Annotated in this window: 51 protein-coding genes (1 of these 51 cut by a window edge); 28 read left to right on the top strand and 23 right to left on the bottom strand. The window is 70.2% G+C overall.

Translation table 11 applies throughout. The features are described from left to right. The 7 genes from K8638_RS14645 to K8638_RS14615 all read left to right on the top strand — a co-directional run. A protein-coding gene (locus K8638_RS14645) for a MoxR family ATPase (protein WP_223755134.1) crosses the window boundary here: on the top strand, positions 1 to 820 show its 3' portion. It extends 116 nt beyond the left edge of the window; the window shows 820 of its 936 coding nt (coding positions 117-936); its start codon lies beyond the left edge, outside the window; it ends in the stop codon at positions 818 to 820. Further along, positions 817 to 2148: a DUF58 domain-containing protein gene (locus tag K8638_RS14640; protein WP_223755133.1), complete on the top strand. Its 1332-nt coding sequence runs from the start codon at positions 817 to 819 to the stop codon at positions 2146 to 2148. Before K8638_RS14645 ends, K8638_RS14640 begins: the two co-directional genes overlap by 4 nt. A gap of 201 nt (positions 2149 to 2349) precedes the next feature. After that, positions 2350 to 5118 carry an SNF2-related protein gene (locus tag K8638_RS14635; protein WP_223755132.1) on the top strand — a complete coding sequence of 923 codons (2769 nt, stop codon included), beginning with the start codon at positions 2350 to 2352 and terminating at the stop codon, positions 5116 to 5118. A gap of 199 nt (positions 5119 to 5317) precedes the next feature. Further along, positions 5318 to 5842 (top strand): hypothetical protein, encoded by a 525-nt coding sequence (locus K8638_RS14630; RefSeq protein WP_223755131.1) that lies wholly within the window; start codon positions 5318 to 5320, stop codon positions 5840 to 5842. Then, positions 5839 to 6435 carry a DUF4123 domain-containing protein gene (locus K8638_RS14625; RefSeq protein WP_223755130.1) on the top strand — a complete coding sequence of 199 codons (597 nt, stop codon included), beginning with the start codon at positions 5839 to 5841 and terminating at the stop codon, positions 6433 to 6435. The genes K8638_RS14630 and K8638_RS14625 overlap by 4 nt, the downstream gene beginning before the upstream one ends. After that, positions 6432 to 8039, top strand: coding sequence for a hypothetical protein (locus K8638_RS14620; protein ID WP_223755129.1), 1608 nt, complete (start codon positions 6432 to 6434; stop codon positions 8037 to 8039). Before K8638_RS14625 ends, K8638_RS14620 begins: the two co-directional genes overlap by 4 nt. Positions 8040 to 8042: 3 nt before the next feature. Beyond that, positions 8043 to 10031, top strand: a complete 1989-nt coding sequence (locus tag K8638_RS14615; RefSeq protein ID WP_223755128.1) for a hypothetical protein — start codon at positions 8043 to 8045, stop codon at positions 10029 to 10031. A 17-nt stretch (positions 10032 to 10048) separates the two neighbouring features. Here K8638_RS14615 and K8638_RS14610 read toward each other — a convergent pair whose 3' ends face one another. The 7 genes from K8638_RS14610 to K8638_RS14580 all read right to left on the bottom strand — a co-directional run bounded on the left by K8638_RS14610 (position 10049) and on the right by K8638_RS14580 (position 13940). Next, on the bottom strand, positions 10049 to 10552 hold the full coding sequence (locus K8638_RS14610) for an Ig-like domain-containing protein (protein WP_223755127.1): 504 nt from the start codon (positions 10550 to 10552) through the stop codon (positions 10049 to 10051). Continuing rightward, positions 10539 to 10934 (bottom strand): hypothetical protein, encoded by a 396-nt coding sequence (locus K8638_RS14605; protein WP_223755126.1) that lies wholly within the window; start codon positions 10932 to 10934, stop codon positions 10539 to 10541. The genes K8638_RS14610 and K8638_RS14605 overlap by 14 nt, the downstream gene beginning before the upstream one ends. Before the next feature lie 33 nt (positions 10935 to 10967). After that, the gene (locus K8638_RS14600; RefSeq protein WP_223755125.1) at positions 10968 to 11324 is read right to left on the bottom strand and encodes a Smr/MutS family protein; all 357 of its coding nucleotides are present in this window, start codon (positions 11322 to 11324) and stop codon (positions 10968 to 10970) included. Then, positions 11254 to 11556 carry a hypothetical protein gene (locus tag K8638_RS14595; protein WP_223755124.1) on the bottom strand — a complete coding sequence of 101 codons (303 nt, stop codon included), beginning with the start codon at positions 11554 to 11556 and terminating at the stop codon, positions 11254 to 11256. Before K8638_RS14595 ends, K8638_RS14600 begins: the two co-directional genes overlap by 71 nt. Before the next feature lie 44 nt (positions 11557 to 11600). Continuing rightward, positions 11601 to 12656 (bottom strand): DUF72 domain-containing protein, encoded by a 1056-nt coding sequence (locus K8638_RS14590; protein WP_223755123.1) that lies wholly within the window; start codon positions 12654 to 12656, stop codon positions 11601 to 11603. A 218-nt stretch (positions 12657 to 12874) separates the two neighbouring features. Beyond that, a complete protein-coding gene (locus K8638_RS14585; protein ID WP_370643990.1) occupies positions 12875 to 12949 on the bottom strand; it encodes a hypothetical protein in 75 nt (24 codons plus the stop codon). 67 nt (positions 12950 to 13016) lie between these two features. Continuing rightward, entirely contained in the window at positions 13017 to 13940 is a 924-nt protein-coding gene (locus tag K8638_RS14580; RefSeq protein ID WP_223755122.1) for a diacylglycerol kinase family protein, read from the bottom strand. Positions 13941 to 14180: 240 nt separating this feature from the next. Between K8638_RS14580 and K8638_RS14575 the strand changes: the two genes are divergently transcribed. The 4 genes from K8638_RS14575 to K8638_RS14560 are packed head-to-tail and all read left to right on the top strand — an operon-like array spanning position 14181 to position 15873. Then, positions 14181 to 14522 (top strand): ArsR/SmtB family transcription factor, encoded by a 342-nt coding sequence (locus tag K8638_RS14575; RefSeq protein ID WP_370643989.1) that lies wholly within the window; start codon positions 14181 to 14183, stop codon positions 14520 to 14522. Then, entirely contained in the window at positions 14509 to 15075 is a 567-nt protein-coding gene (locus K8638_RS14570; protein ID WP_223755120.1) for an SRPBCC family protein, read from the top strand. The genes K8638_RS14575 and K8638_RS14570 overlap by 14 nt, the downstream gene beginning before the upstream one ends. A 2-nt stretch (positions 15076 to 15077) precedes the next feature. Continuing rightward, positions 15078 to 15476 (top strand): DoxX family protein, encoded by a 399-nt coding sequence (locus K8638_RS14565; protein WP_223755119.1) that lies wholly within the window; start codon positions 15078 to 15080, stop codon positions 15474 to 15476. Continuing rightward, a complete protein-coding gene (locus tag K8638_RS14560) occupies positions 15469 to 15873 on the top strand; it encodes a DUF1801 domain-containing protein (RefSeq protein WP_223755118.1) in 405 nt (134 codons plus the stop codon). Before K8638_RS14565 ends, K8638_RS14560 begins: the two co-directional genes overlap by 8 nt. 66 nt (positions 15874 to 15939) lie before the next feature. Here K8638_RS14560 and K8638_RS14555 read toward each other — a convergent pair whose 3' ends face one another. Next, positions 15940 to 17052, bottom strand: coding sequence for a HEAT repeat domain-containing protein (locus K8638_RS14555; protein ID WP_223755117.1), 1113 nt, complete (start codon positions 17050 to 17052; stop codon positions 15940 to 15942). A 459-nt stretch (positions 17053 to 17511) separates the two neighbouring features. On the opposite strand from K8638_RS14555, the gene K8638_RS14550 reads away from it, so the two are divergent. Beyond that, entirely contained in the window at positions 17512 to 18483 is a 972-nt protein-coding gene (locus tag K8638_RS14550; RefSeq protein WP_223755116.1) for a right-handed parallel beta-helix repeat-containing protein, read from the top strand. A gap of 120 nt (positions 18484 to 18603) precedes the next feature. Here K8638_RS14550 and K8638_RS45195 read toward each other — a convergent pair whose 3' ends face one another. Both K8638_RS45195 and K8638_RS14540 read right to left on the bottom strand, forming a co-directional pair. Then, entirely contained in the window at positions 18604 to 20328 is a 1725-nt protein-coding gene (locus K8638_RS45195) for an RICIN domain-containing protein (RefSeq protein ID WP_223755115.1), read from the bottom strand. Positions 20329 to 20412: 84 nt separating this feature from the next. Next, positions 20413 to 20646 (bottom strand): hypothetical protein, encoded by a 234-nt coding sequence (locus K8638_RS14540; protein ID WP_223755114.1) that lies wholly within the window; start codon positions 20644 to 20646, stop codon positions 20413 to 20415. Positions 20647 to 20842: 196 nt separating this feature from the next. Here K8638_RS14540 and K8638_RS14535 point away from each other — a divergent pair, with 196 nt between their 5' ends. Genes K8638_RS14535 through K8638_RS14510 form a run of 6 tightly spaced genes read left to right on the top strand, consistent with a single transcriptional unit; the run spans position 20843 to position 26927 of the window. After that, complete coding sequence (locus tag K8638_RS14535) at positions 20843 to 21778, top strand: proline racemase family protein (protein WP_223755113.1); 936 nt, start codon at positions 20843 to 20845, stop codon at positions 21776 to 21778. Then, complete coding sequence (locus K8638_RS14530) at positions 21775 to 22917, top strand: FAD-binding oxidoreductase (protein WP_223755112.1); 1143 nt, start codon at positions 21775 to 21777, stop codon at positions 22915 to 22917. Before K8638_RS14535 ends, K8638_RS14530 begins: the two co-directional genes overlap by 4 nt. Further along, positions 22910 to 23179, top strand: a complete 270-nt coding sequence (locus K8638_RS14525; protein WP_223755111.1) for a (2Fe-2S)-binding protein — start codon at positions 22910 to 22912, stop codon at positions 23177 to 23179. Before K8638_RS14530 ends, K8638_RS14525 begins: the two co-directional genes overlap by 8 nt. Further along, positions 23172 to 24449, top strand: coding sequence for an FAD/NAD(P)-binding oxidoreductase (locus tag K8638_RS14520; protein WP_223755110.1), 1278 nt, complete (start codon positions 23172 to 23174; stop codon positions 24447 to 24449). Before K8638_RS14525 ends, K8638_RS14520 begins: the two co-directional genes overlap by 8 nt. Next, positions 24446 to 25336 (top strand): dihydrodipicolinate synthase family protein, encoded by an 891-nt coding sequence (locus K8638_RS14515; RefSeq protein WP_223755109.1) that lies wholly within the window; start codon positions 24446 to 24448, stop codon positions 25334 to 25336. Before K8638_RS14520 ends, K8638_RS14515 begins: the two co-directional genes overlap by 4 nt. 25 nt (positions 25337 to 25361) lie before the next feature. After that, entirely contained in the window at positions 25362 to 26927 is a 1566-nt protein-coding gene (locus K8638_RS14510) for an aldehyde dehydrogenase (NADP(+)) (RefSeq protein ID WP_223755108.1), read from the top strand. Positions 26928 to 26968: 41 nt separating this feature from the next. Here the strand turns inward: K8638_RS14510 and K8638_RS14505 are convergent, their stop codons facing one another. Next, positions 26969 to 28990: a M9 family metallopeptidase gene (locus K8638_RS14505; RefSeq protein ID WP_223755107.1), complete on the bottom strand. Its 2022-nt coding sequence runs from the start codon at positions 28988 to 28990 to the stop codon at positions 26969 to 26971. Between the two features lie 379 nt (positions 28991 to 29369). On the opposite strand from K8638_RS14505, the gene K8638_RS14500 reads away from it, so the two are divergent. Continuing rightward, positions 29370 to 30173: an AraC family transcriptional regulator gene (locus K8638_RS14500; protein WP_223755106.1), complete on the top strand. Its 804-nt coding sequence runs from the start codon at positions 29370 to 29372 to the stop codon at positions 30171 to 30173. Positions 30174 to 30363: 190 nt separating this feature from the next. Here K8638_RS14500 and K8638_RS14495 read toward each other — a convergent pair whose 3' ends face one another. Continuing rightward, a complete protein-coding gene (locus K8638_RS14495; protein ID WP_223755105.1) occupies positions 30364 to 31251 on the bottom strand; it encodes a PhzF family phenazine biosynthesis protein in 888 nt (295 codons plus the stop codon). Between the two features lie 132 nt (positions 31252 to 31383). Here K8638_RS14495 and K8638_RS14490 point away from each other — a divergent pair, with 132 nt between their 5' ends. Beyond that, positions 31384 to 32787 carry a PLP-dependent aminotransferase family protein gene (locus K8638_RS14490; protein ID WP_223755104.1) on the top strand — a complete coding sequence of 468 codons (1404 nt, stop codon included), beginning with the start codon at positions 31384 to 31386 and terminating at the stop codon, positions 32785 to 32787. A 6-nt stretch (positions 32788 to 32793) separates the two neighbouring features. On the opposite strand, the gene aspS is transcribed toward K8638_RS14490, so the two are convergent. Further along, positions 32794 to 34611 (bottom strand): aspartate--tRNA ligase, encoded by a 1818-nt coding sequence (gene aspS / locus K8638_RS14485; RefSeq protein WP_223755103.1) that lies wholly within the window; start codon positions 34609 to 34611, stop codon positions 32794 to 32796. 205 nt (positions 34612 to 34816) lie between these two features. Between aspS and K8638_RS14480 the strand changes: the two genes are divergently transcribed. The 4 genes from K8638_RS14480 (at position 34817) to K8638_RS14465 (ending at position 38407) form a co-directional block, all read left to right on the top strand. Next, a complete protein-coding gene (locus tag K8638_RS14480; RefSeq protein ID WP_223755102.1) occupies positions 34817 to 35953 on the top strand; it encodes a hypothetical protein in 1137 nt (378 codons plus the stop codon). Positions 35954 to 35976: 23 nt separating this feature from the next. Further along, complete coding sequence (locus K8638_RS14475) at positions 35977 to 37263, top strand: hypothetical protein (protein ID WP_223755101.1); 1287 nt, start codon at positions 35977 to 35979, stop codon at positions 37261 to 37263. A gap of 11 nt (positions 37264 to 37274) precedes the next feature. Further along, the gene (locus K8638_RS14470; protein WP_223755100.1) at positions 37275 to 38033 is read left to right on the top strand and encodes a hypothetical protein; all 759 of its coding nucleotides are present in this window, start codon (positions 37275 to 37277) and stop codon (positions 38031 to 38033) included. Between the two features lie 143 nt (positions 38034 to 38176). Further along, entirely contained in the window at positions 38177 to 38407 is a 231-nt protein-coding gene (locus K8638_RS14465) for a YHS domain-containing protein (RefSeq protein WP_223755275.1), read from the top strand. A gap of 48 nt (positions 38408 to 38455) precedes the next feature. Here the strand turns inward: K8638_RS14465 and recJ are convergent, their stop codons facing one another. Next, the gene (gene recJ / locus K8638_RS14460) at positions 38456 to 40168 is read right to left on the bottom strand and encodes a single-stranded-DNA-specific exonuclease RecJ (RefSeq protein ID WP_223755099.1); all 1713 of its coding nucleotides are present in this window, start codon (positions 40166 to 40168) and stop codon (positions 38456 to 38458) included. A 227-nt stretch (positions 40169 to 40395) separates the two neighbouring features. Here recJ and K8638_RS14455 point away from each other — a divergent pair, with 227 nt between their 5' ends. Continuing rightward, on the top strand, positions 40396 to 40992 hold the full coding sequence (locus K8638_RS14455; RefSeq protein WP_223755098.1) for an outer membrane beta-barrel protein: 597 nt from the start codon (positions 40396 to 40398) through the stop codon (positions 40990 to 40992). Between the two features lie 99 nt (positions 40993 to 41091). Here K8638_RS14455 and secF read toward each other — a convergent pair whose 3' ends face one another. The 6 genes from secF to K8638_RS14425 all read right to left on the bottom strand — a co-directional run bounded on the left by secF (position 41092) and on the right by K8638_RS14425 (position 48014). Further along, positions 41092 to 42258, bottom strand: a complete 1167-nt coding sequence (gene secF, locus K8638_RS14450) for a protein translocase subunit SecF (RefSeq protein WP_223755097.1) — start codon at positions 42256 to 42258, stop codon at positions 41092 to 41094. 27 nt (positions 42259 to 42285) lie between these two features. Further along, positions 42286 to 44058, bottom strand: a complete 1773-nt coding sequence (secD, locus tag K8638_RS14445) for a protein translocase subunit SecD (protein WP_223755096.1) — start codon at positions 44056 to 44058, stop codon at positions 42286 to 42288. Continuing rightward, positions 44058 to 44414, bottom strand: a complete 357-nt coding sequence (gene yajC / locus K8638_RS14440; protein WP_223755095.1) for a preprotein translocase subunit YajC — start codon at positions 44412 to 44414, stop codon at positions 44058 to 44060. Before yajC ends, secD begins: the two co-directional genes overlap by 1 nt. A gap of 142 nt (positions 44415 to 44556) precedes the next feature. Next, complete coding sequence (gene tgt, locus K8638_RS14435; RefSeq protein WP_223755094.1) at positions 44557 to 45753, bottom strand: tRNA guanosine(34) transglycosylase Tgt; 1197 nt, start codon at positions 45751 to 45753, stop codon at positions 44557 to 44559. Positions 45754 to 45758: 5 nt separating this feature from the next. Continuing rightward, positions 45759 to 46844, bottom strand: coding sequence for a tRNA preQ1(34) S-adenosylmethionine ribosyltransferase-isomerase QueA (gene queA / locus K8638_RS14430; RefSeq protein WP_223755093.1), 1086 nt, complete (start codon positions 46842 to 46844; stop codon positions 45759 to 45761). 60 nt (positions 46845 to 46904) lie between these two features. Beyond that, entirely contained in the window at positions 46905 to 48014 is a 1110-nt protein-coding gene (locus K8638_RS14425) for a SpoIID/LytB domain-containing protein (protein WP_223755092.1), read from the bottom strand. 72 nt (positions 48015 to 48086) lie between these two features. Between K8638_RS14425 and K8638_RS14420 the strand changes: the two genes are divergently transcribed. The 3 genes from K8638_RS14420 to K8638_RS14410 all read left to right on the top strand — a co-directional run bounded on the left by K8638_RS14420 (position 48087) and on the right by K8638_RS14410 (position 49770). After that, positions 48087 to 48638 (top strand): hypothetical protein, encoded by a 552-nt coding sequence (locus K8638_RS14420; protein ID WP_223755091.1) that lies wholly within the window; start codon positions 48087 to 48089, stop codon positions 48636 to 48638. 66 nt (positions 48639 to 48704) lie between these two features. Further along, positions 48705 to 49037, top strand: coding sequence for a hypothetical protein (locus tag K8638_RS14415; RefSeq protein WP_223755090.1), 333 nt, complete (start codon positions 48705 to 48707; stop codon positions 49035 to 49037). Between the two features lie 94 nt (positions 49038 to 49131). Further along, on the top strand, positions 49132 to 49770 hold the full coding sequence (locus K8638_RS14410; RefSeq protein ID WP_223755089.1) for a hypothetical protein: 639 nt from the start codon (positions 49132 to 49134) through the stop codon (positions 49768 to 49770). A gap of 26 nt (positions 49771 to 49796) precedes the next feature. Here K8638_RS14410 and K8638_RS14405 read toward each other — a convergent pair whose 3' ends face one another. The 3 genes from K8638_RS14405 to K8638_RS14395 all read right to left on the bottom strand — a co-directional run bounded on the left by K8638_RS14405 (position 49797) and on the right by K8638_RS14395 (position 55372). After that, on the bottom strand, positions 49797 to 51044 hold the full coding sequence (locus K8638_RS14405) for a KamA family radical SAM protein (protein ID WP_223755274.1): 1248 nt from the start codon (positions 51042 to 51044) through the stop codon (positions 49797 to 49799). After that, the gene (locus tag K8638_RS14400) at positions 51044 to 52414 is read right to left on the bottom strand and encodes a KamA family radical SAM protein (RefSeq protein WP_223755088.1); all 1371 of its coding nucleotides are present in this window, start codon (positions 52412 to 52414) and stop codon (positions 51044 to 51046) included. Before K8638_RS14400 ends, K8638_RS14405 begins: the two co-directional genes overlap by 1 nt. Before the next feature lie 99 nt (positions 52415 to 52513). After that, positions 52514 to 55372, bottom strand: coding sequence for a protein kinase (locus K8638_RS14395; RefSeq protein ID WP_223755087.1), 2859 nt, complete (start codon positions 55370 to 55372; stop codon positions 52514 to 52516). Positions 55373 to 55813: the final 441 nt, after the last annotated feature.

Genomic DNA, 55813 nt, shown 5'->3' with positions numbered 1-55813 from the left:
GCTGGAGGGCGTGCCCGGCGTGGCCAAGACGCTCACGGCGCGCAGCATGGCCGGGGCGCTGGGGCTGCTCTTCACCCGCATCCAGTTCACCCCGGACCTGATGCCGGCGGACATCCTCGGCACCAACGTCTTCCAGCCGCAGGAGAACGCCTTCCGCCTGGTGAAGGGCCCCATCTTCACGGAGGTGGTGGTGGCGGACGAAATCAACCGCACCCCACCCAAGACGCAGGCCGCGCTGCTGGAGGCCATGGAGGAGCGGCAGGTCACCATCGACGGCGTCTCGCACGCGCTGCCGCCGCACTTCTTCGTGGTGGCCACGCAGAACCCGCTGGAGCTGGAGGGCACCTACCCGCTGCCCGAGGCGCAGCTGGACCGCTTCCTGATGCGCGTGCGCGTGGGCTACCCGGAGCCGGACGCGGAGACCACCATGCTGCGCGCCTACCACCAGCGCGAGGGCCGGCCGCCCACGCTGGACCGCGTGCTGGACGCGCCCACGCTGATGGAACTCCAGGGCCGCGCGGCCCGCGTCACCTGCGACGACTCCATCCTCCAGTACGTGGTGAGCGTGGTGCGCGACACGCGCGCCAGCCCGCGCGTGCGCCTGGGGGCCAGCCCCCGCTCGGCGCAGGCGCTGCTGGCGGCCGCGAAGGCGCGCGCGGCGCTGAATGGCTCGGACTTCGTCACCCCGGACGACGTGAAGGCCGTGGCCTTCAGCGTCCTCAACCACCGCCTCCTCCTCAAGGCCGAGGCCGAGGTGGAGGGCGTCACCGCGGACGACGTCCTCCGGCAGACGCTCGAGCGGGTGCGAGTGCCCCGGTGAGCGCCGGCCGTCCCGTCCCCACCGGCCTCGCGGTGGCGCTGCTGGCGGCGGGGTTGCTGCCGGCCGCGCTCGCGGTGGCCAGCCCCGCCTTCGGGTGGCTCGCGCTCGCGGTGGACGTGGCGGTGGCCGCGCTCTGCGCGGTGGACTTCCTCCGCGCCCCGCGCGCCGGGGACGTGCGGGTGTCGCGCCGCGTGGAGCCCATCCTCTCCTCCGGGACGCCCAACGCCGTGCACCTGGACTTCGAGCGGACCGGCGGCGCCGCCGGCCCCCTGCGGCTGGAGGCGCGCGACGAGCCGCCCGCCGGCGTGGAGAGCACCGGCCACCGCCAGTCCCTCACGATTCCAGCGGGCGCCCCGGCGCGGCTCACGTACTTCGTCACCCCGCCCGCGCGCGGGGACGCGAGCTTCGGGGACCTCCACTTGCGGCTCGCGGGCCCGCTGGGCCTGTGCTGGCGCCAGGTGCGCGTGCCGGCCGCGCGGGCGGTGAAGGTGTACCCGGACCTCACGGCGCTCTCGCGGGAGGCCCTGGCGCTGGCACGGACGTCGGACTCGGCCTCCGCGCGCACCCAGCGGCGCCGCGCGGCCGAGGGGCGCGAGTTCGAGTCCCTGCGCGAGTACCGCCCGGGCGACGACTACCGCCACATCGACTGGAAGGCCTCCGCGCGCCATGGCGGCACGCTGGTGCGCACGTGGCAGCCGGAGCGGCACCAGCCGGTGCTGCTGCTGCTGGACTGCGGGCGCCACATGGCGGGCCGGGTGCAGGGCCGCCGCAAGCTGGACCACGCGGTGGACGCGGCGCTGCGGCTGGCGCGGGTGAGCCTGGACGCGGGAGACCTGGTGGGCGTGCTCGCCTTCGCCAGCGACGTGCGGGCCTACCTCCCGCCGCGCAAGGGGCGCGAGCACCTGCGCCTCATCACCGAGTCCCTCTACCGCGCCGAGGCCGCGCTGGAGGAGAGCGACTACGGCCGCGCCTTCGACTTCGCCTTCGCCCGGCAGTCGCGCCGCGCGCTGGTGGTGCTCTTCACGGACCTGGTGGACCCGGACGCCTCCGCCGGGCTCCTCACCCGCACCCTGGCGCTGCGCCCACGCCACCTGCCCGTCGTCGCCTCGCTGCTGGACGAGGACCTGGAGGCCGCCGCCACCGCCGTGCCCCGGGAGGCGCAGGACGCCTATGCGCGGCAGGCCGCGGCGCGCCTGGAGGCCGAGTACCGCCGCACCGCCACCACCCTGCGTGACGCCGGAGCCCTGGTGGTGCGCGCCCCCGCGAAGGGCTTCGGCGCGGCGGCGCTCAACGCGTACCTCGACGTGAAATCGCGTGGGCTGCTCTGAGTCGTGCCGTCAAGTCCAGCGAAAACTTTGTGCGGGGCGTGCATGCGACACGCATGCGCGTCGCTAGCAAAGAAGCATGCCAATCGCTCCGAGGCCGAATTCTAGGCCCCGGAAACGACCCCCTTTACAGACACGTCTCCGTCAACAAAATGGCCGGTCTCTCTCGCCCACCTCACGGGTGGGCGACCTCGAACATCACGGATGGAGACGGTCTTGGCGGAGGGCGCGAGGGGCTTGAGGGTTGAGGTGGAGGTCGACGCGGCGGCGGCGGCAGCGGCGATGGCGTCCCGGGTGGAGTCCGAGCCCGCGAAGACGCTGACCCCCTTCCACGAGCGGCTGCTGGCCGAGGAGCTGCTGGCCAGGAGTGGAGACACGCAGCAGCGGCTGGCCGGAGCGCTTTCGGAAGCGAAGGTGGACCTCAACCCGCACCAGGTCGAGGGCGCCATGTTCGCGCTCGACGCGCTGTCGCGCGGCGGCTGCATGCTGGGCGACGAGGTGGGGCTCGGGAAGACGATTGAAGCCGGCCTCGTCATCGCCCAGCTCATGGCCGAGGGGAAGAACCGCATCCTCATCCTCGCGCCGGCCACGCTGCGCGCGCAGTGGAACAGCGAGCTGCGGGAGAAGTTCGACCTGGACAGCGTGATGGTGGACGGCCGCACCGTGCGGGCCACCGGCAACTGCTTCGACCAGCCCTTCCCCGTCATCTGCTCGCACCCCTTCGCCGCCAACAAGGCGGCGCTGGCGGCGGAGATTCCGTGGGACGTGGTCGTCATCGACGAGGCCCACCGCCTGCGCAACGCGCACCGCCCCAACAACAAGATGGGCCAGGCGCTGAAGGCCGCGCTGGCCGGGCGCCCCAAGCTGCTGCTCACCGCCACCCCGCTCCAGAACGACATCATGGAGCTGTTCGGGCTGATGTCCCTGCTGGACGAGCAGATCCTGGGCCCCGAGCACGCCTTCCGCAGCCGCTACCGCGTGGACGAGGGCGGCGGCATGACGGAGGCCGCCGTCGCCGAATTGAAGGAGCGGCTGGCCCCGGTGGTGCAACGCACCCTGCGCCGGCAGGTGCGCGAGTACGTCCGCTACACCAACCGCCGCTCCATCGTGGAGGACTTCACCCCCTCCCCCGAGGAGCACGACCTCTACGAGAAGGTCAGCGAGTACCTCCAGCGCTCGGAGGCCGCGGCGATTGAGCCCGGCAAGAAGACGCTGCTGACGCTCTGCTACCGCAAGCTGCTGGCGTCCTCCACGTACGCCATCGCCCCCACGCTGCGCCGGCTGTCGGAAAACCTGGAGAAGCGGCTCCAGGCGGCGAAGCTGGGCCAGCAGGCGCTGGCGATGTTCGAGCCCGAGGAGGCCAAGCAGTTCGTCGAGGAGGGCGAGGAGTGGTCGGACGACCCGGCCAAGGCGCCCAACGTCCGCGCGCTGGAGCAGGAGGTCTGGGAGCTGCGGCAGTACGCGGACCTGGCGGACTCCATCAAGGTCAACGCCAAGGGCGAGGCGCTCAAGCGGGGCCTGGATCGCACCTTCGGGGTGATGCGCGCGCACGGCTGGCCGGAGAAGGCGCTCATCTTCACCGAGTCCAGGCGCACGCAGCAGTACCTCTTCAACCTCCTGTCGGACAGCGGCTACAAGGGCAAGATTTCCCTCCTGGCCGGTGACCTGGCCAGCACGCCGGAGGAGCGCCGCGCGCTGGTGGATGAGTTCCGCCACAAGACGCAGATCCTCATCTGCACGGAGGCGGGCGCCGAGGGGCTCAACCTCCAGTTCTGCAACCTGGTGGTGAACTACGACCTGCCGTGGAACCCGCAGCGGGTGGAGCAGCGCATCGGCCGCTGCCACCGGTACGGGCAGCAGCGGGACGTGCTGGTCATCAACTTCCTCAACCGGCAGAACGCGGCGGACGCGCGCCTGTTCGAGCTGCTGGAGAAGAAGCTCAACCTCTTCGACGGCGTCTTCGGCGCGTCGGACGAAATCCTCGGCGCGCTGGAGAGCGGCGTCGACTTCGAGCGGCGCATCCTCGACATCTACCAGTCCTGCCGGAAGCCGGAGGACATCAACGCGGCGTTCGACAAGCTGCGCGAGGAGCTGGAAGGCCGCATCAGCAAGCGCATGACGGAGATGCGCTCGGTGGTGCTGGAGCGCTTCGACGGCGACGTGCGGCGGCGGCTGCGCGTGCAGCAGGACCAGGCGAAGCAGGCGCTCGCCAAGCGGCAGCAGGAGGCACGCGCGCTCACCAACTCCGTGCTGGGCAGCCGCACCTCGGGGCGGCTGGAGATTGCGAAGGCCGCGTACGCGGTGAAGGAGCGCACGCAGGACGCGGTGAGCTACCTGCAGCTCGACGCGTCCGGGCTGCCCTCGCGGCTGGCCCGGCTGGCGGGCTCCGAGGGCTGGTGGTTCGCCTACAAGTTCGAGACGACGGGCCTCAAGCCGGAGGAGAAGCTGGTGCACCTGGTGCTGGTGCGCGAGCGCGACGGCGGCTTCCGGGCCCTGCCGTTCCAGGACGGCGCCCACTTCGTGAAGCTGGCGGCGAAGGAGGAGAAGCGCCGCCAGCCCGCGCCGGTGTCCGTGCAGCTCATGCAGGAGCAGGCGCTGGTGGCGGCCAAGGAGGAAATCGTCCGGGCCGCGGAGCGCCGCAACGCGCTGGAGCTGGACAAGGCCAAGGAGCGCGCGGACCGCTACGTCGAGGACTGCCTGCTGGAGTCGCGCGAGGCGGTGGAGGCGGCGCGGCAGGTGTGGACTGAAGCGCGCAAGGCCGTGGCGGCGGCCGAGGACGTGGCCGAGAAGGCGAAGGCGCGCGCGCACTCGGACCGGATGGAGCGCGAGTACCGGCGCAAGCTGTCCTCGCTCCGCAACGAGGAGGAGAAGCGCTACGCCGCCAAGGACCGGCAGCTCGCGGACCTGGCGCAGAAGGCGAAGGTGACGGAAAAGCGCTCCCTCATCGCCTCCGCCTACTTCTGGCTGTCCTGAGCGCACCGCGCGACGCGGTGCCGCCCCCCCACCTTTCGCGCACCGGGGCTCCGGCCCCGCGTCCCCGCGGGACTCCCACCGCGTTCCCCAGGGACGCGCCCCGCGTCCCCGCCACACGCCGAGAGGGACGGGGGCGGCACGCCTCACTTGAATTCCGGGGATAGGCACATGGCGCGAGTGTTGCTAACACTCGGGGGGCATGTCCCCCTCCCCCCCCTCCCTTGTCCCGCACCGCAAGTCCTGGCTCCTCCGGGGGCTGGGCGCGGAATACCTCCTCATCCGAGGCACCGACGTGACGGAGGCGGACGCCTCCGCGCGTGTGCCCGACTCCATCGTCCTCTTCCACGTGGACGAGTGGCTGGCCCATGCGCCAGGCAGCGCCTGGATGCTGTACGAGGCGCTCGGTGACGAGCGGCCCCTGGGGCTGTCGCGCCTGGCGCTGTCCTCGGAAGCGCACCGGCTCCGGCAGCGCCTGGAGCGTGCCCTCCGCCTGGGGGAGCTGGTGCTGCTCTCCCACCAGCGCACCCGCTACCAGTCCCTGGCCTTCCGGGAGCCTCCCGTGGAGGTGGAGCCGGAGCCGCCCGTGCGCGAGGCGCCCCCCCGTCCCGCCGCTCCCGCCCCCATCGACACGGCGGCGCAGGTCCACGCGCTGGTGCGGGCCGCGCAAGAGGGAGTCCCCTTCTGCGAGGAGTGCGCCCGCGCCGCGGCACGGAGGGCGGCATGACGCCGCCGTCCTCCGCCGCCCCGTCCGTGGACCGGGTGATGGAGCTGCTCTGGCGTCCCCCGGAGCCGCTGGAGCCACCCTTCGAGGTCTACGCCGTGCTGGACGGCGCCCGCTCCCCCGCCGTCACGCGCACGCTGATGAGCTGGACGCGAGGCTGCGTCTGCCTCTACGAGGGAGCCGTGCCGCGCGAGCTGCTGGCGGTGGCGCCCTACCTCGTCCAGCTGAGCCGGGACGCGGATAACACGCGCGAGCTGCTCGAGCGCGCGTGGGGCCAGTCCTGGGGCATCTTCGCCGCCGCCTCCGCGAGCCTGGGGGAGCTGCGGCGGCACTTCCGCAAGTTCCTCCAGGTGGAGGACGAGTCGGGCCGGCGCCTCTACTTCCGCTATTACGACCCGCGCGTGCTCCGCGTGTACCTGCCCACCTGCAATCTCCGGGAGCTGCGGACCTTCTTCGGCCCGGTGAGCCGCTTCCTCGCGGAGAGCCCGCGCGGTGAGTCCCTGCTGGAGTACGCGCTGGGGCCCGAGGGGCTGGAGGAGCGCGGCCACGGACCCGGGGATTCTCCGCGCCTCGCGTCCGCGGAGGCGAACCGATGAAGTACGGGCGAGGTCCGCTCCGCCAGGTGCTGGAGTCGGTGAAGAGGGACGCGGCGCGGCAGCAGGTCCCCCTGAAGCACTACACCGGCCCGCTCCATGACGACGTGCTGGGGCTGCTGGGCCTGGGCGCCCTGTTGCTCGCCCAGCCCAGCGTCGACGAGCCGCGCGAGCTGCACCTCAAGAAGTCCCCGAACTTCCGGAAGCCGCGGATCGCTCGCACCGAGAAGCACCACCTGGTGCGGCTGAATGGCCGCATCGAGGTGCGGCTGCGGAAGATGAACCGGCGCTACAGGGGCAACGAGGACGAGCCGCCTCCCGTCGAGGTCCAGGTCAAGGTCCTCTCCAAGAGCCGGAAGGGCTTCAGCCAGGCGCGCTCCGTGCTTCACGACCCGCTGAAGTCCTTCAGCGTCAGCGGCAGGGACGCCGCCCACGGGTGGGACGTGGTAGCCCGCTTCGACCTGTCGGGCGGAAATGTGGAGCACTCCGTCACCATCACCGTGCCCATGGACGTGCTGCGGGCGCAACTCCGGGAGATGTACTGGCCGGAGAACGAGGACCTGACGCTCTCCGGCGCTCGCTACGTGCTCTGCTCGAGAGACCAGATTCTTCCGTGGGGAGATGGGGGCTACCGCGCCGGCACCAACTTCGCCATCGAAGTGCGCTTCGGCCCCAACCTGCAGGCCGCGGTCGACTCTTTCTTCCCTGTCACCCTGGTGGGCCAGTTCGTCCCGAACCAGGACGGCCAGCCCGACGTCGACATGACGTCCTTCCCCTTCACGCTGAGGCTGGCCGATGCCCAGGTGGAGAACGCCTCCCTGCGCATGGGCAGCCAGTTCCGGGACGGCGGGAGGCTGTACCACGCGGAGCTGCGGGGACTGCTGAAGGTCGGCGGCCACCGGCTCCCGGTGTGGACCGAGCTGCCCGCGGACGACGAGGTCCTCTGCTGGCAGAGCCTGCTGCCTCGGCCCGTCGAGCTGCCGCTGGCGGAGCTGGACCCGCTCATGGGCGGCAGTGGGTGGCGCACGCGCGTCAAGCACCTGGACACGTTTCTCTCCGCGGTGGGCGGGCAGACCTGGCTCGTCGAGGCCGGGCTGGGCGTGGACCTGTTCGACCGGGCGAGCACGGACGCACATGCCATCTTCGCTGTCCGGGACTTCACCCTGCGCGGCGGAGACCTCGCCTTCAGGAACGTGCGCCTCGAGTGGGAGTGGAGCCACGAGTCCGGCGAGGCCATGTTCCAGATCTCCGCGCGGATGGAGTTCTGTGGCCTCACCTTCAACGCCCTCTTCGTCACGCCCGGACTGATGGTCCTCGCCAGCCTCGCCGGCCGGGACATCTCCCGGGACCAGGCCATGCAGGATGAGGCCGAGGGGCTCCCGCCCGAGGGGATTCCCGAGCTTCCGCCCATGATGCCGCTGCGGCGCGTGGCCGACCACGCCGGGCAGCGCCTGCGGTCGCTGGACCCGGAGATTCCCGCGCTCCCCCTGGAGGTCTACAGCGAGCTGCACCTCTACTACTGCTGGCGCACCAACAGGCTGCGGCTGCGGGCGGCCGCCGTCGTGGAGGGCGAGGTCGTGGAAAGCAACTGGACGCTGTCGAGGTGAGCCGTGGCCGTCCGAATCCTCTCCTGGAACATGTACAACTTCCGCGCGCGGCTCGTCCGCAGGGCCGCGGCGGTGCGGCGCATCCTCAAGGTGGTCAATCCCCCACCCCCGGCGGCTCCCAACTACGACATCCTCGTGGTCATCGAGCCCGGCTGCGTCCAGAGCCTGAACCCGGGAGACCTCGCCGCGGGGGACGGCGTGCTGGGCATCTTCAAGCTGCTGTCCAAGCTCCAGCACCGCGACCCCGGCTGGCGCGTGGCGCCGCCGCTCGCCCTCTGCAACGGCGCGAAGGCGGAGACGCTGGCCATCTTCTACAACTCCAACACCGTGGCCCTCGAGGGCCCGGCGAGGAGCCAGACGCTCACCCAGCCCTGGAACTCCGCCGCGGCGGATGACGGCCGCGTGTACTGGTACGACCACACCGGCACCACGCTGCGCCGCGCCGGGCTGCCCGGCAACAACGTCGCATCCCAGGGCACCGGCGCGGATGCCACCGCCATCACCCTGGACGTGGCGGCGAACAAGGTCTTCTGGGTCGACACCAACACGCACCAACTCTGGAGCTCGGACCTGGTGGGCGGCGCGGCGGCGGCCATGGCCGTGCCCAACGTGTATGCCGACCGCCTGCGCCTGGACACCGTCAACCAGCGCGTCTACTGGGTGGACACGAACGCGAACCAGATTCGCCGCGTCGACTACTCCGGCGCCAACGCGATGACGATTACCCCCGCCCTGCCCATGGGCACGGCGCGGCAGCCGGTGGACCTGGCGTTGGACACGGAGTTCGACATCCTCTACTGGTCCAACGCGGCGGGCGCCCACCGCCTGCAGTGGTGCGACCTGGACGGGAACGGCAACTCCAACTTCCCTCCCGCCGGCCTCAATCGCCCCGACTGCCTCACCATCGACTTCGCCCGGGCGTTGCTCTACTGGGTGGACACGGGCACCAACACCATCCAGTCGTCGGACCTGCAAGGCCAGGGCGTCCGCAACCGCTTCAACCAGGTGGGCGTTCAGCCGCGGCAACTCACCCTGCACATGGCCCGCAAGAAGATGTACTTCGTCGACGCGGCGACGAACGACATCTGGCTCGCGGACATGAACGGCAACAACGCGGCCGCGGTCGTCAACGGCGACGTGCCCGTGAGCCTCGCGATGGACGCGGCCCGCAGCACCCTCTGGTGGGTGGACACGAACGGCAACCGGGTGCGGAGCAGGGTCCAGGGCGGCGTCCCGGTGGACGTGGTGGCCGCGGGCACGCCCCGGTGCCTCGCCGTCCACCCGGGCAGCGCCTACGTGGGCCAGTGCACCTTCCAGACCGCCGGCGGCGCGCAGATCCACTTCCCGCAGGCGTACCAGCGGCGGCCCTACCTGTGCCGCTTCCGGGACCTGACGGTGCCGGGCCCCAACAACACCTTCCTGCTGCTCGCGGCACACTCACCGGCGCCCAACTACCAGTCCCCGGCGCAGGCGGCGATGGTGGGCAATACGCCCAACAACCTCGACGCCCAGAACGGCACGGCACGGCTGGGGCAGATCCGGGAAATCACCACCCTGCGCGGCGCCGAGCCCGCGCTCATCGTCGGAGACTTCAACTGCTGCGCCATGCCCGCCGGCCAGCTCGCGCAGTGCACCAACAACGGCCCGGGCCATGCCAATGACCGGGCGGTGCTGACCGGCTTCGGGGGAGGCTTCACCAGCCACCTCAGCGTCCTCCCCACGCGCACCAGCCTCAAGCAGCCGGGCCTCAACGCCACCTACGCCCAGCACACCTCACACGCCTACGACCACATCCTCACGGTGGGCTTCACCGCGGTGAACTTCGCCCGGCTGAAGAACGTCATCGTGGAGAAGGCGGACCGGCGCGCCGGCGGTGGCGCGGGCGCCGGCGCGGGGCTGACCCAGCCCCAGTTCCAGGCGTGTCACGACGCCTACTGGAAGACGACGGGCGTGAGTGACCACCTGCCCGTGGAGGTCAGCGTCACCCTCTGACAGGGGCCGCGCCGGGCTCAGCGGTCGGGGACGGTGAGCTCGGCCCGCAGCTCGTCTTCCTCGGAAGGCGACTCCTCCTCGGCATCCTTCTTCGGAGCCGGAGAAGCGCGGGGGAGAATGCGCACCAAGTAGCCCGCGGCGCTCCCGTCCTCCGCGCGGCGGATGGAGACCTCCACGTCCACGTCCCCCGCCTCCACGTCCACGTCATGAATCTTCGCCCGGCCCTGGGGGTCCGTGCGCCCCTTGTGGCTCGAGCCGTCCGGGAGCGAGGCCTCGAAGGGCTCATCGGCGATGGGGTCCCCGTCCTCGTCGAAGAGAGTGACCTCCAGCCACGTCAGCGGGCAGTTCACCACCGGCGAGTCCACGCGCGACTCGGGGGCGAGCTGCGCCGCCTCGGCGTCCAGGGCATCGAAGCTCTCGGACGCGTCATCCCGGGGCTGCGGCTCGGGCATGGGAGGCGCGAGCGGCTGGGGAAGCTGGGCGGCGCCCTCTTCCAGGTTCCACCCCTCAAATGGATCCATGCGTCACCTCCCGTGCGCGCAGCGTGGCGGACACCTCGGCGGACACGCGCTCCATCCGCTCGTGCTCATCCAGTCGCGTGTCTCCCAGCAGCGCCGCGGCCCAGGGGTAGCGCGCGTCGGAAGCGAAGCCGTCCCCCAGCGCGAACATCGCGTTGAGGTAGCGCAGCACGGCGGCGTTGTCGTGGATGTCATGGCGGGCGGCCAGGGAGATTCCCCGGCGGATGCGCGCCTCGAGCCCCGCCTCTCCCAGCGCCGCGCACGTGGCGGGCCAGTGCCGCCGCAGCCGCGCCGCGGCGTCCTCGACGAAGTGGTCGACGGCGAGCCCACGCAGGGCACGCTGCTGCTCGGAGCGGATGACCCAGCGCATGGTGCTCGTGAGCATGCCCCGGCCCCTGGGGCCGGACAAGGCGCGGCGCTACGTGCCGGGCGTCTCCGCCGGCCGCAGCCGCACCCACGTCGCGCCCCAGCCTCCGTCACTCTCGGACGCGGGGCGGAACGACTCCACCTCCGGCAGCTTCGGCAGCAGCGCGTGCACGGTGCGCCGCAGCGCCCCACTGCCCTTGCCGTGGATGATGCGCACGTCGAGCAACCCCTTCTGGCGGCACGCCCAGAGGTACTCGACGATGAGCTCCTTCACCTCCCGGGGATGGAAGATGTGCAGGTCCAGGTTCCCATCAATGGGAATTTCTACAGCCGCGTCTTCAGTGGGCGGAGGTTCCGGCCCCTCCGGTGGGAGGGGTGGCTCGTTGGGAAGGAGGCGCCTTGGGGCCATGGTGCCACTCCTCGTCCTCGCGCGTCTTCTGCTCCGCCGCCAGCCGCCGGCGCTCGCGAGCGGCCTTGAACTGCTCCGACAGGGAGGACAGCTCCCCCTTCAGCGCGGACAGGTTCTTGCCCAGGTCATCGGCGGCGGCGTCCCGCTGCTCGGTCGCACGCTCTCCGTGCGCACCGGCGCCGCCGGCCGTCATGAGCTGAACCACCACTGCCGCCAGGGCCATGGACTTCATGTCGCCTCACGTAAGCAAGAGCCGTGCACAAGGGCAAGAGGCGTTCACGAGGAAACGCTCTGCTGCCTGCCCTCCTCCGTCCTGCGCGCGACAACACGTTCCGCGAGCCGGATGGCGGACAAGGGGGCGCTGCCCTCGGCTTTGTTGTTGATGGTGATGAAGGCGGGCTTCCCCCGGCGCTCCGCCGCGAGGCACACGCGGGCCAGCACATCGCGGGTGGACACGTCCTCGTCCACCAGCTTGTCGAAGGGGGCGTAGCGCGCGCGAGCCTCCTCGTAGCCCAGGTTCGGCGGCAGCATCCACCGCACCACCAGCGCGCGAGCCTCGAAGGCGCGGGTGCGCTTCGCCTGCTGCGCCACGGGCGGCATGTCGCGCCACACGGCCAGCACGGGGCTGACGCCCACGTCCGCCAGCGCCTGCGCGAAGCCCTCCGTGAGCAGCTCCTCGTTGCGCACCTCCACCGCGTACAGCGGGCCCCGGGGCAGCGCGGCGAAGAAGGCATGCAGCCGCTCCACGAAGCGCGCCGTCCCGCCCAGCGACTGCGGGTCCTGCGGAGGGAACTGGAAGACGAGCGGCCCGGCCTTGTCCCCCAGCCCCTCCACGAAGGGCGCCACCACGTGCTCGGCGGCGTACGCGGCGTGGAGGAACCTGTCATTGGCCTGGCCCCGGTACGCGCCATAGCGCTCGTGCAGCGGGAAGCGGGCCAGGGTGCAGACCTCGTGCGCCTTCACGAGGAAGCGGAAGCCCTCGGGCACCTGCGCGGCGTACTCGGCGAAGGCGCTGGCGGGGATGGGGGCGTAGAAGGTCCGGTCGATTCCCACCGTGCGCAGCACCGGGTGGCGGGCGTACGCGGCCAGGCCCTCGCGCGCGAGCTGCGAGGCGGCGGCCTCGTGGTCGTAGACGATGCCGGTCCACCCGGGGAACGTCCACGAGGAGGTCCCCAGGAAGGTGCCCGCGGGCAGGTGCTGGCCGAGCGCGGACAGGTGCTCCGGCACGGGGGCGGGCCCTACCGGCTGGGCTCCCTTGCGGCCCCGGGTGGGAGCCTCGACGGGCGCGCCGGTGAACAGGTCGAGCTGGGCGGGTCCTCGCTCTTGAGGCATGGGGCATCTCCTGCGGCGGAGGGCACCGGGACGTGGTGCCGTCGTGCGTCCGGCAGGGATAACGCCGGGCGCCACCTGATGCAGGAGGTTGCCTCGGAATGGGCCCACTCTCCAAGTGGGATGTCCGCCCCGCGGGCAGCCGGGCTCCATGGCCCGGAGGACGGCGCGGGTGCGGTCCCTCACGCCCAGCTTGGAGGGGATGCTGGAGGTCTGGTTCTTCACCGTCCCGCCGCCATGCCGGGCGCCTGGGCAATCTCCCGGTTGCTCAGCCCCCGGGCGATGAGCCGCGGCACCTCCACCTCGCGGCGGGTGAGGCCCTCGGCAGGTCCGCGTGGGCCCGGAAGGCCGCGCCCTCCGCGCTCACACCTTGAGGCGGATGGCCCCGGGGACGATGGTCATGGTGCATGGCAGGCGTCCCGGCGTCTCGCCGTCCACGTCGAGGAACACGTCCTCTCCCTCGACGGGCTCGGCGTGGAGGGTGCGGCAGCGCAGCCGGCGCGTGCCCTTCCAGGTGACGTGGGAGCCGTTGTAGACGCCCTTCGACTTGAGGAGGAAGTCGCTCAGCCCGTAGCCGGACCAGATGGTGACGTCGAAGAGGCCGTCGTGGGTGACGGCCTCCGGCGCCACGAACATGCCGCTGCCGAAGTAGCGGCCATTGGCCACGGCCACGGCGGTGATGTCGAGCGTCTCCGCGGGGCCACCGTCGAAGGACAGGCGCACCTTGCGCTCGGTGTACTTCACCAGGCCCTTCAGGGTGCCCCAGACGAAGCTGAAGTTGCCGCCCAGGGCCTTGCTGCCGCTGTTGACCTCGCGGGCCACCACGGCGCTCACGCCGAACGAGGCGATGTTGGCGAAGTAGCGCGTCTCCGGCTGGCCCTCGTTGTTGATGAAGTCGAGCCGGCCCACGTCGAAGGGCTCCGTCCTCTCGGAGCGCAGGCGGGCCAGCGAGGAGTCCAGGTCCAGGTCCCACCCGAAGGTGCGCCGGAAGTCGCCGCCCGTGCCGCGGGGGATGAGGCCCAGCGCCGCGTGGGGGTTGATGGGCTTGCCGTCGCGGAAGAAGCCGTTGGTGACCTCGTTGAGGGTGCCGTCGCCGCCCACGGCGACGATGCAGTCGTAGCCCTCCTCGAGGGCCTGGCGGGCGATGCGCGCCGCATCCATGCCGCCCTGGGTGAACCCGTGTCCGAAGTCACCGAGCGCCCTGCCCACCTGCGCGCCAATCTCCGCCCAACGCTTTCCCGTCTGACCGTTGGCGCTGCGCGGATTGACCACGAGGAACGTCTTCATCGCACCTGCCCCTCCCTGGGGGCCCCTGTTTACGCGGTTACGCGCCGGCACTCCACTCCACGACCCATCCATGACGCGCCGGGTCTACGCCCACCCTCGGGACGATTCCATGCTGGGAACGTACGCACGACGACTGGAGGGAGCCCCATCCTGGCCGCCCTGGAAGCCACCGAGATGCAGCAGTTCGATGCCCTCTCATATGCCTTGACGGTCATATGAACCATCAGGCATATGTTCCACATGGAATCGTCATTCGCGATCATCGCGGAGCCGAACCGCCGGAGCATCCTCAGTCTGTTGGCGTCGTCGGAGCGCTCCGTCGGCGAGATCGAGCGCCGGCTGCGGATGCCTCAGACGTCCGTGTCCAAGCACCTCCGCGTGCTGCGCGAGGCCGGCTTCGTGGAGGCGCGCGTCGAAGCCCGGCGGCGCGTCTATCGGCTCCGGCCCGAGCCGCTCATGGAGATCGACGCCTGGCTGGCGCCTTTCCGGCGCTTCTGGACGGCCCACATCGATGCGCTCGAACGCCATCTCGATCGGATGGAGCAGACATCCAAGAAAGGAAGAAGCGATGAGAAACCGTGAGAAGTACGCGCCCGGCCCCGCGGCCGGAGCCAAGGTCCAGAAGGATGGGGAGAAGTGGACGCTCGTTCTCGTCCGCGACCTGACCCATCCTCCTGAAAGGGTCTGGCAGGCGATCACGGAGCCCGAGCATCTCCGCGAATGGGCTCCGTTCGATTCTGACCGGAGCCTCGGTGCCGTTGGCACCGCCAGGCTCTCGGCAGTGGGAGCGCCGACGCCGTACGTATCCGCGACCCACGTGAAGCGGGCTGATGCGCCGAGGGCGCTCGAATATAGCTGGGGAGGAAACGACCTCCGCTGGGAGCTGGAGCCGCTGGGCGGCGGCGGCACCCGGCTCACGCTCTGGCACAACATCAACCGTGGCTTCATCTCGATGGGCGCCGCGGGCTGGCACATCTGCTTCGATGTGCTGGATCGGCTTCTCGCCGGTCAGCCCATTGGACGCATCGTCGGCCCCGAGGCCATGAAGTTCGACGGCTGGCAGCGATTGAACGCCGAGTACGCAAAGCAGTTCGGCGTTGAGGCCCCCGGTTTGCCCTCTCACCCACGGAACTGAACATGCCCCGCTCCAAGGGAATCATCATCGGCTTCTGGATTGTCACCGCGCTCTTCTGCCTGCAGATGGGCTTCACCGCCTACGCGCAGCTGAGCCTGCCGCAGGTGGCGGAGGCGTTCACCCGCTTCGGCTTCCCCGACTACTTCCGGGTGGAACTCTCGTGGGCCAAGTTCCTCGGCGTGGGGCTGCTGCTTGCGCCGGTGCCGGCGCGGCTCAAGGAGTGGGCCTACGCCGGCTTCGCCATCAACCTCGGCTCCGCGCTCATCGCCCACCTCTCGGTGGGCGATGGCCCGGAGGCGTGGGGCTGGGCGGCGGCCACCGGCGTGCTCTGGGGGCTCTCGTACTTCTTCTGGCGCCGCCTGCAGGCCGCGCCCCAGCAACTGGAGGCCGTCCATGGGTAGCCGTGAGCAGGCAACCGGGGAACCCGCTTCCCGGCTCATCGACCAGCGGATCCTCGACCTGGGGGGATGGCGCGGGGAGACCCTGGCCCGCATGCGGGCGTTGATCCTGGAAGCCGACCCCGAGATGACCGAGGAGTGGAAGTGGATGGGCACTCCGGTCTGGTCGCACCACGGGATTGTCTGCACCGGGGAGGCGTACACGAAGGTCGTGAAGCTCACGTTCGCCCGGGGGGCGAAGCTCCCAGACCCATCGCGCCTCTTCAATTCCAGCCTGGAAGGCAACACGCGAAGGGCGATCGACATCCACGAAGGGGAGAAGGTCGACGCGGTCGCGTTCAAGGCGCTCGTGAAGGCCGCGGTGGCCCAGAATGGCCTGCCGGCGAAGAAGAAACGGTAGACCCTGAGGTGAACGCCACGCTGCTCGGGCTCGATCAGGCGCGTGGCAGCACCAGGACCTGAGCCGCTACCGCTTCAGCTCGTCGTCGACCCACGCGCGCCAGGCGGCCACGTCCGAGCCGAAGTCCTCTCCGGAGAGCGCCTTCAGGATGCGTTGCGCCGGCTCGTAGTCGACCCGCTGGCCGGCACCGGCCATCTGTGGCAGCAGCTCGCCGACCCTCCTCAGGATCTCCTGCTTTCGTGCCTTTCCCTCGTCGCGCTCGGCCACGTACACGAGCGCCCAGCCCGCCTTGTTGCGATCCGTGGCCTGCGGGTACCAGAGCGCGTCGAGCAGGGGCTCGAGCGGGATGAAGAGGTGCTGCTCGAGGCTCTGCGCCGTGCCGATCGAGCGCAGCGCCTCGTTGCGGACGCCCGGCGCCTCGTCGCTGACGAAGGGGACCAGCACTTCGACGACCTTCCGTCGGTCCGGAACGTACGAGAGCAACTGGATCGCCGACATCCGTTCGAGCTCGTCCTTGTCTTCGCGCAGCACCTTCACGAGCGCATCGAAGTTGGGCGGAACCCGCTCGATGAACTTCTGCTCCAGCCCGGCGAGTTTCGGATGCCCGAAGCCACCGAAGCACTGCCAACCGCCCTCACAGCGGCCCCAGGAGGGGCCGTCGCCGGGCCCGCCCGCCGGCAGTTCACCCTCGCGCTGGAGCGCCGAGAGCTTCTTCAGGTAGTCGGTCCATGCGGAGATCAATCCGGCGGGGTCCTCGGCGTCCCCCGTGGGGGCCGGGGTGTGCCGCATCCGCCACTCGTCACCGAAATCGACCAGGTCGATGGTGAGCCGCACCGTCTTCGGGCCCGGGTAGGCCACGAAGGAGTAGCGGCAGAGCGCGAACCGGAACCTCGAGGTGAAGGCCGCCTTGCTCTGCTGAAGCATCTTCCCGAACTCGCGGCTCTCGACGTCGACCTTCGTGCCCGGAGCGGGGAGGCCGAGGTTCGCGAGCAGCTCCTCTCTTGGGTACCTGCGCGAGCCGAACACCTCGACTCCTTCGAACGTGTAGGCGTTCGGATTCTCGATGGACGGAGCGGTGGCGCTCGACGCCGTCGGCGGTTCGGCGGTGGTCGGGGGCGGGTTCGGAGTCGTCGTGCAGCCAATCAGCAAGGCGAACGCGAGCGGGCGCAGCAGCTTCATTCGGCGCACCTCAGGGCGGAGGCGCGCAGTCTGGCCCCCCCGAAGCGAGCCGTCGCGCGGAATCGGCTGCGTGCCCCTCACCCTCGCATCCAGAGGAAGGGCCCGTTGTCGGCCCCAGGTCCGGGTCCAGCGTGTCGGGGACCCAATCCGCGTCCACGTTCCCCGGGCCCGCGTGGATCCCGGCTCGGCGGGCCCTTATTCAGAAGCCCAGCCGGAGGAGCAGGCCCGGGCCGCGGGAGACGCGGTGGTGCTCGCGGCGGTGCGGATGGCCTTCGACGTGCGATACCCTCGGAAGGACCAAGGCGACTCCCGGCCCCGCTCATGAATGGAGCAGGGAATGGGCGAGGCAACACGCCCCTCGTACCGGTGCACGCCTGTGCCCGGGCGGGCTCCACCCCCATCGTGCGGTCGCCCGGCCTGCCGGCTGTCCTGGCGGAACCCGGGCTTGAGGGGGAAATCATGAAGAACTCAAGCATCATCCTGGGAGCCTGCCTGTCCGCGCTGCTCGGTCCTGTCTCTTCCGCGCTGGCCGAGGAGAATGGGGACATCACCTGTGGCGCGACCCTTGGCGCCGGCAGTCACAAGCTCCGCCGCGACCTGCGCTGCAATCCCGGCAGTGGAGCCTCGGTCCTCACGCTCACCGACGGTGCGCGGCTGGACTTGAACGGGCACACGGTGAGCTGTGCGGGCGGCGCGGACACTGTCGGCATCACTCTCACCGGGACCGGCGCGAAGCTGGAGGACGGCCGCGTGAAGGAGTGCGGCACCGGCATCCTGTTGACAGGCGGAGGAGGACACCGGCTCGACGACCTGCGAGTCACCCGCAACACGGCTGATGGCATCTCGGTGCAGGCCTCCAGCGACAACCGGTTCCGGGACATCGTCTCCTCCGGGAACGGCTCGTTCGGATTCCGGCTCACCTTCTCCCACCGGAACACCTTCAAGGAGACGAACGTGAAGGACAACGTGGGGCCCCAGCACTGCGGCGGCTATCTGCTGTTCGGAGCGAACAACAACGTCATCACCCGGAGCCATATCGCTCGCAACGGTGACGTCGGCGTCCAGATCCACTCCTCGGACCGCAACACCCTCAAGGACAACAAGGTCGTGGACAGCAACTTCCTGGGGCGCCCCACGGCCAACGTCCTGCTGCTCGAGGACGCGGACGAGAACCTCATCCAGGACAACAACCTGAGCTCCACCGACTTCGGCATCGCCCTCGATGGCCTCAACATCGGCTGCAAGGGCGGTGGCGCCACCCGCATCGGCTGCCCGGAGACGACGGGGGCGGACAACAACATCATCCGTTGCAACAAGGCGAACGACAACGCGCGCTACGGCTTCGCCCAGGCTTCTGGCAACGTGGGCAACGTCTTCATCAAGAACACGGCCCGTGGAAACGGGGTGGCGAACTTCGCCATCGACCCGTGAGTGTTGTTGCCGCGCACCTTTGTTGATGGTCGGGTGGGTCGGCTGATTGATGGCCATCGCTGGAGGCGCGCGTCAGCGTGCCTCTCAGCTTGATGGGCAGTCAGGGCGCGGCCCGGATGCTCAGGGAACGAAGTTCCAGAGCTGGCCTGCGCCACCCCAGAACGTCCATGTCTGCACGTTGGCGCCAGCGGCGGTGCTGAGGTTGTTCACATCCAGCACCTGTGCTGGATGGGTCCGCATGCGGATGGTGCCGGCGTGGGTATCCACGACAAAGCGCTGGTTGGCGTTTCCGTTACACGTCCAGATGATGATGTCGGCGCCATCCGCGAATGAGCCGCTGTTGTCCAGGCAGTAGCGTGGATCCTGCTTGCTACGAATCAGGCCGGACCTGGCGTCATAGCTCCACTTCTGCCAGTCGCCTCCACTGCAAGGCCACTGCTGCACGTTGGTCCCACTCGCCATGCTCGCATTGTTGATATCCAGGCACTGGCCCGAGTTGCGATTGACGAACTGAAGGTAGGTGGCAGCCGCCGGCTTGGAAACCTGGGGCGCATACACCACGCCCAGCTTGTCGACTTCATCACCCGCACGGCCATGGAAGCCCACGATCTGCCAGCCGCTGGGGGCGGTGTACGTCGTGCAGTTCGAAGTGGTCGTCCCACCCGCCAGCGTGCGGCCAGCGCTGGTCGTGAACCGGGTGTGGAAGATGCGCGTCCTGTTATCGTAGGTCCCGGAGCACAGATACAGGGAGGTCAGGTATTCATTGCTGCCCAGCGTCAGGGAGCTTTCCGAGCCGCCCGTACCGCCGTGGGAGAAGACATAGCTGTTGCTCAGCGTCACTTCCACACGGTCCACTCGGTTGCCGGCGCGAATCGTGAGCTTGCTCACCGCGGGGCTGTCCGGCAGGCTGTATACATCGTTATACGCAACGCCATGCGGACCACCCCATGTATCGCTGAGCCGGCGATTCGGGGCGGTGGAGAAGCTCCAGGTCGCCTTGATGCCGCGATGGTCGGAGAGCTCTTCCCCCGCCGGGTTCTGGGTGTCCGTCGGAATCAGATAGGAGAGCGCCTGCAGGCCGACGTAGCCGTTGTCGCGGAAGAGGACCTTGTCCACCACCTCGCAATTCGCGCTCGTATAGGCCGGCGTACACACCATGGCCGCGGCGCCCTCCGAAGGCACATCCCCATTGCGAATCTGGCTGACCCAGACATCCGTGAAGCCGCGCCGCAGAAACTCCCACATGTTATCGCCACTGCGGGTGTAGCGCGTGTTGGTATCCCCCATGACAATCACGGCATTGCCGGCGGAATGCGTCTCGATGTAGCCAAGAAGCTGCAGGATGTTCTGGCGACGCGCGTTCAGATCCGCGGCTTCTGTCTGGGCCTGCGTGTGGAGGTTGTAGACATCCACATATACGCCTTCCGCCAGGCGGGTGCGTGCAATGGTGAAGCCCTTGGGGGTCAGGCAGTCAACCCCGTTGCAGTGATTCCAGGAGACCCGCTCCCAGTCCATGTAGGGGAAGCGGCTCAGCGAATTGAGACCGCTGCCGATACCCGCACCGCCACTGGTGGGTGAGCGATATGGATGGTCATCACAGGTGTCGTAGAGCGCCGCGTGGTAGTTGAAGTCCTCCTGGACGTTGACGAAGTCGAACTGCCTGACGTAGCAGCTGATCTGCTCCGTTGCGCTCTGGCGGTCGCTGGTGGCGCTGGAGAGTATCTCCGGCAGGCCGGCGATGTTGTAGGTCAGCGTGCTGAACGAGCCACTGGCGGCATGGGCCTGGTAGCTCAAAAGGGCTGTCATTCCCACTGCAAGGCCTCGAAGAATGTTCCTCGTGCTCACGTATCGCTCCTCGTCGTTTACAGCGCACCGCGTTCAGCCTTGCATGGCACCTTCGAGTGCCGCTGCATCACGGCGAGGATTGTTTCATCTCCGGAAATCTGGTTTCCAGTGGTTTTCGCATTTTGCGGCATGGGGCCGGAGATGCGGTGCCTGCCGCACGGCCCGCCAGGTGTACCAGGCGTCGTAGGCGAGGTTGGCCAGGGGGATGCCGCTGCGCCTCACCACCCCGTCGCGCCAGGGGTTGCGCTCGAAGGCGCTCCGGAGCTCGCGATACAGCCCCCGCACCGAGCGCTGGGACATCAGCTTCCGCGGGTCCACCTTCAGGCTCGCCAGCGTGTGCTCGTAGCGCCAGATGTCGTCCAGCCAGAACTCGCCATCTGGCGGGTGGGCGCGGCCTACCTCCCGGCACGCATTTGCGTGATTGCATCGCCGCCGTGCGCGGAACCCTCAAGAAACCGTCCTCGATGGCTCCTAGGTTGGCCATCGAGGAGCCCGGAGCGAGGGAGTGGTCCGCATGCGGCGCATTCGTGTCATCGATAGTCACACAGGCGGTGAGCCCACCCGCGTCGTCACCGACGGAGGCCCGGAGCTGGGACAGGGCGACATGGCGGCCCTGCGCGAGCGCTTCCGTGAGCAGTTCGACGCATATCGCAAGGCCATCGTCTGCGAGCCTCGCGGTTCGGACGTCATGGTGGGCGCGCTGCTGTGTCCTCCCACCCTCCCCTCCTGTGTCGCGGGCGTCATCTTCTTCAACAACGTCGGGTACCTGGGCATGTGCGGCCACGGCACCATCGGCGTGGTGAAGACGCTGGAGTACCTGGGCCGCATCACTCCGGGTGTCCACGCCCTGGAGACGCCCGTGGGCGTCGTGAAGGCCACGCTGCACCCGGATGGACGCGTGAGCATCGCCAACGTGCCGAGCCACCGGCTGGCCCACGACGTGGTTGTCTCCGTCCCCGGCCACGGCGAGGTGCGCGGCGACATCGCCTGGGGTGGCAACTGGTTCTTCCTCTCGCGTGCCCGGCACCTTCCCCTGGAGCCGCGGCACATCCCCGCGCTCACCACTTTTGCGTCCGCCATCAAGCAGGCGCTGGCCGGCCAGGGCATCACCGGCACCGGCGGCGCGGAGATAGACCACGTGGAGCTGTACGCGCCCTCGCCCACGCCCGGAGTGGACGCGCGCAACTTCGTCCTCTGTCCGGGGCTCGCCTATGACCGCTCGCCCTGCGGTACCGGGACGAGCGCCAAGCTCGCCTGCCTCGCCGCCGAGGGCGCCCTCGTGGAAGGCAAGACGTGGGTGCAGGAGAGCATCATCGGCAGCCGCTTCGAGGCGCGCTACGTGCGCGACGGCGATCGCATCCTGCCCACCATCACTGGCACGGCGTCGGTGAACGCGGAGGCCACGCTGAGGGTCGACCCCTCGGACCCGTTCGCCTGGGGCATCGGATGAACACCTTCGACTGCGTCATCGTCGGCGGTGGCATCGTCGGCGCGGCGCTCGCGGACGTGCTGAGCGCCGAGGGACTCTCCATCGCGCTGGTGGAGGCCTGCTCCATCGGCTCGGGCACCACGGCGTGTGGCATGGGCCACCTGGTGGCCATGGACGACAACGCGGCGGAGCTCGCGCTCACGGCATGGTCCGTGGCGCTCTGGCGCGAGCTGCGGGATGAGCTGCCGCTCGCCGTCGAGTACGACGCGTGCGGAACGCTCTGGCTCGCCACCGACAGCGAGGAGCGGGCCGCCATTGACGCCAAGGTCGCGAGCTACCGTGGCGTGGGCGTGCGCGCCGAGGTGCTGGATGCCGCCGCGCTCCGTGAGGCGGAGCCCGCCCTCTCCCCCGGGCTCGTCGGCGCGCTGCGGGTTCCGGACGATGCCGTGCTGTACCCGCCGCGTGCCGCGCTCCACTTCGCGCGGCGAGCTCGAGACAGGGGCGCCCGGCTGATGCCCGGCTGCCCGGTTCATGCGTTGCGCCCGGGAAGCGTGGTGCTGGAGAACGGCGAGGCTCTCGCCGCGGGCCACATCGTGCTCGCGGCGGGGGTGGCCAGTCCCCGTCTCTGCCCGGAGCTGCCCATCTCCCCTCGCAAGGGGCACCTGCTCATCACCCACCGCGGCGCTCCGGTGGTGCATCACCAGCTCGTGGAGCTGGGCTATCTCAAAAGCGCGCATGGCTCGGGCGGGGCGTCCGTGGCCTTCAATGCCCAGCCGCGTGTCACCGGGCAGCTCCTGCTGGGGTCGTCGCGCCAGCCGGGCGCGGACGGAAGCCACGTCGAGCCCGCCATCCTGGAGCGCATGCTGAAGCGCGCCGCCGACTTCCTTCCGGGACTCGACGGGCTGCGGGCCCTCCGCGTCTGGACGGGACTGCGTCCGGCCACCCCGGATGGATTGCCGCTGCTCGGTCCCCATCCGGAGAAGCCCTGGCTGTGGCTCGCCTGTGGCCATGAAGGGCTCGGCATCACCACCGCCACGGGCAGCGCGCGGCTGGTGGCGGACCAGTTGCTCGGCCGCTCCAGCGCCATTGATTCCCGGCCCTACGCGCCCGCGCGCTTCCTGGCGTCCATGACTCCTTTGAGCGAGGCCCACCATGCGTGAGCCCGGAGCAAAGGCCGCCACCTCCGTCACCCTGCGCATCAACGGCCGAGCCCTCACCGTGCCCGCTGGCACTTCGGTGGCGGCGGCACTGGCCCTGGCCGGGGACCTCGTCAGCCGGAGCGACCTGGCGGGACGCCCACGCGGGCCGCTGTGTGGCATGGGCGTCTGCTTCGAGTGCCGCGCCACCGTGGACGGAGTCCCCGAGGTGCTGACGTGCCTCACACCCTGCCGCGAGGACCTGGAGGTGGTGACCGATGCGTGAGGCGTGCGACCTCGTCATTGTCGGTGCCGGTCCGGGCGGACTCGCCGCCGCGTGCCGCGCGGCCGAGGCGGGCCTGGACGTGCTCGTCCTGGACCAGCAGCCCGAGCCTGGTGGACAGGTCTGGCGGGGTGAGGCACGGAAGGGCACGAACCGGCTCGCCCGCCGCTGGCTCTCGCGCTTCGCCGCCTCCGGCGCGCGCTTCCGTCCCGGGGCCCGAGTCGTCGCCGCGCCCGAGCCGGGGCTGCTCCTCGTCGAAGAAGGCCCGTCCTCGCTCGCGGTGCGCTACGGCCGGCTGGTGCTCGCCACGGGAGCGCGGGAACGCTTCCTGCCGTTCCCCGGCTGGACGTTGCCCGGCGTGCTGGGCGTCAGCGGCCTGCAGGTGCTCGTCAAGGACGGCCTCTCCATCCGCGGCCGCCGCGTGGTGCTGGCGGGCACGGGCCCCCTGCTGCTCGCCGCCGCCGCGACGCTTCATGCCCACGGAGGAGAAGTCCTCCTCATCGCCGAGCAGGCGCCCGCAGCGCGTCACTGGGGCTTCGCCCTCCAGCTCTGGCGCTACCCGGGCAAGCTGCTCCAGGGCGCGGTGCTGTCGGCGGGACTCGTGGGAGTGCGCACGGCCACGGAAGCGTGGGTCCTGGAGGCACGCGGCGAGCACCGGCTCGAAAGCGTCCGGATGTCCGTGAGCGGCCGCGAGGAGCAGCTCGCGTGTGACTACCTGGGCGCGGCCTGGGGGCTCGTCCCCAACCTGGAGCTGGCACGGCTGCTGGGCTGCGAGGTGTCGGGCGGGGCCGTGGTCGTGGACGAACGGATGGAGACGCGCGTCCCTCGCGTCCACGCCGTGGGCGAGCTGCTCGGCATCGGCGGAGTGGACCAGGCGCTCATCAGCGGAGAGCTTGCGGGCCTCGCCGCCGCGGAGCAGCCCGTCCCGGACTCGCTGGAGAAGTCGTGGCGGCGCGTCCGCGCCTTCGCCGGCGCACTGGCCCTTCACGATGCTCCGCGCCCGGAGCTGCGCCGGCTCGCCACGCCGGAGACGCTGCTGTGCCGCTGTGAGGACGTGCCGCTCTCCGCGCTGGAGGACTGCACGAACCTCCGCGAGGCCCGGCTCTACGCGCGGCTGGGAATGGGCTCCTGCCAGGGCCGCACCTGCGGCGCCGCGGCGGAGACCCTCTTCGGCTGGGCCGCCGAGAGCGTACGTCCGCCCGGCCTGCCCGCGCGCATCGGCAGTCTGCGACCTCCCGCTGAACCCCCACCCACCCTGAAAAGAGAGTCATGAGCCCCTGGAATGGTGTCCTTCCCGCCATCACCACCCCCTTCAACGCGGACCTGTCCGTCGACCACGGCGCGGTGCGAGCGCACGTGCGCTGGCTCGTGTCGAGAGGCTGTACCGGCATCATCCCCTGCGGCTCGCTGGGCGAGGGCGCGACGCTGAGCCTGGAAGAGAAGGCCGCGCTGATGCGCACCTGCACGGAGGCGGTGAAGGTCCCCGTCATCCCGGGTATCGCCGCCCTCTCCACCGCGGAGGCCGTCCGGCTGGCGAAGGCCGCCGAGGACGCGGGCTGCGCGGGGCTGATGGTGCTGCCGCCGTATGTCTATTCGAGTGACTGGCGCGAGATGAAGGCCCACATGGCCGCCGTCCTCCGTGCCACGAAGCTGCCGTGCCTCCTCTACAACAACCCCGTGGCCTACCGGACGGACTTCACCCCGGCGCACCTGGCCGAGCTGGCCGCCGAGTTCGACAATGCCTCGGCGGTGAAGGAGTCCTCCACCGATGCCCGGCGCGTCACCGGCATCCGCGCCCTGCTGGGTGACCGGCTCGCGCTGGGCGTGGGCGTGGATGACTGTCTCGTGGAGGGCGTGGAGGCGGGTGCGCGCTTCTGGGTCGCGGGGCTGGTGAATGCCTTCCCCGACGAGTCGGTGCGGCTGTATGAGCTGGCCATCGCTGGAAAGAAGGACGCCGCCTTCGCGCTGTACCGCTGGTTCCTGCCGCTGCTGCGGCTGGACACCGTGACGAAGTTCGTCCAGCTCATCAAGCTGGTGCAGCAGGAGATGGGCTGGGGCCATGAGCGCGTCCGCCCGCCCCGGCTGGAGCTGGCCGGCGCCGAGCGCGAAGAGTGCCTGCGCGTGCTGCGCGAGGCGCTGGCGAACCGGCCGGCCCTGTAGAGCGAGGACCATCGGAATGGATTGGATGGGATTGTCTTTGATTGGCGCCGGGCGCGGTGAGCCCGGCGGTGCATCCTTCACCGGCTGGGACCCGGCGGCGGGTGTGGCACTGGAGCCCCGCTACCACTCGGCGCACCCTCACGAGGTGGACCGGGCCTGCCAGCTCGCGGAGCAGGCCGCGCCCGCCTTCGCCGCCCTGCCCTCGCGCGCGCGAGCCGTGTTCCTGGAGCACATCGCCGAGTCGCTCCTGGCGGCCGAGCCCGACTTCCTGGCCGTCACCCCCCGGGAGACGGGGCTTCCCCCCGCGCGCGTCCAGAGCGAGCTGGGCCGCGCCGCCGGGCAGTTCCGCCAGTTCGCCCGGCTCCTCGAGGAGGGGAGCTGGGTGGATGCGCGCATCGACCACGCCCTGCCCGAGCGGCGCCCCGTGCCCCGCCCGGACCTGCGCTCCATGCTGCGCGCGGTGGGGCCGGTGGCGGTGTTCGGCGCGAGCAACTTCCCGCTCGCCTTCTCCGTGGCGGGCGGCGACACCGCCTCCGCGCTGGCGGCGGGCTGTCCCGTCGTCGCCAAGGCCCACCCCGCCCACCCGGCCACGTCCGAGCGCGCGGGCCAGGCGGTGCGCGCCGCGGTGGCCGCATGCGGTCTGCCGGAGGGAGTGTTCTCGCTCCTGTTCGACGCCGGCACGGAGGCGGGCCGCGCCCTGGTGCGACACCCCGCCATCCGCGCGGTGGGCTTCACCGGCTCGCGTGCCGGGGGCCGCGCGCTGATGGAACTGGCCGCCGCGCGGCCCGTCCCCATTCCCGTCTTCGCGGAGATGGGCTCCATCAACCCCGTCTTCCTCCTGCCCGGGGCGCTGGCCGCGCGTCCCGAGGCACTGGCGGACGCGCTGGCCGCCTCCATCCTCCAGGGCGCGGGCCAGTTCTGCACCTCGCCCGGACTGCTCGTGGCCGTCGACGGCCCGGGCTACGAGGCGTTCCGCGCCCGCCTTGTCGAGCGCCTGGGAGCCGTCTCCGCGGTGCCCATGCTGACGCCCGGTATCGCCGAGCGCTTCCGCGAGGGCGTGAGCCGGCTCGCCGCGCGCGCGGACACCCGTACATGGGTCCGAGGCGAGTGCCGCGGGGCCCATGGCGCGCCCGCGCTGTTCGAGGTGGACGCGGGCCCGGTGCTGACGGACGCGGCGCTGACGGACGAGGTGTTCGGGAGCTGCGCGGTGCTGGCGCGCGCCCGGGAGGTCCGGGACATCGCGAGCGTGGCCTCGCGTCTGGAGGGCCAGCTCACAGCGACGCTGATGGTGGAGGCCGGAGACCACGCGCTGGCATCGGAGCTGCTCCCCGCCCTCTCGGACCGGGTGGGCCGCGTGCTGGTGAACGGGGTGCCCACCGGCGTGGAGGTCTGTCCCTCCATGGTGCATGGCGGCCCCTACCCCGCGAGCTCGGATGGCCGCTTCACCGCCGTGGGCACCGGAGCCGTTCGCCGCTTCGTCCGGCCGGTGTGCTTCCAGTGCGTCCCCGACGTGCTGCTGCCCGCGGAGCTGCGCGAGGAGAACCCGCTGAACCTGTGGCGCACGGTGGATGGTGTCCTGGCGCGGAGATGAAACCCCGGGCGGTGAAGCCGCCCGGGGTGTGCCTCGCCCCGTCAGGGGGCCTCGTCGAAGCGCGCTTCCACCCTCACCCCCGCGTACGGTGCGCGGGCCTTGAGCATCACATGGTACCAGTTGCCATCCATCGGAGAGGGAATGTCCACCGTCTCGTCGTTGCCGGAGAGATAGGGCCGGTAGTCGAACTCCGTCAGCGTGGGCCACTGGACGGCGCGGATGTACATGTCCGCGTTGCCCGTTCCTCCGCTGGACTGGAAGCGCAGGTTGCGCGCGCCGTAGGGCACCCAGAGGTAGAAGTACAGCGCATCACTGCTGGCGAGGCCGTCCCGGTAGCAGCCATTGCCCAGCACCATGGAGTTCGGGTCCGTGCAGCGCGTGCCGGTTCCAGTGCCGGGGTTGGCGCAGGTGCGCGGGTCGGTCGCGGTGGCGACACAATCAATCCACTGGTGGAACTCCACGTCCCGCGAGCTGCCAATCCCATCCAGGTACTGGCGATAGGCGGTGTAGTTGCCAGCGCGGAACTGACCGAGCATGGTGCCCACCTGGTCCGCATGGCGCTCGAACATGAAGCGCACGGCCAGGTAGCCCCAGTAATACACACGCTCCGTGCCGCTGTTGTAGTCGTTGCGGAAGATCTGGCTGAGCTGGAAGCCCTTGCTCGTGCCGAGCTCCACGGCGTGAGCGTTGTCGTCCTTCCTGGAGACGTACTCGGCGAGGCCTTCAATCCACCAGATGGTGGGCTGGCTGATGCTGTCACCGAAGTCGCCCTTCATGTCGAAGCGGCCGTCCAGGTAGTGGACGTACTCGTGCTCCAGGTTCCAGATCTTGAACGTGGGCCGCACCCACTCCGCCTCGTACGCGATGAACCGGGCCTGGTTGCCGGCAGCGGAGGGGTCTCCCTCCAGGTACATGCCACCGTTGTTGGTATCGATGCCGAACAGCGCCCCGGCGTAGGTCTGGTAGTCCAGGCTGCTGTCGAAGATGACCATCTCCAGGGCGGTGTTGCCGTCGTCGGCCACGGGCACACGGTTTGTCTTCAGCGTGTCGTGGAAGTACGTCTCCTGCGCCGCGAGCTGGCCGCAGCTCTGGCTCAGCTGCGTGGCCGTCATGTCCTGGGCGCGCATGCGCAGGGTGGCGCTGCACGCGTGCGACACCTCGAGCACCGCCTGTTCCAGCGTGCGCCGGAAGTCGCAGATGCCGTAGTACGCACAGTTGGCGCCGTCGTAGTAGTCCGCCATCTCCGCCGCGCCCACCCAGACGCCCGCGCCCGGTCCCGTCATGGAGTGGTTGGCGATGAGTGCCTTCACCCGGGGCCGCGTCTTGTCGAGCAGCGCTCCGGTGTATTGCAGGAAGCGGGACAGCTCGCGCGCGGCGTTGACGGTGAGGAACTGGTGGTCGGTGCCCAGCAGGTGCTCGTTCCGGGCCACGAAGCCGTTCAGCGTGTCGATGATGGACGTGTCCTGGTTCACCGCCGCCACGAAGTCCGCGTTGTAGTGGCCGCGAAACAGGCCGACGAACACGTTGTTGGTGGCGCTGCGCATGTACCAATAGGCCAGGGCCGTGTCGTTGAAGCGGTCGAGGAGTCCCTGGAAGGTGCCCAGGTGGAGTGCGTTCTCCCCCGAGCTGTCGATGAGGATGACGAGCTCGCTGAGCACGCTGCCGTGGGCGTCATTGACGTCGGTGAAGTGGCTGTTGGCCACGAAGGCGGCCAGGGCCGGGCGGATGGCGTTCTTCAGGGCCGTGCCGTAGCTGCCCACGACGTCCGGGTTGTAGTACTGCACGTAGTAGCCGGCGCGCAGGAAGAGGATGAGCTGGAGCGTCCCGCTGGTATTGCTTCCGGTGTACGCCCGCGCGTCGGTGGTGAGCGCGTTGGCGATGGTGACCATCTTGCTCTCGGCGAACACCTGGGCGGCGCGGGAGCCCGTGACACCGAACAGCGAGTTGACGCACTCCACCGTGGAGCCCTTCACCAGCGTCACGAGCGAACCTCCGCTGGCGGAGGCGAAGGCCGCCGTGTCACAGGCGGCGAGCAGCGCCCTGGACGGCGGGCGCGGCGTCAAGGCTTCTCGAAGCTGCTCCGGGGAGACGTCCGGCGGGCGCTCCTCCGTGGGGATGCGCTGGTGGGGATGCTCGAGTCCATGCGCCCTCCGGGCTTCGGCCGGCGCGGGGCCGCCGGGGCGGGCGGAAGCGCCCGGTCCGAACAGGGTGAGACAGACTGCGAGGGCGATGTGACAGCGACACCAATCCACGAATGGGCTACGCATGGCTTCGTGCTCCTCGGAGGGGGATGGTTCGGCTCCTCGGTGTCGCCGTCCGCACCGCCCTGCCCCGCTCCCCGGCACATCGCTGCGTCAGGAGACACCGGCGTGGGTTTCACGCGGAGTCCAAGGTATTCGCGAGCAAGACTGTGATTCTTGTGTCTTTCCCTTGTGGGGGCGTATGGAAACCACCAAAGCGCGCGCGGAGCTGGAGCACTGGCGGGTGGACTTCATGGGGCGGGTGGCGAATCCGTTCTTCGCGGAGGCGCTGTTCGACCGGGTGCCGGACATCGTCTTCTCGGTGAAGGACACCCGGGGGCGGTACGTGTGCATCAGCGAGGCCTGCGCGGAGCGCTGCGGCCTGGAGAGCAAGGCGGCGGCGGTGGGCCGCACGGCGCATGACCTGTTCCCCCGGCACATGGCGGACCGCTACGTGCGGCAGGACCAGCGGGTGTTCCGGACGGGGCGGCCCCTCGTCGACAACCTGGACCTGACGCTCTTCAACAACCGGAAGCCGGGCTGGTGCCTGACGAGCAAGGTGCCGCTGTTCGACGCCTCGGGGGCGGTGATGGGGCTGGCCTGCCTGTCCAGGGACGTGCACGAGCCCGGGCGCGCGGGACTTGTCGATGAGCGCTTCGCGGCGACCATCGACCACATCCAGGCCCACTACGGGGAGCGGCTGCGCATCGACGCGCTGGCGCGGCGGGCGGGCATGTCCGCCGCGCAGTTCGAGCGAAGGATGCGGCGCATCTTCCAGCTCTCCGCCGGGCAGTTCATCATGAAGACGCGCATCGACGCGGCGGCGGAGCGGCTGTCGGACACGGAGCAGTCCATCGCGGCCATCGCCCTCGCGGTGGGGTTCTGCGACCAGAGCGCGCTGTCACGGCAGTTCAAGCAGGTGACCGGCCTGAGCCCGCGCCATTACCGGCAGCTCGTGGCTGTCCCGGGAGCGCCTCAGCCCCGGCAGAAGTCCTCGGCGGAGTAGCTACGAGGTGACGTTCTACTGCCCGAACCGAGCCCGGAGCGAAGGGCGAGGAGCACAAGCACGACCGCCGGGCCCCTCTCCCACGGGACCCGGCGGCGGGTCAGAGAATGCAGAAGTAATAGGCGCTGGAGCGGATGGCGGACTCCACTGCGGGGCCAGCCTATGACCCACGCCACCTCCGGGCCACGGCTCAAGCGCGCAGCGTGCCTTCAATGACTGTCACCGCGACCCCGCCGATGCGCGCCCGCTCGGGCTGTCCCGGCCGGCCCGTCACCTCCACTTCAATCCGCCCCGGCTTGCCAATGGCATCGCCCTGCTCGATGCGCGCCCGCACCGTGCCGCCGTTGTCGGGCAGCGCCAGCACGCCGTGCGTCGCCAGGTACATGCCAAGCGGCCCCGCGGCCGAGCCCGTCACGGGGTCCTCCGCCACGCCCAGCCCGGGCACGAAGTAGCGCGAGTGCGCGATGCTGCTCGCGTCCTTCGTCTCGCGGGTGAACACGTACACGCCTCTCAGCCCATGCGGACGCAGCGCCTCCGCGAGCGCCCCGGAGCGCGGCGCCAGGGCCCACACATCCTCGCGGCGCCGCAGGGGCACCATCACCCGGTGCCCGTTGCGCAGTACCGGCAGCGAGCGGTCCACCATCTCCACCGTTCCACCCACCAGCGGCATCACCGCCTCCAGCGGCACCGGGCTCTCCACCCACGGCAGCCTCGGCGTGACGATCCACGCACGGGCGCCTCTCGGGCCCACGGCCTCCAATTCCACGTCCAGCGTGCCCGCCCTGCACTCCAGCCGGTACACGCCCGGAACCTTCAGCACTCCCCGCTCGGCCAGCAGGTGGAACGTGGCCACGGTGGCGTGGCCGCAGAAGTCGATCTCGTCCGTGGGCGTGAAGTAGCGCAGACGGACGGTGCCCTCCCCCGGCGGAGACAGCAGGAACGCCGTCTCGGACGCGCCCACCGCCGTCGCGATGCGCTGCATGGCCTCGGCGTCCAGCCCGGCCGCGTCCAGCACCACGCCGGCGCGGTTTCCGGCCCCCGGGGTCTGCGTGAAGGCATCGACGATGGTCAGTTGCATGGCATGCACCTCTCCCTGGCGCGAAAGAACGGAGGACCGCCCCGCGCGATTTGTACCGATACAATCCCCAGCAAGAATCGACACAATGGATGCATTGCGCGCGACCCGGCGTCAACCGTATGAATTGTCACCATGACAAGCTGGACGCCGCAGCTCCGGGGCCGGGAGGGCCCGCTGTACCGGGTCATCGCGGATGCGCTGGCCGCGGACATCGACGAGGGACGCCTGGCGCCGGGAACGCGCCTGCCCACGCACCGCGAGCTGGCGGAGAAGGTCGGCGTCACGGTGGGCACGGTGACGCGGGCCTACGCGGAGGCCGAGCGCCGGGGCCTCATCGGCGGCGAGGTGGGCCGGGGCACCTTCGTGCGCCACCGGGATGCGCCGCGCCACCTCCCTGCTCCCATGCCGGACACGGGAGACGATGCTCTGGTGGAGCTGGGCCTCAACTGGCCGGCCACGCCTCCCGGAGACCCGGCGGGCACGGCGCTCCGCAAGACGCTGGACGCGCTCCAGCGCTCGCCGCGCCTCTCCGAGCTGCTCGACTACCAGCCCCACGCGGGGCTGCTCGCGCACCGCGAAGCCGGCGCCGCGTGGCTGTCACGCTTCGGCGTGGAGGTGGGGCCGGAGCAGGTGGTGGTGTGCTCGGGCGGGCAGCACGCCATGGAGGTGGCCCTCACCGCCCTCACCCGCCCCGGTGACACGGTGCTGGCCGAGTCCCTCACCTACTCCGGCCTGAAGGTCCTCGCGAACCGGCTGCACCTGCGCCTCCACGGCGTGGCCATGGACGAGCAGGGCCTCAAGCCGGACGCGCTGGAGGCCGCGTGCCGCACGGGCGCGAAGGTCCTCTTCTGCCTCCCCAACCTCCAGAACCCCACCGGCACGGTGATGCCCGAGGAGCGCCGCCGCCGCATCGCCGCGGTGGTGCGCAGGCACGGGCTCACCGTGGTGGAGGACGACGCCTACGGGCTGCTGCTCGACAAGCGCCCGCCGCCGCTGTGCGCGCTGGTGCCGGAGTCCTGCTGGTTCATCGGCGGCGTGTCCAAGCTGCTCGCGCCGGGGCTGCGCATCGGCTACCTCGCGGCGCCGGCCGGAGCGGGCACGGAGCGGCTCGCGGAGGAAGCGGGCCTGGCCGCGCGGATGACACCGCCGCTGATGGCGGAGGTCGCCGCGCGCTGGATTCAGGACGGAACCGCGGACGAGCTGGTGGTCCGCCGCCGCCGCGAGGCCCAGGAACGGCTGGAGCTGGCGCGCGAGGTGCTCGGAGACGCCCTACCGAAAACACCCCGTATCCCCACGTACCACCTGTGGCTGCCCCTCCCGGCGAGCTGGCGCTCGGAGCCCTTCACCGCGCAGGCCCGGCGGCGTGGAGTCTCCGTCACGCCCGCCGAGGTCTTCACCGTGGGCCCCGCCACCGCGCCGGCCGCGGTGCGCGTGTGCCTGGGAGCACCGCGCACCCGCGCCTCACTGGAGAAGGGCCTGCGCCGGCTGCGAGAGACGCTGGAGGGAGGGCCGGAGCCGCTCGCCTCCATCGTCTGACTCACTTCACTTCTGCGGCACCGGCACGGACCGGACGTGGATCTCCCGGAGCTGCTTCTCGTCCACGTCGCCGGGGGCCCCCGTCATGGTGTCCGTGCCCGTCTTCGTCTTGGGGAACGGAATCACGTCGCGCAGGGACTCGGCGTTGGTGAGCAGGAAGGCGAGCCGGTCCATGCCCAGGGCGATGCCACCGTGCGGAGGCGCGCCGAACTTCAGCGCGTCCAGCAGGAAGCCGAACTTCGCCTGGGCCTCCTCGTCGCTGATGCCCAGCGCCTTGAACACCTGCGCCTGGACCTTCGGGTCATGGAGGCGGATGGAGCCGCCGCCAATCTCGAAGCCGTTGAGCACCACGTCGTAGCGGTGGCACTTCACCCGGCCCGGGTCCGTGAGCAGGTGCTCCACGTCCGCGTCGTGCGGCCGCGTGAAGGCGTGGTGCGCCGCCACCCAGGTGTTCGTCTCCTCGTCGTGCTCGAACAGCGGCGGGTTCACCACCCACAGGAACTTCCACTGGCCGCCGCTGCCGTACTCCGGAATCAGCCCCAGCTTCTTCGCCACGTGCACGCGCAGGTTCGCCATCACCGTGTGCACCAGCGCTTCCTTGCCGAACTGGAACAGGATGAGGTCGCCCGTCTTCGCGTTGACGGCCGCGTTGATGGCCTGCCGCAGCGCGGGGGTGATGGTCTTCGACAGCGGCGACTGCGTCCACTCGCCGCCCTCGGCCACCTTCGCGCGGGCCAGGCCCTTCGCGCCCGCCTGCTTCGCGAACTCCTCCAGCTTGTCGCTCTCCGCGCGGCTCATCGCCTTCTCCGCGGGGATGACCATCGCCTTGACGATGCCCTTGTTCTGCACCGCCTCGAACATCATCGGCACGCCGCCCGCCTCGCCGTGCTCGCGAATCAGGTCCGTGAGCACCACGTGCTCCAGCCCGAAGCGCAGGTCCGGCTTGTCGTTGCCGTACTTCGCCATGGACTCGTAGAAGTCCATCCGCATGAAGGGCGTGGGGATGTCGATGCCCAGCACCTCGCCCCACAGCTTCTTCAGCAGGCCCTCGATGATGGTGAAGATGTCGTCCTGCTGGACGAAGCTCATCTCCACGTCGATCTGCGTGAACTCGGGCTGCCGGTCCACGCGCAGGTCCTCGTCACGGAAGCACTTGACGATCTGGAAGTACCGGTCGAAGCCGGCCACCATGAAGAGCTGCTTGTAGAGCTGCGGGCTCTCCGCGAGCGCGTAGAACTTGCCCGGATTCATCCGGCTCGGAACGAGGAAGTTGCGCGCGCCGCCGGGCGTGTACTTGCCCATGAACGGCGTCTCCAGCTCCAGGAAGCCGTTCTCCACCATGTACGAGCGCGTCAGCGCGTTCATCTTCGAGCGCGTCATCAGCGACTTCTGGAGGGGCCCGCGGCGCAGGTCCAGGTAGCGGTGCGCCAGCCGCTTCTCCTCCGAGGTGTCGATGCTGTCCTCGATGGGGAACGGCGTCGGCTCCGAGCGGTTGAAGATGGTGAGGTCGGTCGCCTTGACCTCGATTTCACCCGTCTTCATCTTCGGATTCACGTTCTTGCCGCGCGACACCACCTTGCCGCGCACGCCGATGCAGAACTCCAGGCGGAGGCTGCCGGCGAGCGCGTGGGCCTCCGCGCTGTCCGGCTCGAACACCACCTGGGTGAGGCCCTCCCTGTCCCTCAGGTCGATGAAGACCGCGCCGCCGTGGTCTCGGCGGTTGTGCACCCAGCCGAAAAGGACGACCTGCTCGCCGACATTGGCTGCGGTGAGCTGACCGCAATTGTGGGTACGCTTGACCTCGGAGATGAACGGGACCGCCATGGACAAGACCGCCTGCTGGGTTCGAGTTCGAAAGGAGGGAAAGCGCGGCACCATACGGATCGTGGAAACGACGCGTCAAGGAATCCGCGCATGCCTCACTCCCCTCAAACGGTCGGATTTCGGGCGGATTCCTGACGCCTCCCCTGCCCGCCAGCCTTCCGCGCCCGGCCCGCAACTCCGGGCCCTCCCGCGTGTTGCTGGCTCCATGCAGGGGGAACCCAGGTCCGCGCTCCACCCGCCCGGCCGGCTCGGGCGGAGCCTCGCCACGCTCGCGCTCGTCGCCTCGGGGCTGATGGCGCGGCCCGCGCTCGCGGAGGAGGCCCGGGAGGTCTCCGTCACCACGGAGGTCAGCGCGGGCCGGGGCTTCCGGGCCTGGAGCCTGCTCGGCGATATGGGGCTCGCTGGGAATACCACCTTCCTCACGCTCGGCTACACCGCCGCCCGGCCCGAGGCGGGCACCGCGGCCACACACCAGCTCTCCGTGGGCCTGGACCGTGTCCTGGGCGAGCACTGGCTGGTGGCCGTCATGGCGAGCGTGGGGCTGCCCAAGAGCACGCTCACCGAGCTGGCCCCCGAGCGGCCGAGGCTGGGCCTGCCGGGCGTGGACGCGCGCACCGGGTACTCCAGCCAGTCCCTGCTGCTGTCGGCGGCCTACGACTCGGCGGGCTTCTCCGGCGTGGAGTTCGGCCTCGACGCGGGGCTCTCCCTCACCCGCCACCCGCTGAGCCGGGAAATCATCGTCCCCTCGCGCACCGGGACGACGGTGCGCTACTCCCGCGAGGAGCTGCTCTGGGTGGCGCGGCCCTCCCTGGGCGCGAGGCTGCTGCTGGGGCTGCGCTGGGAGCTGGGCCTGCGCGCCGGCCTCACGCTCTACAGCGAGGACCCGCTCACCGCCGGCCAGTTCACCGACGAGGAGACGGCGGAGCTCACGCGCCGCTTCGAGAACGCCCTGGAAGCCCGCCGCGCCCTGCTGGGCCTGAGCACCCGCATCAACCGCGACGTGGGCTCCGGGGTGGCCCAGCGCATCTCGGACGTCAACGCCACCACCGGCATCCCCACCGCCCCCTCGCGCTTCGACGTCAAGCCCTCCGTCACCTGGCGCGCCACCCGGGACGTCCGGGGGCAGCTCTCCTACGCCTTCACCCGCTACGTCCCCGGCGAGGGCCTGTCCCACGTGCTGGCCACCCGCTGGACGGTGCGTCTGGGGGAACCGGTGCGGGTGTGGGCCTCGGTGGCATTGCAGGTGGACCACCTGGAGGCCGCGGAGGACGGGACGGACGCCGCGGAGCCCTCCCGGGTCCGCTCCGGCCTTCTCTCGCTCGGGGGGGAATACACGTTCTGACCGGTCCGGAGTAAAACGGCGTCATGCTCCGAACAGTCATTGCCGCCACCGCCACGCTGGGCCTGGCCGCCGGCTGCGCGCCCGATACGAGCGCCCCCGTCAAGGTCCAGGCCCTGGTGCTCTCCAGCAACGGCGAGTACGTCCCCCAGGAGGTCGAGCTCAAGACCGTCACCGACATCGTTGGCCTCAAGGGCACGGTGGCCGACCTCCATGGAGGCGCCCGCATCGTCTACGACTCGCAGGACCAGGACCTGCAGACCGCGACGACGCCCGAGGCCTTCGCCAACGCCCTCCTCAAGGGGGCGGGCCATGACGTCAAGGCCAGCTACATCGACCAGGACGGCATCCTCTGGCCGGCGGACTTCCACACCTGGAACATGGTGACGGCGTACTACAACCTCGAGCGCGCCTTCGACTACTTCCAGAACGTGGGCAACATCCCCGCGGCGGACTTCAAGGACCCGGTCAAGACGTACTACTTCCCCGAGTTCGTCATCGCCGACATCGACAAGGACCCGCTGGTCGACAACGCGCTCTACTTCTCGCCCATGGCGTCGTTCATGGTGCTGCCGTTCGACCAGCTCCAGCGCGCCCCGCTGGCCATCAACGCCGGCATCATCGCCCACGAGTACTCGCACCGCGTCTTCAACCTGAAGGCCTACAACGGCGCGCCCTTCCCGGAGGCGCTGTCGCTCTGGTCCTCCTCCAGCCCCAGCCCGGGCGCCAACATCCTCAAGTCGCTCGACGAGGGCCTGGCGGACTTCCACGCCTACGGCACCACCTGCCGGTCCATCAAGGGCTGTGACACGCGCTTCCTCGGCACGTCCTTCGAGGGCGAGTACGCGCAGATTGCCGCCAACCGCGACCTCGCCGTGACGAACCGCTGCATGACGGCCGCCCTGCGCAACCAGCTCCTGAACCAGGGCCTGGGCGAGTTCAGCGGCAAGGAGTACGAGGTGGGCACCCTCATCGCGAGCGCCCTCTACCAGGCCGGAGAGAACACCGGGCAGCGCGAGGTGCTGATGCGCTCCGTCGTCGCCGCCTACAACGACTCGAGTCCGCAGACGCCGGGCCTCTACCAGCTCGCCCAGCAGAACCTCAATGACCAGTCCAGGTTCACCCTGGCCGTGGCCGTGGGCGCCATCATCACCCACGTCACCGACCTGAGGCTGAAGGAGGCCGTCTGCAACGAGCTGATGGACCACCTGCAGATTCCGAGGGACTTGCTCGTCGGCACCCCCAATCCCAACCTCTGCCCGGCCAGCTCCACGCCCGGCACCACCTGCCCCGCGCTGCCCACCGAAGGATGAGGACCTCACCCGTGAAGACCTGGCTCGTACGCTGCCTCCTGGGTGGCCTTGTTCTGTCCACCCCCGCCCTCGCGCAGGACGATGATGACCCGTACGCCTACCCGGACGAGGAGACCTCCCGTTCCGAGGAGGATGACGAGTCCTATGACCGCCGCGTGAAGAACGTGGACCAGACGGACGACTTCCGCCGCGTCTCCGAGCAGGAGGGCGAGGACGGCGACTTCAAGGCGCTCTCCGGCCTGGATGACCCGAACCTCGGCGTGGCCGTGGAGTTCATCACCGGCGCCCTGTTCGTGGACAGCTCCCGCGGCGACTTCGCCGACACACGCGTGGGGCTCGGCGTGCGCGCCACCTGGGAGTACGGCCGCATCCTCGACAGCGAGCCCTTGCGCGAGGCCCTCTGGGCGGACCTCCGGTGGACCTACGGCAGCCTCAGCGACGGCACCCGCTTCATCAGCGGCGACACCCGCCTCCACTACTTCACCATTGCCCCCGCCTATGAGCTGAAGCTGGGCAAGTCGGACTTCGGCTTCTTCGCCCAGGCCGGCGGCGGCCTCGCCTACCAGGCCACCTCCCTCACCGTGGACGCGAACGTGACGAAGGTGAACGGCCTCAAGCCCCTGCTCCAGTACGGCCTCGGCTTCCGCGGCCGTCCCCGGCTGACGTCCTCCGGCAACCTCCGCCTCGCCTTCCGGGTGGAGGCGCTCGCCTTCCGCCGCGGCTACATGAACGACTTCTTCCTGGGCGGCAGCGTCGGTACCGCCTTCTGAAGAACACGGAAAAATCTCCACCCCTCCCGCCCTCTCGTGCCCTCATCTCCTTGGCGTTGCAAGGAGATGAGCCCTGGCATGTGCCGTGCTTACCCTCCCCGTGGGCGGGGGCCGTGGGCTCCCTGGGGGCGGGGAGGCGGATGATGAAGGGCGCGCGGCAGGGACAGGGACAGCACTGGGATCCAGTGTGTGGGAAACAACTGGACACACCCGAGGGCCGGCCCACGGCGGAGTACAAGAAGCGCCGGTACTTCTTCTGCTCGGAGCGGTGCCGTCACGCCTTCGAGCGTCAGGCGGAGCGCTTCCGCCTCAATGAGCTGGCCCGCGTCGGCGCGCTGATGACGCCGGGCCGGGTGCGCTGGGGGCTTGCTTGAGGCGCCCGGGCCCTCTGGCTTCAGGGCCCGCGGGAAGCGCCACGGGCGTCACGCCGCCTTGCGCACGTCCTTGAGGCGCAGCGACAGCTTGCGCTGGCCGCGGAAGGTGTCGAAGCCGGCCTGGAAGGCCAGGTCCACCGGCCCCTCCACGAGCTGCACGCGGTCCGCCATGTTGAAGCCGATGGCGTCCAGCTCCGGCGCCTCCGCCAGGGCCAGCTTGAGGTGGCCGCTGCCGGTACCGGACTTGGGCTGCAGCACGCGCGGGCGGGCGAGCTGCCGGCGCAGCACCAGCACCGGCTCCGGGTTGCCCTGACCGAAGGGCCCCAGGCGCTGGAGTGACTCCACCGCGTTGGCGTCCAGCTCGCGCGGGTTCACCACCGCGTCCACCCGGCACCGGGGGATGAGGTCCTCCGGCGTGAGGCGCTGGAGGGCAATCTTCTCGAAGGCGTCGCGGAAGGCCGGCAGCTTCTCCGCGTCAATGGTGAGGCCTGCGGCGTGCTTGTGCCCGCCGAAGCGCGTCAGCAGCTCCGAGCACCCGCTGAGCGCGTCGTAGAGGTGGAAGGCCTCGATGCTGCGCGCGGAGCCCTTCCCCACCCCGTCCTTCACCCCCACCATGACGGTGGGCCGGTGGAAGCGCTCCACCACGCGCGAGGCGACGATGCCGATGACGCCCGGGTGCCAGCCCTCCTCGTAGAGGACGAAGCCGCGCGCGTCCTTGCGGGACTCGGCCTGTGCCAGCGCCTGCGTGAGGATGTGGCTCTCGATGCCCTGGCGCTCCGCGTTGGCCCGGTCCAGCACGGACGCCAGCGAGCGCGCCGACTCCAGCGACTCCGAGGTGAGCAGCTGCAGGCCCAGCGACGCGTCATGCAGCCGGCCCGCGGCGTTGATGCGGGGCCCCAGGCGGAAGCCCACCTGGCCTGCGGTGACGGAGGCGTCGGGGTCCATGCCCGCCACCTCCTTGAGGGCGCGCACGCCCGGGCGGCGGCCGGCGCTCAGCTCCTGGAGGCCATGGGACACCAGGATGCGGTTGGCGCCGGTGAGGGGCACCACGTCCGCCACGGTGGCCAGCGCCACCAGGTCCATCAGCAGGCGGAGGTTGGGCTCCTTGCGGGTGGCGAAGTAGCCGTCGTCGCGCAGCCGCTTGCGGATGCCCATGCAGAAGTTGAAGGCCACGCCCGCCGCGCACAGCGCCTTGGTGGGGTACTCACAGCCGGGCTGGTGCGGGTTGAGCACCGCCACCGCCGGCGGCAGCGTGGTCGGCACCGTGTGGTGGTCCACCACCACCACGTCCAGGCCCAGCTCCTTCGCGCGGGTGATTTCCGCCACCGAGGCGATGCCGCAGTCCAGCGTCACCAGCACCCGCGTGCCGTCCGCGGCGATGCGCTCCACCGCGCCGAGGTTGAGGCCGTAGCCCTCGTCCAGGCGGTGGGGGATGTACGTGGCCGGTGGGGCGCCCAGCTCCTTGAGGAACAGGTAGAGCAGCGACGTGGAGCACACCCCATCCACGTCGTAGTCCCCGTAGAGGGTGACTTTCTCCCGGTTGCGCAGCGCGCGCGTCAGGCGCTCCACCGCCACCGGCATCCCCTTCATCCGGAACGGGTCCGGCAGGTCCGCCAGCTTGTCGGACAGGAACGCGGCGGCGGACTCCGGTGTCCGGTACCCGCGATGCAGCAGCACCTTCGCCGCGAGCGGATGGAGCGACAGCTCCCCGGCCAGGGACGCAACCTCGTCGTCGACCACGTCTGGAAGCAACCACCGCACGCGCAGCGCCCCTCCTCGGACCTCCCCACGGGGGCGGTTACCGGGACGAATTCTTGACATGCAGACAGTACCTCAGACGTCTGACGAGGGAAGGTCAACCTTGGGCACGACCTTTCCCTTCCTGAATGGGCGTTCAGTCATGCGCTCGCCCTGTCGCCTGCCCGTGGGAGACACGGCGTGCGACCGGTGCACAGCTTGAACCGCACACCCCCAGACAGGAGGACGGCATGGTTCCAAGAGGCATCGCCGCGGGTGCGCTCGCCCTGGCCCTCACCGCCGCAGGCACCGCGTCCGCGCAGGAGCGCAGGGAGGGCCAGCGGGGAGACGTCAACGTGTTCGTGCGCGGCGGCGTCGGCGACTACACCGGCAGCCTGGGTGACTTCACCAGCACCGGCCCCGCCTGGGGCGTGACGCTCAACGTGCAGCCCACCACCTTCATCGGCTTCGAGCTGGGCTACGAGGGCTCGCAGAATGGCGTGGAGGATTTCCGCCTGCTGGAGGAGCCCTCGCTCGTCCGTCAGGGAGGTAGCGCGCTGCTCAAGCTCTCCCCGCCCTTCCTCACCGCCGTGCGTCCCTTCGTGGGGGCCGGCCTGGGCCTGTCCTACGTGGACGTGCAGGGGCAGGCCGCGGACCTCTATGACTCGGACACGATGCAGGAGGTCCCCCTGGCGGCCGGCGTCGAGTTCAACAGCGGCGCCCTCACCGCGGGCTTCCGCACCACCTACCGCGTGCTCCTGAGCGAGGACTGGGCCCAGAACGTCCCGGACGACGACGCCAATGCCGGCCTGCTGGACGCCACCCTCACGCTGGGCGCGCGCTTCTGACGCCCGAAAACACCGAGGGCCCTGCCTCCCACTGCTCGGGAGGAGGGCCCTCGTCGTGTCACCGCTTCCGGCCGGAGTGCCGGCCGGGAGGGTGGTGGCTCACGCCGTCTTCGGGTGCTGGTCGACGTGCCGGGCCTGCCGGGCTTCCTTCGCCGCGGCACGCTCGTCCAGCCAGATGGTCAGCGGGCTGGCGATGTAGATGGTCGAGTACACGCCCACCACGATGCCCACCAGCATCGCCGCGGCGAAGTCGAAGATCTCACCCACGCCGAAGATGAGCAGGCCGATGAGCGACAACGCCGTGGTGAGGGAGGTGAGGATGGTGCGGCCCAGCGTGTCGTTGACCGCGATGTTGATGACCTCCGCGAAGGGCTTGCCCTTGAACTTGGCCATGTCCTCGCGGATGCGGTCGTAGATGACGATGGTGTCGTTCACCGAGTAGCCGACGACGGTCAGCAGCACGGCGATGGACGTCAGGTTGAACTCGCGCCGGGTCACCAGGTAGTAGCCCGCCACCATGATGACGTCGTGGACCATGGCCAGCAGCGCGCCCGGGCCGAACTTGAAGTCGAAGCGGAACGCCACGTAGATGAGGATGGCCACCATGGAGTACAGCAGCGCCATGATGCCGCGGTTGCGCAGCTGCTTGCCCACCTGCGGACCCACGTAGTCCACGCGGCGCTGCTCGAAGTCCGGCTTCTCCAGGCCCTGCCCCAGCGCGGAGAACACCTTGTCCGCCATGCCGCTGGCCACCACCTGGTAGTCGAAGCCGCCGCCCTGCGCCTCGCCCAGCTCGCGGACCTCCTGCACGCCGGTGCCACTGCCCTCGACCGCCTTCTTGATGGCGTCGGAGGGCAGCGCGGTGGCCGAGCGGAAGTTGACGATGCCGTTGGCCAGGTCCGCGTACACGTTGCGGACGCTGCCCAGGCCCTCGATGGCGGCCTTGGCCTTGGCCGCGCTCTCCTCGTTGAGCTGCGTGACGCCGCCCATGCGGAGCAGGAACGAGTTCTCGTCCGCCGCGCCGATGTTCTGCACGCTCACGTCCTCGAGGCCGCCCTTCTGGGCGCGCTCACGGACCTGCTCCGCGGTGATGGAGTGGTCGAACTTCAGCTCCACCACCGTGCCGCCCGCGAAGTCCACGCCCAGGTTGAACCCGAACGCGGCAATCCCCACGATGATGGCCAGGTTGATGATGGTGGAGAGGAATACGGCCGGCTTGCGCTTGCCGATGAAGTCGATGTTCGTCTTGTTCTTGAGAATCTGCATGGCAGTGCGTTCCCGTGCTGGGGCCGGTCAGACCGACACCGACTGCGCGTTACGACCGTGGACGAAGTAGGTCATGAAGACACGCGTCACCACGATGGACGTGAACAGCGACGCCAGCAGGCCGATGATGAGCGTGGTCGCGAAGCCCCGGATGGGACCGGTGCCCGTGAAGAACAGGATGAACGCGGCGATGAGCGCCGTGACGTGCGAGTCGAAGATGGTCCAGAAGGCGCGGTCATAGCCCTGGTCCACCGCCGCCCGGGCCGTCTTGCCGTGGCCCAGCTCCTCGCGGATGCGCTCGTTGATGAGCACGTTCGCATCCACCGCCACGCCCAGCGTCAGCACGAAGCCGGCGATGCCCGGCAGCGTCAGCGTGGCGTTGAAGAGCGCCAGCCCCGCCAGGATGAGCAGGCCGTTCAGCACGAGCGCCAGGTTCGCGATGATGCCGGACTTCTTGTAGTAGACGGCCATGAACAGGAGGACGAGCCCCACGCCCACCAGCGCGGCCATGCCGCCCTTCTTGATGAGCTCGTCACCCAGGCTGGCGCCCACCTGACGGATTTCGCCCACCGTCACCGGCGCCGGCAGCGCGCCGGCCTTGAGCACCAGCGCCAGCGTCTGCGCCTCGCCCAGCCACTCCTCGAAGGTGCGCGCGCCCATGCGGCCCATGGTGATGCGGGCCCGGCCGCCGCCAATCTTCTCGTTGATGTTGGGCGCGGTGTGGACGTTGTCGTCCAGGACGATGGCCATGCGCCGGCCCACGCCCGCCTCGGTGAGCTTCTCGAACTCGCGCGCGCCCGACGGGTCGAAGGCGATGTTCACCTCCGGCTCGTTGAGCTGGCTGAGTGACGCGTCCGCGCCGGCCAGGCTCTCGCCCGTCAGCGGCACGTTCTCCTCCACCAGGTAGCTGCGGTAGGAGGCGCAGTCATTCTTCCGCACCGGGTCGGCGATGCACTCGGTGAGCACCACGCGGTTGTCCGGCACCTTGTCCTTCGTGTACTCCAGCAGCGCCTCGCGCGACGGCGAAGAGAGCTGCGGGAAGCCGCCCTCCTCCGTCAGGGTGATGTTGCTGCCCTGCGGCGGCGGGTTCTGCTGGAACATCTGCGCGAAGAACTGCGGGTTGCTGTCGTCCACCATCCGGAACTCGAGCTGCGCGGTGGTGCCCACCAGCTCCTTGGCCTGCTCCGGGTTGCTGCGGCCCGGCAGCGAAATCTGGATGGAGTCGGTGCCCAGCTTGCGCACGTCCACTTCCGCCACGCCCCACTTGTCGATGCGGCGGCGGATGACGAGCATCGCCTGGTTGACGGCGTCCTCGCGGAAGAAGTTCGTCTGGCCCTCGTCCGGCGCGAGCACCAGCGTGGCGCCGTCACGGCTCACTCGCGTGAAGTCCGTGAAGGTGGCCAGGACCTCCTTCTCGATGGCGTCCATCGTCGCCGGGTCCTTGGCCGTCAGGGTGAGCTGGAGCTTCTCCGGGTCCGTATCCGCGCTGACCTCGCCAATCTTCTTGTCGTTGATGTAACTGGCGATCTGCTGGCCGCGGCGCTCGGTGCGCTTCTGGAGCGCGGTCTTGGTGTCGACCCGCATCACCATGTGGATGCCACCCTGCAGGTCCAGCCCCAGGTTGAGGCGGTACTTTGCGGGAGGCGCCCACGCCGGCATCCGCTCCTCGAGCAGTGCCAGGTTGTTGCGCTGGTCGCGGTCCAGGACCACGAGCGAGTAGTACGTCGGAATGAGGAACCAGACGGTCCCCAGCGTCACCGCGACAATGAGTCCGAACTTCCACCACCAGCCGCGGTTCATTACTTCTCCTCCTTCTTCTTCTCTTCGCCCGCCGTCGCCGCCTGCGGGCCTTCCGCCACAGTGCCCTTGGCGCTGATGGCCGTCTTGAGGACGCGGATGCGCACGCCGCTGGCCACTTCCAGCGTGACGGTCCGCTCGTCGACGAGGTGGATCTTCCCGAGCATGCCGCCCGAGGTGATGACCTCATCGCCCTTCTTCAGGGAGCCGAGCAGCGCCCGGTGCTCCTTCAACTGCTTCTGCTGCGGGCGGATCATCACGAAGTACATGATCGCCACCAGCACGACCAGGAAACCCAGGGTGCCCAGCGGGTTACCGCCGCCCCCGGCCTGCGCCAGAATCAGAAAGCTCTCAGCCACAACTGCCTCGTCGGTTGAGGAAGGCCTGGGATGGGGGGCCCCCCACACTGCCCGAGGAACCCATCCCGAAAGGGGGCCCTCTTAGCAAGGGGCCCCCATGTGAGCAAGTGAACGCGGGAAGCCCGGCAATCCATCCGGACGCTCACCGGCCACGGGTCCGCTCGGTCTCCTGGGCGCGGGAGCGCTCACGGAATTCCCGGGCAAAGGCGGCGAACCGGTCCTCTGACACCGCGCGGCGGACTTCCGCCATCAACCCCAGGAAGTAGTGGAGGTTGTGGATGGTGTTGAGGCGCATGGCCAGAATCTCCCCTGCGGCGAAGAGATGCCGGAGGTAGGCCCTGCTGAAGTTGCGGCAGGTGTAGCAGGTACACGCAGGGTCCACCGGCCGGGGGTCCTTCGCGAATGAAGCATTGCGGATGACGAGCTTGCCCTCCGAGGTGAAGAGCAGGCCGTTGCGTGCGCAACGGGTGGGCAGCACGCAATCGAACATGTCCACCCCGGCCTCCACGCAGGTGACCAGGTCGACGGGGGTGCCCACCCCCATGAGGTAGCGGGGCTTGTCGCGCGGCAGCAGGGGCGCCGAGTACGCCACGCTGGCGTGCATGGCCTCGGGGGCCTCACCCACCGAGTAGCCTCCCAGCGCGTAGCCGGGCAGGTCCACCGCGCACACCTCCTCGGCATGGCGCTTGCGCAGGTCCTCGTGGAGCGCCCCCTGGACGATGCCGAAGAGGGACGAGCGCTCGCGGCTCCAGGCCTTCACGCACCGGTGCAGCCAGCGGGTGGTGCGCGCCAGGGACTGCTCCAGGTAGGCGCGGTCCGACGTGGAGGGCGGACACTCGTCGAAGGCCATGATGATGTCGGCGCCCAGCGTCTCCTGGATGTCGATGGAGCGCTCCGGCGTGAGGAAGTGCCGCGCGCCGTCCAGGTGGGACTGGAAGGCGGCGCCCTCCTCCGTGATTTTGCGCTTCTCGGAGAGGCTGAAGACCTGGAAGCCACCGCTGTCGGTGAGCATGGGCCGGTTCCAGGAGACGAACTGGTGCAGGCCGCCCAGCTCCCCCACCAGTGACTCTCCGGGGCGGAGCATCAGGTGGTAGGTGTTGCCGAGGATGATCTGCGCGTCCAGCGCGAGCAGGTCATCCGGCCCCACGCCCTTGACGCTGCCCACGGTGCCCACGGGCATGAAGATGGGCGTCTCCACGGGCCCATGGGGCGTGTGCAGCCGGCCCCGGCGGGCCTTCGTGCCCTTGTCCTCGTGGAGCAACTCGAAGCGCACCAGTCCCGGTGCCACCCGCGAGTCGCCCTTCTCGCCCCGCTGCCCTGCCTGCCGCTCTGCGTCCATGGTGCTCACTCCGACACCAGCATGGCGTCGCCGTAACTGAAGAACCGGTAGCCCGCGCCTACCGCCTCCGCGTAGGCCGCCAGCGTGCGCTCGCGGCCCAGCAGGGCGCTCACCAGCACCACCAGCGTGGAGCGCGGGAGATGGAAGTTGGTGAGGAGCACGTCCACCTGGCGGAAGGTGAAGCCCGGGCGGATGAAGAGCGTCGTCTCCCCCGGGCCCTCGCGCAGCCGGCCCGTCTGGCCGTCCGTGGCGGACTCCAGCGTGCGCACCACCGTGGTGCCCACCGCCACCACGCGCCGTCCCTCGGCTTTGGCCGCGTTCACCGCCTTCGCGGTGGCCTCGGGCACGGTGTAGCGCTCCGGGTGCATGTGGTGCCTGTCCAGCTCCTCCTCGCGCACCGGCAGGAAGGTGCCCGGGCCCACGTCCAGCGTCACCAGCGCGCGGTGGATGCCCCGCGCCTCCAGGGCATCGAAGAGGCCCTGCGTGAAGTGCAGACCCGCGGTGGGCGCGGCCACGGCGCCCGCGGCGCGCGCGTAGACCGTCTGATAGCGCTCGGCGTCCGCGGCGTCGGGCTCTCGGGTGATGTACGGGGGCAGCGGCAGGCGCCCGGCCTCCTCCAGCAGCGAGGCCAGCGAGGTGCCCGGGGGCGCGTGGAAGCGCACGCGGTACTCCCCGCCTCCGAGCGCCTCCAGCACCTCCGCCTCCAGGCCGCCGGCGAAGGTGAGGCGCTGCGCGGGCTTGAGCCCCTTGGAGGCCTGCCCCAGGCACACCCACTCGAGCGACTCGGGGGCGCCGGAGAGCGCGGCCGAGGTGAGCGTGGAGGCGGCAGGGCGCACCACCAGCAGCTCCACGCGCCCCCCGGTGCCGGCCTTCTGGCCGAGCAGGCGCGCGGGGATGACGCGAGCGTCGTTGAGGACGAGCAGGTCGCCCGGCCGCAGCAGCTCGGCCAGGTCCGTGAAGCGGCGGTGGGTCCAGGCACCCGAGGACCGGCTCACGGTCATCAGGCGCGAGGCGTCCCGCTCGGCCAGGGGGGCCTGGGCGATCTGGGACTCGGGAAGCTCGAAGTCGTAGTCAGAGAGGCGGGACGACACGGGGGTGGCGCTTGTAGCAGCCCCCGCGCCGCCGCGGAAAGCGCGCCGGAAGCGGGGGCCTCAGTAGAGCTGCTGCAGCTCGGCTCCGGGGTAGTAGTGGGAGAGAATCTCCCGGTAGTCCCGCTCCCTGTCGGCGAGCGCCTTGGCGCCCCACTGGCAGAGACCGGCCCCATGGCCATAACCGCGTCCGGAGAACACATAACCCCGGTCGGTGCGCTCCACCTCGAAGTCCAGACTCTTGAGGCGCGTGTAGCCGAGCCGCCGCCGCAGCTCCACCCCGCCCATCGAGGCGCCGTCGCCGAGGGTGACGCTCCGCACGCGGCGGGTGGGCGTGCGGCCGGCCACGCGCAGGCCCTGGGCGGGATGGCGGAGGGCGGACTTCACCTCGGTGTCGGAGATGGAGGCCTTCCAGCGGCTGGCGGGCAGCCTGCCGCAGGGGCATTCGACGGGCTGGAGGTACGGGAGGTCCCGCTGGAGGGCATCCTGGCCGGACTCGGTGCGGCCGCCGCAGGAGGCGTGGAAGTAGGCCTCGATGGGGGCCAGCTCGTAGGTGAGCACCTGGCCGCGGGTGGCCTCCACGGCGGCGCGGGTGCGTGGGTCCTCGCGGTTGACGCCTCCGTACACCTGGTGGAGCACGCTGCTGCCCAGGTGGAAGGCGTTGCTGTACGCCTCCAGCTTCTTGTGGAGGGCATAGGTGCGGGCGGCCACGGCCTGGGCCTTGAGGGCCTCGGGCGGGAAGGACACGGGCATCTCGCTGCCGAGCACCGCGGCGAGGTAGTCCTCCAGGGGGATGACGTTGATGAGCTGGAGCCCGTCGCGGAAGGGACGCACCACCACGTCGCCGCGCACCTGGGCGCTACCGGCCTTGATGGGCTCGTCGCCGGGGACGCCGGCGTCATCGGTGGAAGCGGCGCCGGCACGGAAGCGCACCGAGCCCTCGAGCACGGGCGCGCCATTGACCTCCAGCTTCGGGCCCCGGCGCCGGATGGTGGCCTGGCCGGAGGGGATGGGGACGAAGGTGGCGTCCTCGCTGTCGGGACCGAAGGCGAGCCCGCGGCCGCTCACCTTCACCTCACCGCCCGAGTCCTCGATGGCGATGCGAAGTGTCTCCACGGCGAGCGCGCGCAGGGGGGCGAGCAGCAGCAGGACGAGCGCAACAGGTCGCAACATGGACGGGAAGTGTAGGTGTATGGGTTCGAGCCTCAAGAAAACGGCCGGCGGATGGGAGAGGATGTCGCGCCCGTGACGTCCCCCGCGCCCGACGCATCCCGCCTGTCCCCTCCCGCCCTCACCGCGGCCCTGCGGGCGATGGAGCCCCGCCCCTCCGCGATGCTCCTCCACCGGCTGGTGGAGGGCCGCCCCCTGGAAGCCTGCGCGGCGTTCTATGGGGTGTCGGTGGAGGCCTTCTCGGTGCTGTTGCTGCGAGCGGGCGTCGCGCTGGCCCGGGAGGTGGGGCTGCCCGCGCGCGAGCCGGCCGGAGAGGACGAGGAATCCGCCTGGGCGCGGATGCTGTCGGAGGCACTGGCGCGGGAGGACGCCCGCTTCCCGGCGGCACTGGTGCCCGTGGTGGAACCGTGCCGCCGGCTGCGCGAGGTGGGGGCCGAGGTGGCGGCCGGCATGGAAGCGGCGGCGCGGGAGGACGCGGCATCACCGCACCGGCGCCGGGAGGACTGGCTTCGGCGGCTCGCGGTGGCCGCGCTGCTGGCGCTGACGGCGTACCTGTACCTGTCGAGGCCCGAGGAGCCGCCGCGCCGCCCGCGCCCGCCGGTGCACACCACGCCGGACCAGCGCTGAGGGGAGCGTGCGGACACGGGCGCTGCCTCTGGACGGAACAGCGCGGAGGCGCATATGGGTGGAGCCATGCGTGCTCCCTCCCCTGCCCTGCTGCTGCTCCTGGCCGGCCTCGCCCTGGCTGGCTGCGCGAAGAATGTGGACACCCGGGTCGCCGGAGATGACGACGCGGCCATCGACGGGGCCTCGGCGCGGCTGGAGGAGCTGAGCGCGCGGGCCCAGCAGGACGGCCTGTCCTGCGCGGACGAGTGCGACGTGGCCTCGAGGACCTGCACGGTGGCGGAAGAGCTGTGCTCGCTGGTGGAGCGCAACCCGGACCGGGACGACCTGCCGCCCCGCTGTGCCCAGGGGCGTGAGCAGTGCTCCAGCGCGAAGGATGGCTGCGCGCGCTGCGGGGGCTGAGCCTTCCTTCACGGACGGGGCGCACCACCAACCGGTGCGCCCCTGGAGCCGCCGTGCTTAGATGCCGGGCGTCTCTCGAACGGGGCTCCCCGCCATGACCACCCGACTCCCGCTACTGCTGGCCGCATCGTGGCTCGTCCTTCCGGGCGTGGCTCGCGCGCAAGAAGGCGCCGAGCTGACGCCGGAGAAGGTGGCGCAGATCCGCCGCGACGAGTCGCAGGCCCTGGCGAAGGTGAACGAGGAGTTCGGCAACCGCCAGCCCTCGGAGCTGAGCAGCGAGGAGCGGGCGCAGGCCATCGACAAGCAGCAGGCCGCGGCGGCGGCGGTGCTGGAGAAGCACGGCGTGTCGGCGAAGGAGTACGCGCGCTACGAGGCGCGGATGCGCCCCGAGGACAATGCACGCGCCGAGGCCGAGAAGAAGCGGCTGGAGGAGCTGGCCCAGGCCGCGAAGCAGCCCCAGGACACGGGGGAGAAGTCGGCCGAGGACGTTCACGTCCAGTTGGGCATCAGCGACAAGGAGCCGGTGGAGCTGGAAGTCGCCGAGGGGGCCGAGCCCGTCGTGGACGTGGGCGTCCCGGGCGACGAGGCTACCGCCGACCTTCCGGTGGACGTCGGTGCCCTGCAGCAGGAACTGGACGAGAAGCCCGAGAAGCGCCCGGCCGCGCGTGCCAGCTCCAGCGGCGCGAAGAAGAAGCGCGTGGTGAAGCGGCGGCGTGCCTCGGGCGACGACTGACGCGCCGGAGCCGCCGCCCCTCCACTTCAACCCTTGCGGTAGCCGTACTCGCGGGCCCGGGCCTGCCACACGTCATCGTACGGGCACGCGCAGTCGGTCTCCTCGGGCTCGGGATAGGCGTACTGCTCGCCCTTGTAGTTGCGGAACAGCGTCTCTCGCTCGCCGCGCTCGACGACGTAGTCCGGCTGGAGCGTCACCTTGCCGCCGCCGCCGGGCAGGTCCACCGCCAGGTGGGGCACGGCGAGCCCGGTGGTGTGTCCGCGGAGCTGCTGGATGATTTCCAACCCCTTGGCGATGGGCGTGCGCAGGTGCTCGCAGCCCTCGGCCACGTCCATCTGGTGCAGGTAGTACGGCCGCACGCGGCTGCGCAGCAGCAGGTGCGACAGCTCCTTGATGATGCGCGCGTCCGAGTTGAGCCGCCGCATCAGCACGGCCTGGTTCTCCACCGGCACGCCATGGTCCACCAGGCGCTCGCACGCCTCGCGCGCCTCGGGCGTCACTTCCTTCGGGTGGTTGAAGTGGGTGACGACGAAGACGGGCGCGTGGCGCCGCAGGGTGCGGGCCAGCGCATCGGTGACGCGCATGGGCAGGACCACGGGGACGCGCGTGCCGATGCGAATCATCTCCACGTGGGGAATCTCGCTCAGCGGCCCGAGCAGCTCCTCCAGCCGTGCCTCGCTCAGCAGGAACGGGTCCCCGCCGGAGATGAGCACGTCGCGCACCTCGGGGTGGCGCCGGACGTATTCGATGCCCCGGCGCATCTGCTCCTTGGAGAGCTCCGCCACCCCTCCCTGGGTGATGCGCCGCCGCGTGCAGTGGCGGCAGTAGACGGAGCACGTGTCCAGCGCGAGGAAGAGCACCCGGTCCGGGTACTTGTGGACGATGCACTCCTCGGGGCGCGTCTTGTCCTCACCGAGCGGGTCCGCCAGCTCGCCCGGACGGATGCGCGCCTCGGCCCTCACGGGGATGGACTGCATCCGCACCGGGCAGAACGGGTGCTCCGGGTCGATGAGCGACAGGTAGTACGGGCTGATGCCGATGCGGAACAGCGCGGACGTCTCCTGCACGCCGGCGCGCTCGTCGGGCGTCAGCGGCACGTAACGTTCGAGCTGCTCCAGTCCTCGCACCGCGTGCCGCTGGTGCCAGCGCCAGTCCGCCCACTCCGCGTCGGTGGCGGCGGGAAACAGGCGCCGGCGCCCCTCGTCACTGAGCGAGGGGCGCGGCGAGGTACCAGGCTCCGGCGGACGCGCCACCGGAAGCGCCGAGGAATCCATCACGCGGCCTTCTGCTGCTCCCGCCACCACGCCTGGCCGGCCTCTGGCAGCGTGTCGATGGGGTCGAAGTACTCGTACTTCCGGTTGAGCGCGTCGGGGTCGTTCGCCTCGATGCCCGTCCGGTAGTTCTTGGTCCAGTAGGAGATGCCGCGCTCGCGGTCATACTCCGCCACCTGGTGCACCCAGCGCTTCCCGACGAAGGGCACGTCACAGACGATGCGCGGCGTGGCGAAGCCCGGCATGTAGCCCATGATGTCGTGCTGGAGCTTCTGTGCCTTGTCCACCGACACCCGCCAGTGCTCGCTGTTGGGGATCATGTCGCACATGTAGAAGTAGTACGGCAGGATCTTCGCGTGGTCGAGCAGCGTGAAGCACAGGTCCAGCAGGGACTGCGCGCTGTCGTTCACCCCGCGCAGCAGCACGCCCTGGTTGCGCACGTCGCGGAAGCCCATGTCGAGCAGCTTGCGCACCGCCTTGCCCACCAGCGGCGTGAGCTGCTGCGCGTTGTTGACGTGCGTGTGCAGCGCCAGGTCCACGCCCCGCTCCACGGCCTTCTTCGCCAGCCGGTCCAGGCCCGCGAGCACCTGGTCCTGGAGGAAGTGCTGGGGAATGGCCATCAGGCCCTTGCTGGCCAGGCGGATGTCCCGGATGTTCGGGATGTCCATCAGCGCGCTGACGAACGGCTCGAGCGTCTGAATCGGCAGGTTGGCGATGTCACCGCCGGAGACCACCACGTCGCGCACCGTCGGCGTGCGGCGCAGGTACTCGAGCATCTGCTCGTACCGCTCCTTCTGGCCGATGCCGAACTTGTGCTTCTGCACCTGGGGCACGTCATTGCCCACCAGGTCCATGCGGGTGCAGTGGCCGCAGTACTGCGGGCAGGTGGGAAGCATCTCCGCCAGCACCTTGGTGGGGTACCGGTGCGTGAGGCCCTCCACCACCCACATGTCCGCCTCGTGGAGGCTGTCGCGGCTGGCCTTCGGGTGGTTGGGCCAGTCCGTCAGGCGGTCCGCGAACGCCGGCAGCATGTAGCGCCGCACCGGGTCGTTCCACAGGTCCTGCAGGTTCATCGTGTTGAACATCTGCGGCGGAATCAGCAGCGACATGGTCGCCCGCTCGCGCTGATCCCGCTCGATGCTCTCCGCCAGGTCCTCCGGCAGCAGGTCGCCGAGGGTCGCCTTCAGCTCCTTGAGGTTCTTGACGGTGTGCTTGCGCTGCCAGACAGCGCTCTCCCACTCCGCCGCGGAGACGTCCTTGTACCCGGGGATGCGACGCCAGTCGGGTTCAACGAACTCCTTGCGGAGCGGGTACGTGAAGGGCTGTTGAGCGGGGCCGGCCTCGGCCTTGCCCCGAATGGGCGTCGTTTGCATGGCGCATCACCTTGGCTTGCAGCGTTGCGGGCGGGCGTCATACCGCGACGGAGCCCCACTTCATCCAACAATCGAAGGGGGTGCCGGATGCCCGCCCCCTCACTCGATAGGCACGTTGAGCAGCTTGGCCACACCGTCCTCGGTGATGGCCACCACCACGGGCTTGGTCGTCTTGCCGTTGAGCCGGAAGGACACCTTCCGGTTCCCCACCGGAAGCATCAGCGGGGCGCTCAGCGGCACGGGCGTCTGACGGCCCGTCTTCTTGCCATCCACGAGGATGTCGGCGCCGGCGGGCTTGGTGCTGCACGCGAACTTGCCCATCACCTTCCCCGGCTTCGGCTTCGTGACGACCTGCGTCGGAGGCGGCTTGGGGGTGCGCGGCTCGCGGACCGGCTCGCGCACGGGCTCGCGCTCGGGCTCCTTCGTGAGATCGAAAGCGACCGTCATCTCCTCGTCGCGGCCGTCGGCCGTGAACTCGCCCGCGTACGTCTTGTAGCCGGCGAGCTTCGCCGTGAACTTGTACTTCTTCCCGACCTCCAGGTCGGCGGCCCGCGCGTCCGGCGTGCGCCCCAGGCGCGTGCCATTCACGAAGATCTCCGCGCCGTCCCGCCCCTCGAAGATGGCGGCGACCTTCCTGGGGGCGGGGGGCGTCTCGGGCGTCGGGTTCTTCGCCACGGGCTTGGCCGTATCACCCGTGCCGGTGTCCGTCCCCTCGGCACCGGCGGGCGTTGGATTCTCCGGGTTCTTGACCGCGGCCTGGGCCGTCCCCCCCTGCTCCGGATTGCCAGCGGCGGCGGTCCCCGACCCATCGGGGTTGGCCGGGGGCTCCGAAGGCTCGGCGGGTGCCTCCCCGGCGGGCTTGAGCGCCAGGGAGACCGGGGTCTGCTTTCCGGCGACGACCTCCACCAGCTGCTCCCGAGACTGGTGACCGGGAGCACTTGCCACCACGCGGTACTGGCCGGGAGGCAGCGACAGCAGCGTGTTGAGCTCCACCTGCTTGCCGTTCACCTCGATGCGGGCGCCCTGGGACGGCGACACCATGAAGGTGACCTCGCCGGCGGAGGGCGGACTCAGCGCCACCGCGGCGATGACGACCAGCAGGAGCACGATTCCCGCCGCCGCGGCGAACAGGACGGGCTTGGGAAGCTGCTTCCCGCCCGTGGGCTTGCCCTTCTTGGCCGGCGGAGGCGCCTTGGCCTTGACCTTCGCGGGAGGCGGCGCGGCCTTCGCGCCCTTCTTCGCCACGGGCGCGGAGGGCAGCGAGCCGGTGACCTCCTCTTCCGGAGGCTCCTGAGACTCGTCGTACGTCGGAGGATCCTCGTCGCCGTAGTCGTCGCGGCCCGCGCCCTCGTAGTCCTGCGGGTCGTCGTAGGCCACCGGCTCCGGCTCCGCCCGGGGCTGCGGCGCGCGCGCGGGGGCGCGGCTGCTCTTGCTGCTCACCGGCAGGGGGATGTCGCCCGTGGCCTCGTCCTCTGGCGGAGGCGGGGCCGGGCGCGAGCGCGACGGAGGCGCGGTGGGCGCGGGGCCAATCATCGTGGCGCCCGCGTAGGCCTCACCCTCCTCGTTGCTGATGACGACCTGGGCCTTGGGGCCGCTCTTGCCCTTGCGCGCCGAGGACTCCCCCGGAGCCGGGAAGGCCGAGGCGGTACCACCGCCCTGGATGGGGTTCTCCGAGCGGCCGGTGATGCTGTCGTCCACCACCACGCTGCTGTCGGCGATGCGCGTCTCGGGCGCGCGGAAGGTCTGCGTCGAGTCGACAATCTGCGTCTTGTCGGCCCCGCCTCCGTCCATCTCCGCGAGCTCCTCGTCGGAGGGAGGCGGGATGTAGCCCGGCGCGGGCTGGGCCGGCGAGGTGGGCGCGCGGCCCGCGGGAGTTCCCGTCACCACGACGGCCGGCGGCGGGACCCGCTTCTGGGACTGCGAGCCCGAGCGCTGGGGCGCCGAGGGCGGCGGCACGGTGACGCCGGAGGTCTCGATCTGGTCCGGGCGCTCGATGGAGGCGTAGCGCTCCATCTTCTCCGCCTCGCGGAGCATGTCCTCGGCGAAGGCCTCCTTCATGTACGAGGACAGATGCTTGGACGAGTAGATGGCGTCCCCGGCCAGGAGGAACCGCATCAGGTCCTCGGCCAGGTCGGACGCCCACTGGTAGCGCTCCTCCGGCTCACGCGCGAGCGCCTTGAGGACGACCTTCTCCAGCCCCGGGGGGATGTTCGGGTTGAACTCGCGGGGCAGCGGGACGTCGGCGTTGCGCACCTTCTCCAGCGTGGAGAAGTCGGACTCGCCGACGAACAGCTTCTCGCCGGTGAGCATCTCGTACAGCAGCACGCCGACGGCGAAGATGTCGCTGCGCCGGTCGATGGGCATGCCCCGGACCTGCTCCGGGCTCATGTAGCCGAACTTGCCCTTGAGGATGCCGGCCTGCGTCTTCTGCGAGCGGTTCGCCGCCTTGGCGATACCGAAGTCGATGACTTTGACCTCGCCCTCGTAGGAGATGAGGATGTTCTGAGGCGAGATGTCGCGGTGGATGATGTGGAGGTCCTGCCCGCGCGCGTCCTTCTTCCGGTGGGCGTAGTCCAGGCCGTCACACATCTTGGAGGCGACGAACACCGCCTGGGCGGTGGGCATGATCTCCTTGCGACGCCGGTAGCGCTCCAGGATGGTCCGCACGTCGCGCCCGGCGACGTACTCCATGGCGATGAAGTACGTGTCGTCGTGCTTCCCGAGCTCGTGGATGTGCACGATGTTGGCGTGGTTCAGCTGAACGCTGATCCGCGCCTCGTCGATGAACATCGTGATGAACTCTTCGTCCTCGGCCATCGTGGGGAGGATCTTCTTGATGGCCAGGATGCGCTCGAAGCCCTCGACGCCGAAGGCCTTCGCGATGAACACCTCCGCCATGCCGCCGACGTTGATGCGCTCGAGGAGCAGGTACTTCCCAAAGAGGGTCGGCTTCTTCATCTCGTGGAGCTACCCGGCGCCGGGGGGCACCGCGGCAGGCGGTGCACAGACCGGGGGGAGGACTGGACTCTAGTCCCAGCCCCGACAGGGAGTCAAACCCGCGCCCGCCCCGGAAAGCTCAACGAATCCGGGGGCTTGAACCCCTCCAGAAGCCGCTGGAAACCGTCCCGGAAGCGAGGCCTCCACGACGCACGGCGGCAGCTCCATCAGGATCCGCCAGGTGGCGGGAATGAACCCCGTCGGCGAGGCCGTCCTCCGCGTGCCGTAGCACCGCGGCGCCAGGCCCGACCCGGGCCCAGGCGCCCGCGACGCCGGACGCGGAAAAAAGAAGACCCCCGGCGCCACGAGGGCGACGGGGGTCTTCAAAAAGAATCCGGCAGCGACCTACTCTCCCACGCGGTTTCCCGCGGAGTACCATCGGCTCTGGAGGGCTTAACTTCC

It is taken from the genome of Myxococcus sp. RHSTA-1-4 (assembly GCF_020037125.1).
Taxonomy (GTDB): Bacteria; Myxococcota; Myxococcia; order Myxococcales; family Myxococcaceae; genus Myxococcus.
This window is presented reverse-complemented; position numbering and strand designations above follow the sequence as displayed.

What these genes read in the sequence shown, in the direction of transcription:
- K8638_RS14525 (WP_223755111.1), top strand. Translation starts at nt 22,910, where the DNA reads ATGCGTGAGCCCGGAGCAAAGGCCGCCACCTCCGTCACCCTGCGCATC.
- secD (WP_223755096.1), bottom strand. Translation starts at nt 44,058, where the DNA reads ATGAACCGCGGCTGGTGGTGGAAGTTCGGACTCATTGTCGCGGTGACG.
- K8638_RS14620 (WP_223755129.1), top strand. Translation starts at nt 6,432, where the DNA reads ATGAAGTACGGGCGAGGTCCGCTCCGCCAGGTGCTGGAGTCGGTGAAG.
- secF (WP_223755097.1), bottom strand. Translation starts at nt 42,258, where the DNA reads ATGCAGATTCTCAAGAACAAGACGAACATCGACTTCATCGGCAAGCGC.
- K8638_RS14550 (WP_223755116.1), top strand. Translation starts at nt 17,512, where the DNA reads ATGAAGAACTCAAGCATCATCCTGGGAGCCTGCCTGTCCGCGCTGCTC.
- K8638_RS14595 (WP_223755124.1), bottom strand. Translation starts at nt 11,556, where the DNA reads ATGAAGTCCATGGCCCTGGCGGCAGTGGTGGTTCAGCTCATGACGGCC.
- K8638_RS14635 (WP_223755132.1), top strand. Translation starts at nt 2,350, where the DNA reads ATGGAGACGGTCTTGGCGGAGGGCGCGAGGGGCTTGAGGGTTGAGGTG.
- K8638_RS14610 (WP_223755127.1), bottom strand. Translation starts at nt 10,552, where the DNA reads ATGGATCCATTTGAGGGGTGGAACCTGGAAGAGGGCGCCGCCCAGCTT.
- K8638_RS14425 (WP_223755092.1), bottom strand. Translation starts at nt 48,014, where the DNA reads ATGTTGCGACCTGTTGCGCTCGTCCTGCTGCTGCTCGCCCCCCTGCGC.
- tgt (WP_223755094.1), bottom strand. Translation starts at nt 45,753, where the DNA reads ATGGACGCAGAGCGGCAGGCAGGGCAGCGGGGCGAGAAGGGCGACTCG.
- K8638_RS14415 (WP_223755090.1), top strand. Translation starts at nt 48,705, where the DNA reads ATGCGTGCTCCCTCCCCTGCCCTGCTGCTGCTCCTGGCCGGCCTCGCC.
- K8638_RS14625 (WP_223755130.1), top strand. Translation starts at nt 5,839, where the DNA reads ATGACGCCGCCGTCCTCCGCCGCCCCGTCCGTGGACCGGGTGATGGAG.
- K8638_RS14520 (WP_223755110.1), top strand. Translation starts at nt 23,172, where the DNA reads ATGCGTGAGGCGTGCGACCTCGTCATTGTCGGTGCCGGTCCGGGCGGA.
- K8638_RS14500 (WP_223755106.1), top strand. Translation starts at nt 29,370, where the DNA reads ATGGAAACCACCAAAGCGCGCGCGGAGCTGGAGCACTGGCGGGTGGAC.
- K8638_RS14570 (WP_223755120.1), top strand. Translation starts at nt 14,509, where the DNA reads ATGAGAAACCGTGAGAAGTACGCGCCCGGCCCCGCGGCCGGAGCCAAG.
- K8638_RS14465 (WP_223755275.1), top strand. Translation starts at nt 38,177, where the DNA reads ATGAAGGGCGCGCGGCAGGGACAGGGACAGCACTGGGATCCAGTGTGT.
- K8638_RS14490 (WP_223755104.1), top strand. Translation starts at nt 31,384, where the DNA reads ATGACAAGCTGGACGCCGCAGCTCCGGGGCCGGGAGGGCCCGCTGTAC.
- K8638_RS14410 (WP_223755089.1), top strand. Translation starts at nt 49,132, where the DNA reads ATGACCACCCGACTCCCGCTACTGCTGGCCGCATCGTGGCTCGTCCTT.
- K8638_RS14515 (WP_223755109.1), top strand. Translation starts at nt 24,446, where the DNA reads ATGAGCCCCTGGAATGGTGTCCTTCCCGCCATCACCACCCCCTTCAAC.
- aspS (WP_223755103.1), bottom strand. Translation starts at nt 34,611, where the DNA reads ATGGCGGTCCCGTTCATCTCCGAGGTCAAGCGTACCCACAATTGCGGT.
- K8638_RS14535 (WP_223755113.1), top strand. Translation starts at nt 20,843, where the DNA reads ATGCGGCGCATTCGTGTCATCGATAGTCACACAGGCGGTGAGCCCACC.
- K8638_RS14555 (WP_223755117.1), bottom strand. Translation starts at nt 17,052, where the DNA reads ATGAAGCTGCTGCGCCCGCTCGCGTTCGCCTTGCTGATTGGCTGCACG.
- K8638_RS14565 (WP_223755119.1), top strand. Translation starts at nt 15,078, where the DNA reads ATGCCCCGCTCCAAGGGAATCATCATCGGCTTCTGGATTGTCACCGCG.
- K8638_RS14560 (WP_223755118.1), top strand. Translation starts at nt 15,469, where the DNA reads ATGGGTAGCCGTGAGCAGGCAACCGGGGAACCCGCTTCCCGGCTCATC.
- K8638_RS14495 (WP_223755105.1), bottom strand. Translation starts at nt 31,251, where the DNA reads ATGCAACTGACCATCGTCGATGCCTTCACGCAGACCCCGGGGGCCGGA.
- K8638_RS14395 (WP_223755087.1), bottom strand. Translation starts at nt 55,372, where the DNA reads ATGAAGAAGCCGACCCTCTTTGGGAAGTACCTGCTCCTCGAGCGCATC.
- K8638_RS14630 (WP_223755131.1), top strand. Translation starts at nt 5,318, where the DNA reads ATGTCCCCCTCCCCCCCCTCCCTTGTCCCGCACCGCAAGTCCTGGCTC.
- K8638_RS14580 (WP_223755122.1), bottom strand. Translation starts at nt 13,940, where the DNA reads ATGAAGACGTTCCTCGTGGTCAATCCGCGCAGCGCCAACGGTCAGACG.
- K8638_RS14480 (WP_223755102.1), top strand. Translation starts at nt 34,817, where the DNA reads ATGCAGGGGGAACCCAGGTCCGCGCTCCACCCGCCCGGCCGGCTCGGG.
- K8638_RS14605 (WP_223755126.1), bottom strand. Translation starts at nt 10,934, where the DNA reads ATGCTCACGAGCACCATGCGCTGGGTCATCCGCTCCGAGCAGCAGCGT.
- K8638_RS14590 (WP_223755123.1), bottom strand. Translation starts at nt 12,656, where the DNA reads ATGCCTCAAGAGCGAGGACCCGCCCAGCTCGACCTGTTCACCGGCGCG.
- K8638_RS14575 (WP_370643989.1), top strand. Translation starts at nt 14,181, where the DNA reads ATGGAATCGTCATTCGCGATCATCGCGGAGCCGAACCGCCGGAGCATC.
- K8638_RS14510 (WP_223755108.1), top strand. Translation starts at nt 25,362, where the DNA reads ATGGGATTGTCTTTGATTGGCGCCGGGCGCGGTGAGCCCGGCGGTGCA.
- K8638_RS14530 (WP_223755112.1), top strand. Translation starts at nt 21,775, where the DNA reads ATGAACACCTTCGACTGCGTCATCGTCGGCGGTGGCATCGTCGGCGCG.
- K8638_RS14475 (WP_223755101.1), top strand. Translation starts at nt 35,977, where the DNA reads ATGCTCCGAACAGTCATTGCCGCCACCGCCACGCTGGGCCTGGCCGCC.
- K8638_RS14600 (WP_223755125.1), bottom strand. Translation starts at nt 11,324, where the DNA reads ATGGCCCCAAGGCGCCTCCTTCCCAACGAGCCACCCCTCCCACCGGAG.
- K8638_RS14400 (WP_223755088.1), bottom strand. Translation starts at nt 52,414, where the DNA reads ATGCAAACGACGCCCATTCGGGGCAAGGCCGAGGCCGGCCCCGCTCAA.
- K8638_RS14455 (WP_223755098.1), top strand. Translation starts at nt 40,396, where the DNA reads ATGGTTCCAAGAGGCATCGCCGCGGGTGCGCTCGCCCTGGCCCTCACC.
- K8638_RS14405 (WP_223755274.1), bottom strand. Translation starts at nt 51,044, where the DNA reads ATGGATTCCTCGGCGCTTCCGGTGGCGCGTCCGCCGGAGCCTGGTACC.